The following is a 44011-nucleotide window of genomic DNA, read 5'->3' on the forward strand; positions in this document are numbered from 1 at the left end:
GGGAGCGTCCGGCACCACCGATTCCACCGGTGACGCCTGGCAGACGTTCAGACTGGTCGCCCCGCCCACCGGCGCCGAACTCGACATCCTGTCGAGCTTCCGGGACACCTCCACCTTCACCTACCCCGTGCACACCTGGGTCCCGATCGCCTGCTGACCGGACGGAGCGACTGGGGCGGGCCCTCCTTAACCCAGTACGTCACACACCGGCACCGGAGCCGGATACTGCCCAAGAGGAAACGGCCCTGGCCCAGCAGGAGCGTGGGACGCTCGGAGAGCGGGGGAGGAGCGGCCGGCGGCAAGGCCCCGTCCCGGCCGCAGTGACAAGGGCGCCCCGCTCGACGTCCGCCGGCTACCGGTGGTCACGGGACATCCCTTGGCCCCCTTCGAAAGCCGAACCCGAAGAGGCCGGCACCACCACGTCACCTTCGTCTCCGCCGCCCACACCCGACGAGCCCCTACCGGATCTGTCCGTACTGCCGGCCGAACGCGACCGTCAGCCGGTCGCCAGAGCGGACGATGCGTCGAGGAGGGCGAGTTGGCCCGGGCTGGCTCTCCCGGTCCGGGCCTGTTCCACGAAACGGCCCAGCTCCGCACGGACGGTGGCCGAGTCGATGCGCTTGATCACGGGCAGCGTGGCCTCGACGATCTGACAGGCGTCGTCGAGGCGGCCGACACCGGCCAGGGCTGTCGCCTGCCGAACCGCGAAACGGGCCCGGGAGTTGCTGTCCGCCGGGACGTCCGGCCGGCGTCGGCGCTCGGCGGCGAATAGTTCGGCGGCCGACTCGAAACGACGGAGGCTGAGCATGCAGGACGCCTCGATGAGCCGCGGGTTGCCGTTCTCGATGCGCGGCCCCCAGTGAGGGGTCCGGTCCCCGACGGCCTCGGCGGCGTGGCTTGTGAACCGCTCCAGCGCCTCCCGGCAGGCCCCCGCGTCGCCGCGACGCGCATGCCCCTGGGCCACGCGTCGCGCGGCGTGCGCGCGGATCACCGGGTTGGCCGCCGGGTGCCCGGCCGCTTGGTCGGCGAATCCGATCGCCGCACCGGTGTCACCGCGGTGCTGGGCGATGAACGCCTTGCGGACCAGGGCATACGCGGCCACCGATTCGTCCCCGCCGTGTGCGCCCCAGCGGACGGCGAGATTCGTCCAGCGCAACGCCTCCGCGGGATTTCCCGCCTCTTGTGCCATCCACCCCGTGTACTCGGCGAACCTCGAGGCCAGCAGCCAGATCTCGGCACGCTGCTCGCCCACGGCATGCGGACCGGCGTCCGTCAGGACCCGCGTGACCGACTTCATCGAAGCGATGACGAACCTCGGTCCGGTGGATCTGCCGATGTCCTTCAGCTCCCACAGGACCCGCTCGTATCCGGCGACGACGGGGCCGGCCTCGACGACACCCTCGGACCGGGCGCCGCGACGGCCGGCGCCGGCCCGCTCGACGAGTTCCCCGCCGGCGCCGAAGGCCGCGTCGCATGCCGCCGCCACAGCGGGCGTCGGGTTGCGCAACCCGCTCTCCAGATTGCAGATCTGCCCTTCGGACACGTTCGCACGCCGGGCGAACTCGCGCACGCTCCAGCCCCGACGTGCCCGGAGTGCGGCCAGGACGACGCCGAAGTCACCCGGCGGCAGAGGCGTGCCGGACGATCTCCCTGCCGAGACCGTCTCTGCCGCGCTGTCCGTCGGGTCCATACCGGCCAGCGTAGGGCGCCTTCCGGCCGCTATTCAATCCTCGGCGAATAGCCGCCGCGCGTGTACTCCGCCCCTAGGGTGAGCACGAGCCCTGACGTCAAGGCTTGCCAGAGAGGGGGCCATTGTGCCGCGCATCTTCCTCAGCTTTCGCAAACCGGACTCCCGGTGGATGCGAGACCGCGTCTACCGCGCGCTGTCCGACCGCCTAGGTGCCAACGAGATCTTCAAGTCGGGCCGGTCGATTCCGCCAGGGGCCGACTTCGCCGAGATCCTGCGACGGCAGGCCGCCGAGTGCGAGGTCATGTGCGTACTGATCGGGCCAGGGTGGCTCGATGCGAGAGGCGAGGACGGTGTGCGGCTCCTGGACCGGGCTCATGACTGGGTCCGTCTGGAGATCGCGACAGCCCTGCGGGCGGGAAACCGCGTCGTCCCGGTCCTTCTGGGTGACGCGACGATGCTGCCCGACGCCTCGGCGCTGCCGGCCGAGATCGCTGGGCTGGCGCGCCTGCAGTTCCTCCGCGTTCCGGAGACCCATCTGCCGGACGGGCTGGAGCACCTGAGCGACGCGGTGACCGCTCTCCTCTCCGACACCGACCCCCCTGTCGAACCCGGGCACGGCACGGCTCCGGCCGCCGGTCCGGAGCCGTCAATGACCATGACGGCCCATGTGTCCGGCGGTGGCAGCGCCTACCAGGCGGCCCGTGATCAGACGATCAGGCTGGCGTGAGGGGCGGACGATGGATCATCCCGGAGCAGACGGTGCTCATCGGATCGGGCCGTATGCGCTGCTGAGAAGGCAGAGCACGGCCGGCGGGGGCGACGTCTTCGCGGCCCGCACGGACGAGGGGCTACTCGTCACGGTCACGGTCGTGCGGCCCGAACTCGCCGCGGACCCGGGGTTCCGGGACCGGTTCCGGGCCGCGGTCGATGCGGCACGGACGCTGTCCGGCCCCTTCCTCGTACCGGTCGTGGATGCCGACGCCGACGCGCCGGTTCCTTGGCTGGCGACCGAGTTCACCGCCGGACTGCCGCTCCGGCAGGCGGTGGACCGGCACGGCCCGCTGTCCGAACCGGCTCTGCGGATGCTCGCCGACGGCCTCGGCCGGGCGCTGGCCGCCCTCCACGCGGCCGGGACGGTCCACGGCGAGGTGAGCCCGGACTCGGTGCTGCTGACCATGGACGGGCCCCGCATCACCGCCCTGGGGATCGTGGGAGCCACCGGCAGTCCGCCACCCCCACCGACGGACGACATGCTCGACCTCGGGGCGACCGTGCTGTTCGCGGGTTCCGGAGGAGACCCGGACACAGGCGCCCTCCCCGTGTCGCTGCGCGAGGTGATCGGCGGCTGCCTGTACCCGGAACCGCCGGACCGTCCCACCGCGGAGCAACTCGTCGACTACCTGAGGCACCAGGACCTGCCGGCCCTGAAGGGCAGTTGGCTGCCGCCGGAGGTGACCGCCGACATGGCCGCCGCGACCGCGGCGATGGGATCGGTGTCCGCCGGGCGCGACGACCGGGGCCCGATTCCTCCGCCGCCGGTGATCGCTGCCGGCACCGGTGTCAGCCGCCGGAAGCTGATCACCGGTCTGGCCGGGGGCGCGGCCGTACTCGGCGGAGCCGCGGCGGCACTCGCCTTCTCCGGCGACTCGTCGCCGGCACCCGACGGCCGGGCCGGCGGGCCCGGGGCCACTACGCGGCCGTCCTCTCCGTCAGGCGCGCGATCCACATCGGCCTCCTCCGCGTCGCCGTCCTCGACGGCCGGACCGAAACCGATCGTCCTGTCCGGACCCAAAGCCGCCAAGGCATGGTCAGGCGCCGGAAAGCACGCCCCCACCTGCCTGGAAGCGTCCGACAAGGTGGTCATGGTGGTCACGGACACCGCCACGTCCTTCCTGGACGCCGCGACCGGAAAATCCGTGTTCCCCCCGCTGAACACGACCAACGGCTTCGGCACGAGCACGGACAAGTACCCGACGGCGTACGCGGACGGAGTGTTCTACCTGCTCTGCGACACACCCGGCCAGTCAGGCCTGCTGGCCGCGTTCGACGCCGCCAGCGGGAAGGTGAAGTGGGCGACCAAGATGGCCGAGGTCGATCCCGGCGGCAGCACACGTACGGGGTTGTACATGAGCGCCTATGTGGCAGTCGCGGGGGACACGGTGTACGTGTGCGGGCATTTGCTCAAGACAGACGGGCAGTTCTCGTCCAAGTCTCCGAGCACCGGCTACATCCGTGCGTTCAACGCCGCGACCGGCAAGGGACTGTGGCGCGTCAAGGGCACCGACATCAACAACGTGCTCGTACCACCCTCCGGCTCTCACCTGCTGGCCACCTCGGCCGTTCCGGGCAAGAAACCCGGCCGCGTCCAGATGATCGACGCCGGCAGGAGAGGCGCCCGCGGCTGGAAGGTATCCGTCCCGCACGCCGCGTTCTACTTCACCACCGGCTGGCCGCTGACGTGCTACGCCGCAGGGCTGTTCCTGTTCGCCGGCGGCAACGGCGACACACTGTTCGCCGTCGACGCGGCCACGGGCAGCGAGAAGTGGCATCAGCGCTTCGATGCGAAGAGCGGGGACCAGGTCCAGATCGGCACCCCGTTCGCCAGCCTGGACGGCACGACCGTCTACGTACCGGTCGGCAGCGACCTGGCCGCCCTGGCCGCGGCCGACGGCACGCTCCAGTGGGTCGCGACGCTCGACGGGCCCAGCGAACTGGGCGGTTCCAACCTGTTCAACGCCTCCCTCAGGATTTCCGGCAAGAGCGCCCAGTGTTCGGCCGACACCGTCTTCGCCACCGACAGCGCCAAGACGCTGTGGGCCATCGACGCGGCCACCGGCAGGGCCCGGTGGAGATACAGCGATCCCGGGCAGCCGGACGTGGGGTTCCTGTGGACGGTGGGAGGCGACCACGTGTTCATCGCCTCCCACCTGACATTGACCGCGATCGCGGCCCACGGGCGGTAGGGGACAAGGAGAAGACATGGAGACGAGTGTGGAACTCGCCGGCCTGGCGTCGGCGGCCGCGGCGCGCCTGATCGATCTGCTGGCGACGGACGGCTGGGCCGCGGTCAAGTCCTCGGTCCTGGCGCTGTGGCGGTCCGCGCACCCGGAGCGCGTCGAGGAGGAACTGACCGATGCGCGCGGCGAGTTGCTTCAGGCACAGCAGACGGGCGACGGCCACGAACTCCAGGGGCTGCTGGTCGCCGAGTGGCAGGCCCGCCTCATCCGGCTGATGGCCACGCGACCGGACGCCGTCGACGAGCTGCGCGCGCTGTTCGGCGGGGAACCACGCGCTGCCGGAACCCCGGAGCAGCAGATCACGGGCTCGATGACACTGGAGGCACATGTCTCCGGCGGCGACGCCTTCCTGGCCGGCCGGGACATGACCGTCACCAGGGGCGGACAGGCGTGACGGAACGCAACACCGGTGCCTCGCGCCCCGACGGGCCGCCCCTCTGGCAGCCGAAACGACAGGAGGCGAGCGCGACCGGCGGCGGCAGCGTCTTCCAGGCCGGCCGCGACCTCCACGTTCGCCTCGGCGACGAGGGGCGCAGAACCGTGCCCGGCCCCGGCGCCGACCAAGTGCTGTGCCCGTACCCGGGTTTGGCCCCGTTCGGCGCGCGGCACAAGCAGTGGTTCTACGGCCGCGAGCGAATGGTTCACCTCGTGTGCGAGCGGATGGACGCCCGGATGCGTGAGGGCGGCCCGCTGGTGCTGATCGGCCCCTCGGGGGCGGGGAAGTCGTCCCTGCTCGCGGCCGGGGTACTGCCGGCCCTTGACGACGGCCGGCTTCCGGTGGCGGGCTCGAGCACCTGGCCGCGGCTGCTGCTGACGCCGACGGCATCCCCGGCCCTGGCACTCGCGGCCGCCGCCGGGCTCGACGCCGGGACCGCCCGGCACACGGCACCGGCATGGCGGACCGATCCCGCACGGTGCCTTGCCGAGTTGCGCGAGCTCACCGGAGCCGGCGATCCGGCGCCCTCCGGGGAGTCCCCCTCCGCGGGCCTGGTCGTCGTGGTCGACCAGTTCGAGGAGATCTTCACGGCCTGCGGTGACGAGACCGAACGCAAGTGGCTCATCGACGTGCTCGACCGTCTGGCCCGGCCCACGGGCGGTGCGGTCGTGGTGCTGGGAGTGCGCGCGGACTTCTATGCCGCGTGCACGGCCCATCCACAGCTCCGGGCGGCGCTCCAGGCCGGACCGGTCCTGCTGGAGCCGATGACGGAGGACGAACTCAAGGACGCGATCCGCCGCCCGGCCGGCAACGTGGCACTCGACGTCGAAGACGGCCTGGTCGAGCTGCTGCTGGCGGACCTGGGCGCGGTCGGGGGACCGGTCGGTACGAGCACCACGGGCCGGCTGCCGCTGCTCGCACACGCGCTGCGCGCCACCTGGCAGCAGCGCCACGGCCACACGCTCACCGTGGACGGATACCGCGTCACCGGCGGCATCCAGGGCGCCATCGCCACCACGGCGAACAGGCTCTACGACACCCTGCCACCGCCCTGCCAGGAGGCCGCACGGTGGGCGTTCCTGCGGCTCGTCATCGTGGGACGCGACGCCGACGACAGCCGCCGCCGCGTCCGGTACGACGACCTGCTGCGTCACGCGCCGGACCGGGAAGCGGCCGTCAGAGTCCTGGACGACTTCACCCGTGGCCGGCTGCTGACCCGGGACCGGGACACGGTGGTGATGACGCACGAGGTGCTCATCCGCGCCTGGCCCCGGCTGCGGGACTGGATCGAGCACGACCGCAACGGGAACCTCGTACGACAGGATCTGGAGGAGGCGGCCGCGCTCTGGGAACAGGCCGGCCGGGAGGCAGCCGCGCTGTACCGCGGCAACCGCCTGGAGGCCGCCCTCACCTGGGCCGAAACGCACGGGCCGGAACTCAGCGGCGCCGCCCGGGCATTTCTGGCAGCCGCCCGCCACCACCAGCGGCGCGGGCAACGGCTCCGGCGCGCCGCGGTCGCCACCATCACCGCCCTGGCCGTGGTCGCCTCGCTGGCCGCGGTCTTCGCCTTCCGGCAGGAGTCCCACGCCCGGGACGCCGCCGCCCGGGCCCTGCGAGCCCGCGACCAGGCCATCAACGCCGCCGTCACCTCGGCGTCCGTACAACTGGCGCCGACCGATCCCTCGCTGTCCGCTCAACTGGCGCTGACCGCCTACCGCATGGATCCGACCCCGGAGGCGGCGTCCCGGCTCATCACGACCGAGAACACACCGCTGGACACCCGGCTTCCCGGCATGCGCGGCGCTGTGTCCACCGTGGCCTACAGCCCCGACGGGCACATGCTGGCGGCCGGGAACGGCCAGCAGCACCTCGTCCGGCTGTGGGACGTCTCCGATCCCGGCCGGCCGGTGGCGCTGGGCCGACCGGTGCCCGTGGACCGCCATGTCAATTCGATCCTGGCGCTCGCGTTCAGCCCGGACGGGCGGGTGCTGGCCGTCGGCGGCCACACCACCCACAACGGCGACGCCGGTGCTGGTGGATTCGTCGACCTGTGGAGCCTGACCAGCCCCAGCCACCCAGTCCTGCTCGGCCGGCCGAAGAGTCCCGCCGTTCAGGGCTTTGACGCCGCGACCGCCATCGAAGCGCTGGCGTTCAGTCCCGACGGCCGTACCCTGGCCGCCGTATGGCGCGCCGGACTCGTCAGCCTGTGGAACATCACCCGCCCCGACGACGTCCACCCCCGGGGAGCGCCCCTGAACCTCGCCTGCCCCGATGTCTTCTCCCGTCGCATCGCGTTCAGCCCCACCGGGCGCACCCTGGCCGCCGCATGCGACGATGAGGCTGGCACCATCAGCCTGTGGAACACCACCGACCCGGCCCACCCCGGCCGAGGCCGTTCCCTGAAGACCGGGCACCGCGTCAACTCCCTGGCGTTCAGCCCCGACGGCGGCACACTGGCCGCCGGATCCAACACGGTCCACCTGTGGAAGGTCGCGGACCCCGGCCACCCCGCCCCCCTGGGCGAGCCGCTGACGGGTCCCGCCCAACCCGTCATGTCGGTGGCGTTCAGCCCGGACGGTCACACCCTGGCCGCCGGCAGCGCCGACCACACCATCCATCTGTGGAACGTCACCCACCCCAAGACCATCGGCCCGCTGGGCCGGCCGCTGACCGGTCCCGGCGACGTGGTGACCGAAGTGGTGTTCAGCCCGGACAGCCGCACCCTCGCCGCCGGGAACACTGACGGCAACGTCGATCTGTGGAGCCTGCCGCCGACCCGGATCATCGGCGCCGGCGGCAATGTGGCATCCGTGGCGTTCAGTCCCGACGGGCGCACCCTCGCCGCCGGAAACCAGAACAACACCGTCTCGCTGTGGAACACCGCCGACCCCAGCCACCCCGCTCCCCGCGGTGCTCCGCTCACCGGCCCCGAGAAGCCGGTCGACGCCGTGGCGTTCAGCCCGGACGGGCGCACCCTGGCCGCAGGCGACGGCGGCGGCACCGTCACGTTGTGGAACACCGCCGACCCCAGCCATCCCGTTCGCCACCGTGAGACCCTCACCGGCGCGCACGGGGCCATCTTCTCCCTGGCGTTCAGCCCCGACGGCCACACCCTGGCCGCGGCCGGCGACCACGACGAGCATGGCAGCATCGCCCTGTGGGACGTCAGCGACCCCGCACATCCCGACGCCCAGCTCGGCATCTCCAATAACCACACGACGTCCGTCGAGTCCCTGGCCTTCAGCCGCGACGGCACGATGCTGGCGGCCGGCGGCGACAGCAGCAACGGCGAGGTCGGCCTGTGGAGTACGACGGACCCCGGGGTCCGCATCGGGCAGCCGATCCGCCAGCCGACCACCACCAGCACCTGGGTCGCGTTCAGCCCGGACGGCCGCACACTCGCCACCGGGAACAGCCACGGCACCGTCACCCTGTGGAATGCCACCGACCCCAACCACCTGACGCGCAGGGGCAGTCCCCTGACCGTGCCCGGCGGCAGCCTGTGGTCGGTGGCGTTCAGCCCGGACGGGCACACCCTCGCAGCGGCCGGCCACACCGACAACGGCACCATCAACCTGTGGAACGCCACCGATCCCGACCACCCCACCCCCATCGGCCAGCCGCTCACCGTGGAGACCGGATTCGTCGCCGTCCTGGCGTTCAGCCCGGACAGTCACACTCTGGCCGCCACCACCGACGACGGTGTGGCCACGCTCTGGGACCTGAACGTCGAGTCCGCCATCAGCCGCATCTGCGCCGGGAGCTCCGGCGCCCTGAGCCGACAGCAATGGAGCCGATACGTCACTCAACTACCGTACGACCCACCCTGTGTGACCACCTAGGACTTGTCCGGCCGATCATGTAACTAACTACTGTTCATATCGTTGATGTGAGCGTGGGTCGGGGCGATTTGACGGATGCGGAGTGGGATCGGCTGCGGCCCTTCCTGCCGGTCAGCAATGGGCGTTGTGGCCGGTGGCGGGATCACCGGCAGGTGATCGACGGGATCCTTCACCGAGTACGGACCGGGGTGCAATGGCGCGATCTCCCCGAGCGGTTCGGGCCGTGGAAGACAGCCTACGAACGCCACCGGCTGTGGTCGGCCGACGGCACCTGGGAGCGTCTGCTGCAGCAGGTCCAGGCTGCGGCTGGCCCCGGGGTGGGCCTGCGGTGGTGGTGAAGGCGGGGTGGGGGAGTTGTCGTAGGTAGTCCACCCGCGTAGCGAAGGCGGCTATGGCTGCTGCTTTCTTGTGTGCGCATCTCCAACCCCCCCCCACATATTTTGGGTACTTATGTGCCGCGCCGTCTTCGGCCTGCCCGGAACCACCCTTGTGCTGCGTCGTCCTGGGCGCGGCTGCCATCGGCACCTGGTGGTACGAGCGCCGCTCCTGCTCCTGCGCGCCGAAGACCGCAGGGGGCAGACGGGTACGGCTGCAGGCGGTCGGCCGGCCCGCTCACGATCGGCGGTGCGGGCCGACCGCGGCCTTCGGGCTTTGAGGGTGGTCAGGGCAGGAGGATGACCTTGCCGCGGTTGCGGTGGTTGTCGAGGTCGTCCTGGGCCTGTGCGGCTTCCTTGAGGGGGTAGGTGCGCCAGATCTCCACGGTCAGCTTGCCGGCGGCGGCGAGGGCGGCCAGTTCGGGGAGTGCTTCGGGGGCGCGGTCGGCGGGGTCCAGGCCGGTCAGGCGCACCCCGTACTGGGCGGCGTTCATGTCGGCGATCGTGATCACGCGGTCGGGACCGCCGACGAGGTCGACGGATTCGCCCAGGACGCCGGCTCCGGAGGTGTCGAACACCGCGTCCACGCCCTGTGGGGCAGCGGCGAGGACACGTTCGCGCCAGCCGGGCCCGTAGGTGACGGCGGTTGCGCCCAGGGCGGTCACGCGCTCGAGGTCGTCGGCGCCGGCGGTGGCGACGACGGTGATGCCGCGGGCCGTGGCCAGCTGGAGGGCGATCGCGCCGACGCTGCCGGCGGAGCCGTGGATGAGGAGGGTCTCGCCGGGGGTGAGGTCCAGGTGCTTCAGGGCGCGGAAGGCCGTCTCGCCCACGGTGGGCAGCGCGGCTGCCGTCTCGAAGGACAGGGCGGCGGGCTTGGCCACCGGGGCGGGCATCAGCACGTACTGGGCGTAGGAGCCGCCCGGCGTCACGCCGAACACCTCGTCGCCGACGGTGAAGCCGGTGACGTCCTCGCCGATGGCGTCGATGACGCCGGCGGCGTCCAGTCCGGGGACGACGGGGAACACGGTGGGGAAGACGCCGGCTAGGTCGCCGCGGCGGAGCTTGTTGTCGAGCGGGTTGATGCCCGCGGCCTTGACCTTCACTCGCACCTGGTGGGGCGCGGGCTGGGGGAGGTCTGTCTCGGTGAGGGTGAGGACGTCCGGGCCGCCGAAACGGTCGTAGCTGATGGTGAACGGCATGAGCAGGTCTGCTTTCGTGCGAGGGGGGGTGGGAGCGGGCCGGGTTAGGCGGATGCGGTGACCTGGAAGGCGATCTCGTAGGGCTGGCCTTCGTGCGGGAAGTCGGTGATCGTCCCGCGCTGGTCCATCACTGCGTCGTTGGCACCGAAGGCTTCGTAGGCCTGGCGGCTGGCCCACTGGGCGTAGTTGATGACGCGGGCGCCGTCCGCGCTGACGTGGACGGTGGAGGAGAGGAAGCCGGGCTGGTGGCGCACCACGTTCTCCACGAAGGCGCGGATGGCCTCGACCAACTCCTGCCGACAGGAGAGGGCGGGGGTGAAAGTGACGATGACGGTGAAGGTGTCGGAGCGAGCGTCGATGGTGAGGGCCATGTCGTGCCTCTTCTGTGGTTGCCGGGGACCTATCCGACCAACAAGCGAACACATTGGATGATTCCAGTGAAGCATACGACCCGTATGATTTGCCGTGTGACGCCTGCCGCCTCCGACGGACCCAACCTGTCCAATCCCCGGGTCCAGCGCACCCGCGCCCGCATCCTGACCGTCGCCCGGGAACTCCTCGCCGAGGTCGGCCCCACCGCGCTGACCTACTCACTGCTGGCCGAACGGGCCCAAGTGACCCGCCAGACCCTCTACCGCCACTGGCCCACCAGGGAGACGATGCTGGCGGACGTGATGCTGGAATCAGGCGACGCCGCCAGCTATCCCACGCCCGGAACCGACCCGCGCCAGGTGCTCACCGCCTACCTGCACAGCCTGCGCCAGGGCCTGAGCGACACGGCCACCGGCAGCGCGCTCATGGCACTGGCCGCCCAGGCAGACCGGAACCCCGACGCCGCCCAGGCGCTGACCCGGATCAGCCAGGACCGCCACCAGGCGCTCAACGAACTCCTGGCCCCCTCCGGCGTACAGATGACGCCCGACGAGTTCACCCTGCTCATCGGACCAGTGATGTTCCGCCGCTTCCTCGACCGCCAGCCCCTCACCGACGCCTACATCGACACCGTCGTCACCCACTGGCTAGCCGCAACCACAGCCCGGAACGCCCCACGGGGCCCGTGAGGACAGCGCCCGCCGGGGCGCGCGGAGGAGCGTCTTCCTCGCAGGGCAGTCAACCGAACCCGCCGCGCGAGGGGACGAAGGGGCGGGTGAGCTGCAGCGTCTGGCAAGCGGCCTTGCCGAAAGGGGCAGTCTCTACTCTTCGTCACCGAGCTGGTACTGGGTATACGCGGATCTCTGCCACGGTGAGGGGGACGAGGCTGGTGGTGTCGTTTCTGCCGCCCCCTTTGCCGTGTCCTGGGCCGGGGCTGCCAGGACAGTGAGGAAGGCGTGCGCGAGCATGGCCAGGGTGATGTGGCGATACCAGCCCACGTAGCGTCGGACTTCGTATTCGTCCAGGCCGCACTGGTTCTTCGCGGCCTGGAAGCACTCCTCGCTGACCCAGCGTGAGCCGGCGACGCGGGCTAGCTCGGCGATCTCGACGCCGACGGGTGCATAGGCGAGGTAGTAGGCGAGCTCACCAGGGTCGGACAGGCTGCGGCGGGCCATCACCCAGCGGTGATGGGTGGGTGGGTCCGGGTCGAAGATGATGTTGGTGGGTGGTTTGGCGGCGGCCCAGTTATAGACGCGCGGGCCTCTGGCCCCGTCGCCGCAAGCCGCGGCTGCGCTCCGCTCCGCCGGGCGCGCATCCCGGCTCTCCGCTGCGGGCACCGCTCCTGCCTCCGGCCCGCTCCGCCCGCGCTGCGCCGACGCGCGCCTACTGGTGGATAGGGCCAGTGGCCACGAGCCGATCGCCGCAAAGCCTGGTCACGGTCAGAACAGTGCCTCCGGCGGGGATCGGCCGGCACCGGGATGGACGGGCACCGTTCCCGACTGCGGGTCCGTAGTGGCGTGCGCGAAGTGCTCCCTTCCCGTACGCCATCAGCCCCCAAACTTGGCGGCTAGCGAGACGTCCGTCGAGTGTCTTGCGGGGCCGGCTCTTGAGGGCGTGGGCCACGGCCTGGAGCTAGCTCGCCGCGAGACCACCTTAGGTCGGTGCCCTTGGCAAGTACCGGCGGAGCACCACGTCACCCGACCGGCGGTTACGGCACGGCCGATCGCATACATAGATTCGCCAGAGCGTGCACCATTAGTAACTGTGAATATGCCCAGGGTGATCTATCTCCCCTGTGCGCGGTGGCTGGCGGCGCATGCGACCCTCGCCCCGAGTGGGCGGCAGTGTGCGCGACCTCGCGCTCAATCATCCGCTCTGCGGAGAAGCCCGCCGCCACTCCGTGAACCCAACCTGGAGGCCAGACCATGCCCGTCTTCCAGTTCCAGTCGTTCAACTTCCCCGACCATTATGTTCGCCACAAGAACTTCGTGGGCCTGCTGACCAAGCACACCGACGGCGAGCAGGGCGACTTCTCCTTCGAGGTAAAAAACGCAGGCCAGGACAAGCACGGCGTGCAGCTGGTGGTCCTGCGCTCTGTCAACTTCCCCGATCACTACCTGCGGCACCAGAACTTTCAGATCGTCCTGCAAGCCCCCACCGGTGCGCTGGACGATCTCTTCCTGAAGGACGCCACGTTCTATCTGGAGCAGGGCCTGGCGGACGGGGGGGACCCGGAAGTCGTCTCCTTCCGCTCCGTCAACTTCCCGGACCGCTACCTCCGCCACAGGGACTTCAAGCTCTGGCTCGAACCGAAGGACAGCCCCAACCTGTCGGCCGACGCGACCTTCCGCAAGACTGTCCCGGTCGACTGACCAGCTGTCAGCCTGTCCGGCCCATTGCCAGGCCCGGATCTTATGTGGGCTGTGGGTGAGTCATGTTCGCTCCCCGGCCCGACCACCGACGGGGGCAGTCGTGACCGGGCTGCTGATCAGAGCGCTGACCGTGGTGGCAGCGCTGTGGAGTCCCGCTGCTGGCTGGTCCGCCCGCCACTACTGTGCTTCCGCCGCAGCCGCCACCGGCGCTCAGCTGGCCGCTTCCTTGGAACGGCCGGCTGAGCATCCGGGGCTACTGCGAGCCCAGATCGGCGAGGACGTCGGCATGCGCAGCTGCGCCTCTGTCCACGACCAGGTCGCCGAGCTGGCGACGAAGGGCGCGATCGTGCGCGAGCCGGGCCGGTCCAGAGGAATCCGCCTCGCATGATCGATCCCGGCCGCTATCACCTGCTGCTCGAAGCCGGCGGCCGGCCGGTGCAGCACGGCTGGTGGGGAAGTCTGGAGGTCGCGCGGGACAAGTTCCGGCGCTGGGTCGGGGAGTACGGTTCTATGCCCGGTGCTCGCATCACTCTCACCGATGAGGAGCGCATGGAGGTGCTGGCCGTCTGGCCCGACCCGCGGTAGGCGGGCTACTCGGCGGTGGGGTCTTGCTGGGCGTGCCGGGCTGCCTTCTTCACGGCCTGTTCCACCTCGTACCGGTTGGCGCGGGTGGCCTCGGCGTGAGCGGTGATGGCCGCCTGAGCCCTTTCGGCGGCCTTGCGCCAGCGTCGCCACTGGGCGTCGTGCTCATCGTTGGTGAGGTCTGCGAGCTTGGATCGTTCTTCCTCGGCGGATCGTTCCAGCTTGATCAACTCATCGAGGCCCTCCGTCACGGACAGAGATCCTAAGCGGCCTAACCCGCGCACCAGGGTGCCGGACCTACCGTCTGATCAGGTAGAGCCGAGGCCAGCCCAGCGGGCACGAAGCGTTGCCTCGTCGGCCAGTACTCGTGGCCTTGACCACGATTGAACTTGACGCAACTGTTCCGATACTGATCGGAACCTTTTCTGGTGGCCGGGTCCACGTTTCGGGCCGCTGAGGCGCTTGAAGGGGTGAGGCGGTTGGCGCCTCTGGTGCCGGAGCGGGAAGGGGGCGGCACCTGGAATGGAACAGGTACAGGGGAGGACTCGTGCAGCACGACACTGCATCGTGGTTGTTCGAGACCGCGCTTGCCCTCAGGGTGTTCGGCCCGGACGTGGTCCGCGGATGCCGCCGGCTGCTCACCGCCGGCGTCCGTGTCGGCATCACTCAGCTGACCGGTGCCCGTACCCCGGCTCGTGCCACCGAGCCGGACCGGGAGGCACCGTGAACGGCGAGGGGGCACGGAGGACACCGGCGGTGCGGTGGGCTGTTGCACGGCGTTGAGAATGCCGACGAAGGCGGCGTTCACGGTGCCGACGAGTTGTGACGGCGATGCCCCGCCGGTGGGTTCCGGCGGGACAGTCGTCGGCAAGGTGTCGTTTTCGTTGGCGAGGTGCCAGTGGTCGTAATCCACCTGGGGCGGCACGCGCGTGGCCTGGTGGTAATACATCCGCCAGCCTGCGGCGTGGTCCCTCTTGCGCCAGATCGAACTGCGCCTGGTCCTGTGTTCTCCGAGCAGAGTCTCGAAGGTCAGATGCACCAGGCCCGGCGCGGGCAGCACTTCCGAGATCTGCGAGGGCTCATAGCGGGGACCGTCCGCCGAACTGCCCGGATGATTAAACGCATCACCGCCAGCATCGCCCTGCTCAACATACTCCGCGCCGGCGGGCCGGCGGGCCCGTCGCAGTGGAGGCGGGCGCCGCCTGTGTGGTCAGGGGCCGTCTGGCCGCGGGCCTGCAGCGTGGCGGGCCAGGGCCGCGCGCAGTTCCACCCGCAAGACATCGGGCAGTGCCGCGCCCTGGGCGTGTTTGAGGATCTGCTCGGCGACGGCGGACAGTTTGATGTTGGTGTGCTGGGAGATCTCGCGCAGCACGGTGAAGCCGTCATGCGGAGCTATCCGGCTCAGGACCATCAGGACGCCGATGGCCTGGTCGACCACGGCGTGTGAGGCGAGGGCCTGGCGGAGCTGTCTGTTCTCGGTGCGCATCCACTCGGCCTCGGCCCGCAGACGGTTTTCTGCGGAGGGCGTCGCGTCAGGGTGAACGGGTGAAGCCATGGGCTCATCCATGAGTGCAACGGGGCGCGGTCATGTCTCTCGCTTGCCCGGCTTCTTCAAGGATCCACCCGGCCGCTGCCGGGCACAACGGATGCGTCCTTCGGACCCCAGTCCGGAGGACGCACACGGGGGCTTGATTCCGAACCCCGCTCCTGAGCGAGTAGCCCGCAGCGGGGCTGCTCATGCCCCATGGGCATTCCGAGAACGGCGGGTGAGGGCCCGGGCCGGGCGCCGGGGGGGGCGGGCCCTCACGAGGGTTCGCGCATCCCTGGGGGGCGGGATGTTCATGGGGCGTGCCGGTATTGAACGACCGGGCTGCAGGCGGGTCACGTAGCCCGGGGAAGCAGGCATCAGCTGATTTCTGAGAGGGAAGTGGGTGACATCGCTTGGGTGATTCCGCGGCGGTCGCCGGCGGTCCGGACCCCGGCGGCCGGTGAAACGCCGCGCGGGCGGATCGGCTCCACGACCTCTGCTCACGACCGGGGCCGAGCTGGGTCGGGGCGGTGTTTGCCTGCGCTCGCAGGTCGGCGAACGCTGAGGTTCCGGCAGATGTCCGGGACCGCAGGCTGGAGGTACGCGCCTCACCAGAGGCTATCGGAACCTGAGCCCGCCCGGCCGTCTTCGCGTGAAGCGGGGCCAGGGGCGGGTACCCGGCCGTAGCCCAGTGGGCACCGGCTCTCAACCTAGGGAGGAGTCATGACTCAGCATGTGCGGGACATCATGACCAGCCAGCTGGTGACGGTGGAGCCGCAGGCGTCGGTGACGTCGGTGGCACAGAAGATGCGCGACGAGGATATCGGGATCGTGCTGGTCATCGAGGGCGACGATCTGCGGGGCCTGGTCAGTGACCGCGACCTCGTGGTGCGCGCGCTCGCCGAGGGCGGTGACCCGGACGAGAAGACTGTGGCCTCCGCCTGCAGCGACGATCTTGTCACCGTCACCCCGGACGAGGACCTTGACCGTGCCGTGGAGCTAATGCGTGAGCATTCCATCCGCCGCCTTCCGGTCGTCGAAGAGGGCCACGCCGTCGGTATCGTCTCCATCGGCGATCTGGCGATCGAACGCGATGCACGCTCGGCACTCGGCGACATCAGCGCCGCCAGGCCCAATCAGTAGGTAGCCCATCCCGGACGCGCCCGCCGTTCCCAGACGGGGTGGTCGGCAGCGCGTGCCGCCACGCCGTCGGGATCGGCACCCGTCGATACGAGGGCTGCGGGCCATCTCGTACGGCAATACGTTTTTAGTAGGGGCCGCTCAGGCGAGGAGGCCGAAGATGCTGGAGGAAGAGCTAGCGACGCTGGCCGCAGCCGGCGGCACCGCGGTGGTTCAGGCTGCAGGTACCGATGCGTGGAACGGGTTCCGGCAGGCGGTAGCGTGATGGCTCGGGCGGGGCGACGTCCAGATAGAGCAGGCGGCACTGGAGCGCCTTGACCATACCGCCACCGCCCTGCAGACCACCGACCCGGACCAGGACACGCGCGCACGGATCAGCCTGGCGGGCTCCTGGACGAACCGCATCGAGATGATGCTGGAGAACCTGGACGCTGTGGAACGCGCTGAAGCGGCCGGCCAGCTGCGTGCCCTGCTCGCTGCGTATGACCCCCAGCGTGGCGTATCTGCCGATGGGGGCGGGGTGGCCGCGGGCGGTGATTTGCATGTTCGCGCCGATCACAGCTCGGTGGCTGCAGGGCGCATGGGAGATGTGACCATGGGAAACCCTCCACCGCCGGGCTCGCATCAAGGCTGACCGAGCCCGGCCCGGGGCAGGTGCGCGCACCGCCGAAAACACCGTGATTCATGCTGACCGCGGCAGTATCGCTGCTCAGCACATCAGCCGCTTGGCGTACTACGCCCCGCCGCGTCCCGCGGTGAGCTGGCCGCACCAGGTCGGCGTGCTCGCCCGGCAGGCCGAATGTTTCCAGGACCGGGCCACCGCCACGCTGCTTGAGCAGACGGCGGACAGTGGAGGCACGGTGGTGCCCGGTCAGGTCTTGGCCGGCCTGGGCGGAGTCGGCAAGACCCAGCTCGCTGCCCATCACGCCCGAACGCTGTGGCAGACCGGACAGCTAGGCCTGCTGGTATGGATCACCGCCGCCACCCGCGACGCGGTCGTCACCGGTTACGCCCAGGCCGCGGTCGAGGTGCTCGGCGCCGGCCCCACCGACCCGGAGCCCGCCGCGCGAGCCTTTCTGGCCTGGCTGGAGCCCAAGGCCATGGAGCCCGAGCACGGCACCGCACGCCGCTGGCTGATCGTGCTCGACGACCTCGCCGACCTGCGCGGCCTGTGGCCCCCGCCAGCTTGGTCTCCACACGCCGTCGCGACGCCAGTCTCACCGGACACGGCCGTCGACTGATACCGGTGGGCCTGTTCACGGAGGGCGAGGCAACCGCCTACCTCAGCGCCACTCTGGCCGCGCACGACCGCCAGGATCCCGCCGACCAACTCGCCGGCCTCGCCGACGACCTCGGATACCTAGCCGCCTGTGGGGCTCGGTGACGCCGCAGCCGCCTCGGTCCCCCGTGATCCGGCACAAGCCGAGACCGTCAAGCCAGGCACAGTGGCGAGTAAACCGGCGGCCGCTGTGCTCCGAAGAAACGTACGGCGGGACGAACCGGACTCGTCGCGGAGCATGGGACTACCTCCCCTCAATGACGGGCGTCGCACGTCCCCCCGGAGAGCGAGACGGGCCGCCCGCTGCCGCCTCGACCACACAAATCCTCCGGCCGGGTCCGGCGGGAGTCATCCTGAGCACACCGATCGGGTGAAGAGGGGGGAAGGTGAAGGTACCGACCCAGAAGTCGCCGGCCCAGCGAGCGCGTCAGTGACGGGCAGGGTCGTTGTTCTGCGACCAGCAGCGGCCCGGGTGCGGTTGGCTCTGCGGCGCCGTTACCGCTCGATCGGCCTTGTGCTGTCGCGGCTTGTACGACCTTCGGATGCAGTGGAGCGTGCGTTTCCTGCTGTGTGGGTTTCACAGGTGCGGGAACGCGTTTTCGGAGAGCGGACCGTTCTTCACAGCTATGGGAGATGTCATGCCGGCAGGATCCAGTTCGAAGCGTGAGCGTCAGTACGAGCACATCAAGGAGGGCGCGCAGAAGCGCGGTGCGTCGGCGGGGCGGGCGAAGGAGGTCGCCGCGCGCACGGTCAACAAGGAGCGTGCGAGGTCGGGGGAGTCGAAGACGGCGAGCAAGACCTCCACCCGCGACAGCAAGTCCGCGTCTCATCGTGGCGGCGAGCGCTCCCATGGCGGTGCGCAGGGCCCCACCCGGGACCAGCTCTATGAAGAGGCCAAGAAGAAGAACATCGAGGGCCGCTCCTCGATGAACAAGGACCAGCTGCGCAAGGCAGTCGGGCGCTGACTTCCTGCCGCGGTGGTGCGGGGCCTACACCGGGCTCATCGAAGCTCCCCTCCCCGGCAGCTCGGCGTCCGTCAAGAGCAGATGAGCGAGCGGGAACCCGCACCGCGTCTGTCACCGATGAGAAAGGCATTCATGCACACTGCTCGCCGTTCCGCGTTCACTCGCTGGCAACGCTGGCGCTCCGGCCCCACCCTGCGCGTCCCGCGGGGTGCCGACGATGTCGAGAACACCAACCGCAGGTTCCTGCTCTACGGCGTCATGCCCCTGTGGTTCGTGCCGGCTGTCGCCGACTGGATGATGCACCGCCGTTCCGGTATCGAGCACACGAGCGGGGTGCGCGAATCAGCGATCCACGCCCTGATGATGAGCGAGGCAGGACTGCCGGTGGTCGCGGGCCTGACCGCGAAGGTGAACCCCCTGGTGCTCTCGCTGATGGGTGGCGCCGCTCTCGCGCACGGGGCCACCGCGCTGTGGGACGTGTCGCTGGCCACCGGTGAGCGTCAGGTGACGCCCGTCGAACAGCACATCCACAGCTTCCTCGAAGTCCTGCCGCTGACGGCCGCAGCCTTCACCACCTGCCTGCACTGGGACCAGGTCCGCAACGCCCTCAAGGGCGGCGGCCGCGCCGACGACTGGAAGCTTCTTCCCAAGGAGCGTCCGCTGTCCGCCGGGTACCTCGGCGCCATCACCGCCGGGGTCGGACTCTGCGTGGTCCTGCCGTACGCCGAGGAGATGATCCGGTGCGTACGGGCTCGCCGCGACGACAGGACCGACGACCCCGACAGCTGAAGCAGCGCCTTCCCAGCGCCCCGGCTTGGGCGTGCGTCAGCCGCCCGGGTGCACCTGCGCCGTTACGACGCGCTCGCGCGCATCGCGCGAGGTGCCGGAGCTGCTCCCGATGCTGTACCACCCGCGGAACTGCCCCGCACCCAGATCATCGAACGCACCCGCCACCGCTACGAGGACATCCACCGCCTGCTGGAGAAACGCTGGACGATCAGCGCCATCGCCCGCCGTCTGAACCTCGGCCGCAAGACCGTGCGCCGCTTTCGCGACACCGACCTCGACGAGCTGCTGGCCTCCGCCCGTGAGCGCCGCCCCAACGGCGTCCTGGAGCCGTTCAAGGCATATCTCAACGCCTGTTTCACCGAAGCACAAGGCCTGGTCAGTGGCACTCGACTGTTGCTGGAGATCCAGGTACGCGGCTATCGGGGCAGCCGCCAGGTCGTCCGTAAACACCTCACTGCCCTCCGCGCGGGCACTGCCGAACCGGTCCGGGCCGACATTCCGAGCCCTCGCAAGATCACTCGTGGATCATGCGGCCCCGGGAGACCTTCACCGACAGCCAGGACGAGCGACTCCTTCAAGTCCGGCTCGCCTGCCCCGACATCACCCGGGCCTGCGACCTCGCCCGGGCCTTTGCGCGACTTGGTCCGCCACCAGCGCGGATACCTGTTGCTGGTGTGGATCCGGCAGGCCGAGCAGGACGGGCCGAAGCCCATGAAAGGCTTCGCGGGCTTCCTCCGCCAGGACCTCGACGCGGTAACTGTCGGTCTGACCCTGTCCTGGAGCAACTCAAGCGAGCTATGTACGGTCGGGCCTCGTTCGAATCCTCCGGGTCCGGATCCTCACTCAGCCATGACGTCACCTGACCGCGGGCGAGCCGACCGCAGGAAACAGCATCAGCTGTGAGCGGCCTGCGTGCCATGCCTTCCCGGCGGCGCATCCTGCGCGCGAGTCGCCTGGTGGAACAGGCCGCGGACTGCGGCTGCCAATGCCCATACCAAGAGGGGAAATGCCGCTACCCGCTCCATGCCGCCCATCCCGAGTCCGAGGTAGCGGTGGGAGACGAAGAGCCCGAAAGCCGTGATCGCCGTTACCCCTAGCAGGCTGGTCGCCCAGCGCAGCCGACCTGGCACATCGTCCGCCAGGCCGATGCCCGCCAGCACAAGACCGATGTTGCCCATGGCCATGATGAGCACCGCACCCAGGACATGCTGGTTCTCGTGGACGTCCGCAGGCGCCAGCCCGGCCAACGCGAATCCCATGCCGGCGCAGGCCAGCAGCCACCGGGCCACGAGCGCGCTCGCGCCTCGGCGCCACACCGCGCCCGTGAAGAAGACGCCGACGGCGAGGAGCGTTCCCAAAGTGATGAACGAGGCGTTCATCAGGCCGTGTTCGGGCGAGCAGATATAGCGGGGTTCGGGTTCCGACTGCATGGCGCAGTGAGCGTTACCTAAGTCGCTGATGTTGTTCCCTGCCCAACTGTATGGTCTGGCCCAGGCCAACTCGGCGATCACGTGGGCCACAAAGAACTGCGCCACTCCTGCAACCCACGCGGCGTATCCGATCCGAGTCTTCACGTCCACCTTCTCTCGCATGGTTCACGTGCGAACAGGGGATCACGCACGGCTGGCCTCAAGCACTCCTACAAGCCCCCGGGCACGAGGTAGGGCAGACCCCACGTCCAGCCATGACACAAGGCTTCACGAAATTGCGGACAGAGCCACGTTCAAGGAGCCCTATCAGGGGAGGTGGTAGTGCACGTACTGATCGTCCTCGGAGAGGTAGACGTCCGTAGAGCTGCCAGGGCCCGGGCAAGGCGGCATCGATGGCGGCCGTGAAGGCGGTGCCCGTCAGTCCCGGTCAGCCGGACGTGATGTGTGTCGCGGCGTGGTCACGGACCCGGGCGGTCCCCGAACCGTTCCCAGCGCCGCCGCTGCCGACCCGGCTCTGCGCAGCTACTACACCGAGACCGGTGCCCTGAAGGTGCTGCAGTCCCGCCCCTGAGACGCCCCCGACGGCGGCTATGCGCTGCGTGTAGCCGTCCCACTCGTCCTTGCTGACCATCAGGTTGTCATCGATGCCGACACCCGGCGGCGAGGAAGGCGCGGCTGTCGAGCGGCCCGGTGCGGGTCGGGAAGCTGCTGGGCTGTCGGGGGTATCGGACGGCGCTTCCTCGTTGCGGTCACGCAAGTCAGAGGTTAAGAAACACCAGGTCAGATGCTGTTTTCTGTGCGGTGCGGCCCCTGTCCCGGCCTCGAGCGGGAAGACCAACCGACACAGGCTCTCCCGCGGAGGTGACCGACCGCCGACCGCCGGGCGCAAGGCGCAGGCGGCCCCTCGTGACCGTGGGCCTTGGCGCTCCCATCGACACCGAAGCGAGGCTGGCCGCCCTAAGCTCTCGGGATCGGCCCCAGCCGTGCCCTAGCCGGCGACACTAGGGACGTATGAAGTCCACGTCACCTTCACCCGGGTGCTACGCGAGGTCGCTGCCACCCACCCCGACCTGGAAGAGGTAGCGTCCACGCTGCACCCGGACGTCGTCGCCCACTCTCCCTCCCCGTTCGCCGACGAGAGGGCCCCGCACGGAACCAGGAGGGCGAGGGTTCACGTGCGGGGCCGCTCACGGGGTGCGGGCCGTCAGACTCCGGTCAGGGTGTACGTACCCGTACCGTCCTGCCTGCCGCTGGAGTACTGGCGGATCAACTCCGCGTCCGCGTAGCGGTCGTGGCCCATCATGGAGCCGGTGTACTTGTTCTGTAGACCGATCTTCGAGCTGCCGGGTACGTCGCGGTAGATGTAGAACCGCTGGAGGTCGTCCTCCCCGCAGGTGGCCGTCGTTAGGTAGGCCTGCTCCTGGTTGGCGATGTTCGCCGGGATGGTCGCGCATCCGCCGTTGCCCCAGTTCCACAGGGACGCCTCGAGGACTCCGTTGTTCTCCGTCACGTTGCACAGGCGCCAGTTGTCCAGGTGGGCGCTGAAGAATGTAGATTCGCGCAGGCGGATGCCGTCGTTGGCCAGGAGCGGTGCGCTCCAGTTCAGGGGCTTGCCGGGGACGTCGATCTTGTAGGCGCCGGGCTCGCATGTGAGCGCGGCCTGCGCGCTTCGGCCGGTGGCCTTGTGCTGTTCGGCGGACGTGCCGCTGGTGGGAGCCGGGCGCTGTGCGAGGCGGTCCTGCGTCTGCTTCGCTGTCGGGGCCACCGCACCCGCCGGGTGCTTGGCCTTCGCGGCGGGCGAGCCGCAGTCGAGGAGGCCCTTTGCCTTGGCCATGATGCTGTTGGCCGGCACCGTGTCCTCGCAGCGCACCGCGCCTTCCTCAAGGGTGGTGTAGGTGGTGAAGCTGCCGCTGCCGGGCCCTACGATCCACTGCAACGCCCAGCCCCCGGTGCCCTGTTGGACGCGGTTGCAGTTGAGGCTTCCGTACGTGCCGGTGACCTTCTTCGTGCCCTTGTAGACGCCGTAGTAGCCGGGCCGGGAGAAATTCCACGTGACCGTGTTCGACTCGCTGCTGGTGGAGGAGTAGTTGACCTGTACGTTCAGGCCCAGGCTCGCGCCGACGGTGCCGAGGGTCTCGACGGCGAAGCTGCCCTGGACGTTGCCGTTGAGACCGACGGAGACGGAGATGGTGGTCTGGGTGCTGGTGGTGACGCTCTGGTAGCCGGTTGAGCCCTGGGTGACGTACCAGCCCTTGAAGTGGGTGATCTCCGGGGTGACTTCGGTCGTCTTGATGTACGGGTGACGTGTGCCGAGGTCGGCCGTCGTGCAGGCGTCGCCGGGCCGGGGCGCCGTCGTGTTGGTGGGTGTTGCAGCAGCCGGTGAGGCGGCAAGGCCGATGGCGGCTGTCGCGGAGGCAGCGGCAGCGGTGACGGCTAAAAGCCCTCTGCCGAAGCGGCCGGTCGATGTTATGTGACGCATCGTCGTTTCCCCCTTTGGCCGGCCCGCGTGCAGGCGGGAACGGCCGGTGGTGTGGTCAGTGTGATGGTGCTGAGCGCGAGTGAACATTAGCGACACCCGATGAAATGATGATGAAGGGATCAATGAATTTGATTGCGCCGGGGCGGAATGGCTTGTTCTCCCTTGGCACGCAGGGGCGTTGCCCGAGTTCACCGTGATGTCAGTCCAGCATGCGGCTGGCGGGCGCCGGGAGCGCCCTGAGTGGGTACAGGCGCGGGGCGACCGGAGTCTGCCGGACGCGGCAGACAGTGCGCGCAGCTGACGAGGGGGTAGATGCGCGCGCCAGCTCGGGGATTCAAGCTGGCTGCGGCGAGCGCGGACCACGGCGCCTCGTTCCTGGTGCCGGCTTCCCGCACGGCGATCGTATCCGGCTACGACGGATGGCTGCCCACCCCCGGGAGAGCGCCGGACCAGTCGTGAAATCCGGACAGGACTGCGAATTCCGAACCTGGGCCCGATCGGTGGTTCTTACCATCCCGATCAGCTGTACGACCGCGTGGTCAGCAAGGACCACACTCGAAGGGACCATCGTGAAACGTGCCAGACACCTGCTCGCGGCACTAGCCGCACTTGCCCTGACCGCAGCCCTCCTCGCCCTGGGCACCTCACCGGCCGCCGCCGCACCGCCGTCAGCGGGCCGGGCGGCTCCCAAGGGTCACGGCGCTTGCACGGCCACTACCCCCGGTTCCGGGCCTGCGCGCCAGGGCGCGGCATGGACCTGCATTAGGGAGCGGCCCGTCACCGCCGGGGATCTCGCCCGTATCCGCGCCCGCACCGCCGCTGTCCCCGGGGTCGCCGCCGCCCCCCTGGACGGCGTCGACCCCGGGGACAACCCGGATGCCAGCCCGGAGGCGCTGTGCACCTCCACAAAACGCCAGGATGTCGTCTCCAACCGCCACGCCTACTGCATGCGGCACGGCATCGTGTACGTGCTTGAGAACCGCGCGGGTGACACGATCGGCACCGCCGAACTCCTCGTCACGGCCCGGTCCGCGCTGGACCCCAATAGCGTGCAGTGGCAGGAGAACATCGCCGTCTACGCTGGCAAGTACGACGGTGTTTCCGCTGTGAGACTCGCTCTGTCGTCGTCGTGCACCGCGTGCATACCGGGGCCGCCCGCCTGGGGCGGCGGGGCCATCGAGCTGCGCGCGGGTGAGGAGGACCAGACCGGACACCTCTCCTACGAGACCACTACCCGGGGCGGCGGCGAGCGCTCGCGCAGCATGATCGCCTACCAGAGCCAGACCGAGAGCCCTGATGCGGAGTACCCCGTCATCAGCTATGGGCAGTGGGCGGGTCCATCGGTGGCCTGTGACGGGCAGGTCGGCAATTCCCCCGGCTGCATCGCCACTGATGACCTGGCCAGGGTGGTCCTCAGCAAGTCCCAATACGGGGCCTCCGCAGTAGCCTACGAATGGGCGCAGAACAACCTGAGCGACAACAACGCCATGGGCACCGCAAAAAGGCCGCTCACGCGTGACGGTGACGAGGCCAGGGCAAAGAGCAGGAGTTACTACACCTGCAAGGCTCCCCCGAAGCCCTTCGTAGCCGACCCCACCGTCGTGAATGATGAATGTGATGAGTTCCCCTTTGCCAGGACCCGCCAGGGCGGCACGATCGGCTCCATGTGCGCGGAGATCATCCCCCGCTACGTGGGCGGCGGCGCATGGCGGGTAGACGTCGTACGCGACGAACCGGTCGCACCCTGCATCAAGGCCCATGTCCCCTCAGACCAGAACCAGAACGCGGGGCGGTCCGTGGGCCGTCAGGTTCAGTCCGAGCGCATCCTCCAAGGCGAGGCGTACCAGGTGGTCATCATCCCCTAGGCGGCAGGCCTCCCTCCCCGGGTGCTCGGGGAGGGAGGCCCCTCGTCGGTGAACGATGTCGCCGAAGCCGTCGACGCCAGCGCCGCTCCATCTCTATGCGGTCTGCGACAACCACCGTCGCCGAGCTCCTCGACCAGGCCCTTTTCCACGTAGAGCACCTGCGCATGGACGTGGTGACATCCCCGCCGCTGTGCCGGATCCCGCTGCCGACTTTCCTGCGCCGGCTGTCCTCGGCTACCGGGGCAGGTTGGCGGTGCGTTCGGGGTGCGCGGCGGTGACGTAGCGCATGGCAGCGCCGTCACTCGGGCCGAACTGCCGCATGAGGTGGAGGGGGTCGGCGTGCTGGCGGGCCTCGAAGGGGATCCGGTCCTGGCGGACCTGGTGCATGGTCAGCCCGGCGCGGGTGAAGGTGCGCTGGAACAGCATAGTGTCGCTGACGGGCGGGTGGGTGGTGGCGAGCGCGGACTGCTGCGAGACGAGTGAAGTCCTCCAGCAGGACGACGTGGGGCATCAGGCCGGCCCCGGTGGTCAGGGTGCCGGCGACAGGTCGAGCCAGGCCAGCTGGAGGCGCCTGATCGTGCTGCCTGGCAGGGCGTGGACGGCGACCAGGGCGATGAAGAACCGCTCCACCGCGGTGCGCGCGCCTTCCAGGAGGCCGCCAAGTTGGTCGGAGGGGACGGAGGGCGGGAGCATCGTGATGCCGGGGAAGACCGGGCCCCGGGTGGGGTCCCGGAAGATGGCCCTCTCCTGCCGCAGGGCCCGGAACAGGTTCCGCAGGACGATGTGGATCATGCGGGCCGGGTTGCCTTTGCGGGTGGCGATGGCGGTGGTGACGTCGTCGGTGGTGATCTCCCGCAGTCTGCTGGCGGTGCGGGCTCAGCCCTTGAGGATCGGGTGGACGACTTCGAGGTAGCGGCGGACCCCGAAGAAGGTACGGCGTGCGTGCTCGCGGCTGCCCTCGCCACGCAGGACCTTCACCCAGACCCGGACCTCCATTGCGACCGGACGGGGGAGTTCTTCTAGTGACGCGAGTCGGAGATTCTCTGGCAGTAGGCGGCGACCTTGTCGAGGATCTCGTCGGCGGTCTTCGTCCAGACGAAGGGTCTGGGGTGTTCGTTCCAGTCGGCGAGCCAGGTTCGGATGTCGCGTTCGAGGGCTTGGACGGAGCGGTGGACGCCGCGCCGGAGCTTCTTGCTGGTCAGTTCGCCGAACCATCGCTCCACCAGGTTCAGCCATGATGAGCCGGTTGGCGTGAAGTGCAAGTGGAAGCGGGGATGTGCCAGCAGCCACTTCTTGATGGCGGGCGTCTTGTGGGTGGCGTAGTTGTGCAGGATCAGATGCACGTCGAGGTCTGCGGGGACTTCCTTGTCGAGCTTGGTCAGGAAGTTCCTGAACCCGGCGGCCCGGTGCCGGCGGTGCAGTGACCCGATCACCTTGCCCGTGGCGACTTCCAGGGCTGCGAAGAGGTTTGTGGTGCCCGCGCGGACGTAGTCGTGGCTGCGGCGTTCGGGGACCCCTGGCATTATCGGCAGCACCGGTTGCGAACGGTCCAGGGCCTGGATCTGTGACTTCTCGTCCAGGCACAGCACCAGGGCCTTCTCCGGCGGGTCGAGATAGAGGCCGACCACATCGCGGACCTTGTCGATGAACAGTGGGTCGGTGGACAGTTTGAACGTCTCGCAGCGGTGCGGGGCCAGGGCGGACGTTCGCCAGATCCTTGAGATGGCCGACTGGGACATCCCGGTCGCAGCCGCCATCGACCTTGTCGACCAGTGCGTGGGGTTCGCCGGTTTCTCCTCCAGTGTCTTGACGATGCCCCGCTCGACATCCGCGTCCGTGATCTGTCTGGGGACACCTGGCCTGGGCTCGTCGGGCAGGCCGTCCAGACCGCGGTCGAGGAAGCGCCGTCGCCAGGTGCGGACCGCTTCCGGAGCCACCTTCAGCCGACGTGACACCTCCATGATCGAGTGTCCCTGGGCGCACTCCAGCACGATCCGGAACCGCAAGGCCAGAGCCTGAGCCGTCGACCGGCGACGCACCCATCCCTCAAGCACAGCCCGGGGCATCCGTTACCGACAACGGCGGGATCTTCGGTCCACGACGATTCACACCAAACCAACGACGAACCTCTGACTCGGGTCACTAGTCGGCATACCGCAGGGATCATGAGACGTCAGTCTCTATGACACATGCTTTGAAGGTCAGTGAGGTTTTCTCAGTGAGAGAGCCTCCAGCCGAATTGGGTGTTGAACTGGGTCAGCCGGTCTCTACGCGGGCGGCGGGGAAGTTGTCGAGAATCGCCGTGACCGTCTGGTGCGGTGTCTGCTCCGAGGTGTCCAGCCAGAGCCCGATGCGCGGAGTCTCCTCGCGCAGTGCCTGATCGAGGGCTTCGAGCGTCCAGACTCCATACCCGGCCTTCGGGCGCTCGGCCTCCCTGGTCTGCACGGCTGCGGCGGAGGGAGCCAGCACGACGACGTACAAGGGGCGTGTTTGCACCCGGGCGACATACTGGCTCAGGTCTTCCCCCAGGACGATGTCCTGGACGACCGCGGTCCATCCGTGGCGCGCGTACTCGTCGGCCACCAGCGCGGAGAGCCGGTAGCGCAGTTCCAGTTGAGCCCTGGCCTCGGCGGTCTCCTCGGGCAGTAGTTCCTCCCGGCCGGACACCAGCATCCGCCGGAAGACGTCGCCGCGCACGTGGGCGGCCCGGGGCAGCTGCCGGGCCAGAAGTTCGGCCACGGTGGACTTCCCCGCCGCCATCACGCCGGTGATCAGGACGACTGCGGAACCGGGTTCGGTGCCCACGCGGACCTCTCGCTCACAGACGGCAGGCGGATGCGCGAGCCCCCTTCGGGGGCAAGCGTGAGGCCCCTGGTAGGACAGGTCTCACCACAAGATCATGTCCGCAACTACCAGAGGCTTCACGTTGGTCACCTATGTTGCCATGCTCGACGTCCCGCGCCACGTCGTCGAGTTCCTCGCCCGACTGCTGGCCGCCCATCGGCGGCGGATCGGGACCCCGAAGGGCTCACCGGCGCTGGGACCGTTCCGGCAGGCGGTGCTGGTGCTGCGCTGGTTCCGTGAACGCGGATGTGTGCACTGCCTGTCCCGTGACGCCGGAATCTCCCGGGCCACCGGCTACCGCTACCTGCACGAGGGCATCGACATCCTGGCCGACCGGACCCCCGATCTGCATGAGGTCCTCAGCCGCTGTCAGCGCGAGGGTGCGACACACGTGATCCTTGACGGCACGCTGGTCGAATCGGGCCGCCTCGCCGGCGTCCGCGACAACGGCAACGACCTGTGGTTCCGCCAGAAGCACAAGGCATTCGGCGGCAACATCCAGTTCCTTGCTGCCCCGGACGGCACCCCACTGTGGGTCTCCGACGTCGAGCCCGGCTCCACCCCCGACATCACCGCCGCCCGCATCCACGCGCTGCCCGCGCTGTACAAGGCGGCGGCCGACGGCCTGCCGACCCTGGCGGACAAGGGCTACATCGGCGCGGGCATCGGCGTCCTCATCCCCGTCCGCCGCCCAAAGGGCCAGTCCGAACGGGTACTTCACGTCGACACCCGCATGTTCAACACCCTGCTACGGCATGTGCGGGCCCTCGGCGAGCGCACCGCCGCCGAGCTCAAACAGCGATGGCGCACCCTGCAGCACGTCACGCTCAGCCCCAGCCGGATCGGCGACATCGCCCGAGCAGCCCTCGTCCTCAATGAAATCTGGAAGTGATCATCGTTGTGAAAACCTCAGTAGCTGGACAGACCCAGACGGCGCCTTCTACCAGAATCGGCTGCCTCCTCGGCTTGACGAAGATGAACTGTGTCTCCATCCGGCTGCGAGCCCTTGACGAAAAGAAGTGTGGGTGGCGGAACGTAGCCCGACTGTCAGGTCGGCGACGGTCATGCGGGATCCCAGACGAGGGTTACGTTGAGCCGTTGCTCCACCATGGTTATGTCGCTCATCAGCGCCCGTGGCCCGCCTGTCCTGGCGCCGGCCCACAGCAGCCCGACGGCGGTGTTCGTTCCGGACTGCAGCACGACCGAACCCGAGTCGCCGCCCCGGGCAATGATGTCGTCCGGGCATTCCGACGGGATGTAGTAGATCTCAAATTGGTTGGCCATCGCGTACTGGTGCCTGTCCGGTGGGCTGCCCCACTCCCACGGCACGGCAAGTGCCATGCCGAGGATCAGGCCGCCGGTGGGGCCACTCTGAGATCCCCGTTTACGGACAAACATGGGCACCGTCGGCGCCAGCGTTTGAGCGACCGCACCGAAGCCATCGGCGATCTCGTTGGAAAACTCCCTGGTGTCACCGTCTTGAGTCACGGCCTCGTCCAGATCGAAGATGGCGGCATCAACCTGCCGCCCCAGCCACAGCGTTCCCCCGGCTGGAGTCGGGATCGTCTGATTCACAGGGGAGTCGAAGTCAACCACCTTCCCCAGGCTGGCACTCAGGTCGGGGGTGGAGCCGATTGGGCTTGGGGGCGCGGTGGGCTGGAAGACCCGAAGCCCGGTGTCGCCGGAGACGTGATGGCAGGTCAGGCCCACGAGGGTGTTGTCGTCATTGCGCATGACCACCGCACCAAGTGTGCCGGTGGCCCGCGGGGCCTGCTCGATCTGTATTCCGCCCATGAGCGTGTCATGTGGTCCGTTGTCTGGCGCAAACAAAGGTTCGATGGGGAACTCGATGATGCACACGGGCAGGTCGGCAAGCTGCGTGGGCAGCTCGGGCACGTCCGTGGCGTCGTCGACGTAGACCCGCACGGCCAGTTCCTCGAAGAACTCCTCGTTCTCCTCTCGCATGCCCAGCCCCACGCCGTTGACGCCTTGCAGGGCGCTCAGCTCGAGTGCCGGAACCTGCAGCTCAGTGATCAGTTCTTCGGGGATCTCCATGGCAGCTTCCTCAGAGGACGGGCAGCGGGATTTCGGGACGGGCAGTGGGACCTCGCCCAGCTACACGGTGCGTTCGGGTCAGTTCATGTCCGACCGTTGACGATTCCTGCTGCAGCCGAGGAGAGGTCTTCGCCGTCGTCTGGCCGACCCGCCGCCGGCTTCCGCCCGCGCCGACGGACGTGATGGAAGTGGCTGGTTGGTCTGGCACGTTGTCTTGGCGCCTGGTACCCGTACCCGCGCCGGGAGGACGCGCGGCCGCCGTGTTGAGGGCGGACAAGTCGAGCGGCACGCCGCCGTCGGCTGTGTCACACCCTTCAGAAATCGCCGTTCGAACGGCGTGCCCCATTCCTTCGTACTCCGTATTTCCAGCGTGGCACGTTTACCGCAAGCCGCAAACGCAGCCCGACTGAGCGGCCTCACCGGGCCCCGCGTGCTGGGTGCCGGCCACAGATCGCTCCGCGCTGTCCGGTGAGGCGAGGCGACAAGGGCTTGTCGCGCGCGATGTTCCGGCGGCGAAGCACACCACCGCGAAAGCAATCGCCCAGTTGCCTGCCGAGGCTGCCGCTCCTCGGACGGCCACTCGGCCAGACAGGACGCAGGTTCCAGGCCGTGCCTCGTTCCCTCTGACGGGCTCGGTGACGTCCGATCCGTAGCTGTCAACTCGTACGCGAATTGTTATGAATCGTGGACTCGCGTACGTTTTCCCGTGGCCTGACGTCCAGGAACCTAGGAACTCCCGCGGTTTCGGCTGCGGAAAAGCCAAGCAGGAACGCCGCACAACCGCCGGCGCGATGTACGTCGGCACCTTCCACGGCGCCTGTGTTGTGCTTTTTGCAAGTGGAGCGTGAGCTGGACAAGGGTCGCTTCGCTGCTGCCGGACCCATCGACTGCCTCAACCTATTCCCTCGTGCCTGCCGTTGACGGCGTTCCCCCGCTCGTGCACGACTCGCCAATGGCCCCCGGACCCGGGAGAGCAACCAGCAGTTGCCGCCAGCCAGGCTGCGCCGTCCAGCGGCAGAACCCGGCCGGCGGGCGCGTCAGCCGTCGTCTCGCTCCGTGGCCAGAATCGCCGCGAGGTCTCGGGCGGCCCGGCGCGATCATTGAGTTTCTTCAGCGTTGCCGCTCCAGGGTGAGGATGGCTTTGGCGATTGACGTCATGCGGTTCGGACTGCACCGGGATCTGCGGAAGATCCGCCAGGACCTCAGGCGTGCGACGCCGCGTTCGACTGCTGCTCGTGCCGCAGCCAGGGCTCGATTGAGGGTCTTCTCGGTGAGGGTGAGCTCCTGAAGGGATCTGCGTTTGATGCCCGTGGTCACCCAGGGGCCGACGCCCTGGTAGGCGAGGTCGGCCAGGATGGGGACGCCCTGGCGCTCGCAGATGCGGATGATCCGGTGGTGCGGGCTGCGGTCATGTCGTGGGCTCGCCCCGGCAGCGCGGGTGAGAGCCACAACAGCCGGCCGCGCGGATCTGTGACCACCTGCACGTTCACCCCATGCCGGCGGTGCTTGTGCGAGTAGTCGGCCCGTCCGTCGCCGACCCGGTCGCACTCGGTGAGTGTGCCATCCAGGAGGACGAAGTCCGCATCGGCCTCGCGCAGGACCTTCAGCAGACCCGGTGCGCGTTCGGCGAGCAGGTGGATGACCGCGCTGGTGCAGGCGTGGGCGGTGGACTCGCTGATCCCGAACCCGGCAGCGATCTTCGCGAGGGTGGTGTGTTCGTGCAGGTACGCCAGTGCCACCATCGCGCGTTGAGACGGGCGGAGCTTGCAGCGCCGGTCGCCCTCACGCGTGACGACGAGCATGGTGACCCCTTTTAGAGGTCGTTCTCTTTCCGAACCTCGTGTGCCGTTTTCGCTGGTCAGGCATGAACTAGCTACTGCTGCGGGAGCCTGCTCGTTGCCGGACGAGATGTCGTGGAGGTGGCGGATGCCGTCGATGCGGGCGGTTCTGGAAACGCGGCAGAAGGCCGCAGCCGCGCAGGTGAAGCACCTCGAAGCCGAGTTGCAACGGGTGCGGGCTGCTCTGGCGGACGCGGAAGAAGTGCACCGGCGCCGGGTAATCGGCCTGGAGCAGTATCTGGAGGCGCTGGCCGAGGAGGATGCACCGTCGACGTAGCCGGCGAGGTATCGAGGAGGAAGCCGGTCGGGCCGCGTCGGGCGGTGCCTCACCGGCAACTCGCGAGCGGGGTGAAGGAACTGTCGCCGGACTACCAGGCGTTGATGACCGCTGCGGTCGATGCCGGAGGCGACGGGCTCGGTGCCCGGACCGGGCACGTACCGGCGCCGCCGGCCTCGCCGACACCGGCGAGGCTCCCGATCTGGTCCTGCTCGATCTCGGGCTGCCCGACATGGACGGCCTGGACGTCTGCCGCACCCTGCGCGCCCGCTCCGCGATCCCCATCATCATGATCACCGCCCGGGGTGAGGAAGCCGACCGGGTCGTCGGACTCGAACTCGGTGCGGACGACTACCTCGCCAAGCCGTTCGGCGTGCGGGAACTGGTGGCCCGCATCCGGGCGGTCACCCGCCGCACCGGCGCCCAGCAGGCGCTGCCCCCGGCAACCCAGGCACCCGCTCCCGAGGCGGCGCACGCTTCCGTGCCGGCAGTCGCAGCCCAGCAGTTGGGCCGGTTGGACATCGATCGCCGCACCCGGCAGGTGCGCCTCCAGGGCCGCGAGATCGCGCTGTCGCCACGCGAGTTCGACCTGCTCGCCTACCTCGCCGACGATCCCGGCGCCGTCCATTCCCGCCAGCAGATCATGGACACCGTGTGGGACCCGCACTTCTTCGGCCCCACCAAGACCCTCGACGCGCACGTCGCCGCGCTGCGCCGCAAGCTGGGCGATCCCGCCTGGATCATCACCGTGCGCGGCGTGGGCTTCCGCCTGACCGTGCCCGGTGAGCCGGCCACGGCCGAGGAGGCGTCGTGACTCTGCGCCTGATCCTCAGCTACCTCGCGCTGGCGCTGCTGGTCCTGCTGGGACTGGAGATCCCGCTCGGCTACCTCTACGCCCGCGGCGAGGAATCCCGCTTCTCCCAGAGCGTCGAACGCGACGCCTCGATGCTGGCCGAGGTCGCCGAGGAGAACATCGAGAAGGGCAACCTGACGGCCCTGCCAGCAATGGGCCGCGAGTACGCCGAGGCCAACACGAGCGCCCGCGTCGTGATCGTCGACCGCACCGGCCAACTGCTCACCGACTCCGCCGACGCCACCGCCACCGGGACGACACTGGCAGGCGATCCGGACATCGCCGCCGCCCTACGCAACCAGACCACCGTCACCACCCGCACCGGCACTGACGGCACGGACGTGCTCGCGGCCACGCCGGCACCACCATCCGCGGCGCCCTGCAGGTGACCTACCCGATGACCATGGTCACCGACCGCGGACACCGCATCTGGGCCGCCCTCGCCCTGGCCGGTGCATGCGTGCTGGCCGCCGTGGCGCTCGTGGCGTTCACCCTGGCCCGCTGGATCACCCGGCCGCTGCGCGCCCTGGAACGCGCCACCACCCAGCTCGCCGCCGGCCGCCTGGACAACCCACCCGACGCCGGCAGCGGACCGCCCGAACTGCGCCGCCTGGCCGCCGCGTTCACCCACACCGCCACCCGGCTGCAGCACCTGCTCCAGGCCCAGCACGGCTTCGCCTCCGAAGCCTCCCACCAGCTCAAGACCCCGCTGACCTCGCTGCGCCTGCGCCTGGAGAACTTCGAGCCCTACCTCGACCCACGCGCCCACGGCAGCCTGGAAGAAACCATCGGCGAGGTCGAACGCCTCAGCCGCATGGTCCACGGCCTGCTCGCCCTGGCCCGCCTGGAAAACGCCGCCACCACCCCCGAACCCGTCGACGCGGACGCCGTCCTCGCCGAACGCGCGGCCATGTGGGAGTCCCTCGCCGACGAGCAATACGTCACCATCACCGTCACCGGACCGGCCGCCGGCCAGGTGTGGGCGATCCCTGGGGCACTGGAGCAGATCATCGACAACCTCGTCGCCAACGCCCTGCGCGTCTCCCCGCCCGGCACGACCATCACCCTCGCCCGCGCCCCCGGCGCCGACCTCCATGTCATCGACCAGGGACCCGGCATGCCGGAAGCCGACCGGGAACGGGCCTTCGACCGCTTCTGGCGCGCCTCCGACTCCCACCACGACGGCACCGGCCTGGGCCTGCCCATCGTCCGCCACCTCGTGACCGCCTCCGGCGGACAGATCGCCCCCGGCGGCGGCCTGGACGCCCACATCCGCCTGCGCCCCGCCGCCGGCCGGGAACGCCGCTTCCAGACAACCCCGATCACCAGTGCGGCAGGCCGCGGGTGGTGATCACGCGGCCTGGCGCCCCGGCGGCGGCCCATGCCAGGGCGTCGGAAAGAATGTGCCGTCATGGAGACGGTGCTGCTGGTGGCCGTGATGGTGACCGCAGCGTTCGCCACCGCGGCGCTGTCTGCGGTGGCCGGGTTCGGCGGAGGGGTGCTCCTGCTGCCGGTGTTCGTTGCCGTCCTCGGCACCCGGGACGCGGTCGCCGTCCTGACCGTCGCTCAGCTGGCGAGCAACGGCAGCCGGGTGTGGTTCAACCGGCGTGAGGTCGATCGCCGGCTGGTCGGCATCTTCGCCATCGGCGCCGTCCCGGCCGCCGCAGCCGGGGCACTGCTGTTCTCCACCGCGCCACCGCCCGCCTCATCGGCGTGTTCCTGCTGATCATGGTCGTCTGGCGGCGCTGGAACCCGCACGCGGCCCGGCTCGACGACCGCGCGTTCGCCGCCGTCGGCGCCGCTTCCGGCTTCAGCTCCGCACTGGTCGGCTCGGTCGGACCGATGGTCGCCCCGTTCTTCCTCGCCCGCGGCCTGCTGCGCGGCGCCTACATCGGCACCGAGGCCGCCTCCGCCGTCGTGATGCATCTGACCAAACTCGTGGTCTTCGGCGCCGCCGCCGTACTGACCGCCACCAGCGCCACCGTCGGCCTGGCCCTCACCCCGGCCAGCGCAGCCGGGGCCTGGGCAGGGAAAAAGATCGTCGACCGGCTGCCGGCCCACCTCTTCGTCCTCATCATCGAGGCGGGCCTGATCGCCTCCGGCCTCCTGCTGGCCATCACCGGCGGATGACAGACCTCCACTGACGTCATTTCAACGCGACCACTCATGACGCTACTTGCTGCGCGTGAACATCTCGTTGCCGGCCTGCCCCGCACCAGCTCCGCGCCCGGATACTGGCCAGGCAATCGAGGAGCCGGGGGCAGCCGTGGACGAGACAGTGCTGGGCGGGCTCGCAGCCGGACTGCTGATCGCTACGGTGACCGCCCCGGTGGGCGTGTCCGGAGCCGTGTTCCTGCTGCCCGTACAGCTGAGCCTGTTCTCCGTCCCCAGTCCCGCCGTCACCCCGACGAACCTGCTGTTCAACGTCGTCGCCGGGCCTGGCGCCCTGTGGCGCTACGGCCGAGACCGCATCCTCGGTGATCCCCTCGTCCGACGCCTTGTGACGGGCACCCTGCCTGGGGTCGTACTCGGTGCCATCGTCCGCGTCTTCGCCGTTCCCGGACCGGCCGTCTTCCGCCTGCTGATCGCCCTGCTCCTGCTGCCACTCGGCCTGTCGCTGTGCGTCCGCACCCTCTTCCCGGCCCACCGCCGACGAACCGCGCCCGAGCCGTCCGCGCGCACCCTTACCGTCCTCGCCCTGGTCGTGGGCGCGGTCGGCGGGGTGTACGGCATCGGAGGCGGCTCCCTGCTCGGGCCGATCCTCGTCGGACGCGGACTGCCCATCCAACGCGTCGCCCCCGCAGCACTCGCCGCAACCTTCACCACATCCGTGGTGGGGGCCGCCGCCTTCGCGCTGTTGTCCCTCATGAGCTCCGCAGCCGTGGCCCCCGACTGGCCGCTGGGTCTCGCCTGCGGGACCGGCGGACTGGTCGGCGGCTACCTCGGTGCCCGCCTCCAGCCCCACCTCCCGGAAACGGCACTGCGTCTCCTGCTCGGCACCCTCGCCGCCGCCCTCGGCACGCTGTACGCCACCCAGACCTTGTGACCACACACCACGTCCCGCTCCGCGTCGGCCCGCAACCACATCCCCACTCGGTCATGGACAACGGACAGCACACAACCCTGTCCATAACTTCTGCTCGAACAACATCGGCCGTGCCCCGGGCGGCGGCAGCGTCGCAACAGAGCGGGCCAGCATGGGCTCGACCGGCGGTGAGAGGTGCACTCTCCACTCCTACGCCTTTCGCGCCCCGCCCGCCCGCGCGCCGCGCGGCCCGCGGCTCACCAGCCGCGCCGCACTCGGGCGGGAGGTGCTCGATGGCCCAGCCTGCGGCTGGCGAACGACGGCGGTTTGCCGGCCACCCTGGGCTCGCGGGGATTCCAGGGTGGGCGCGGCTCGGGCTTCGGTCACAGCAGTCGCTGGCCTGTCGGATCCCGCACCTAGGCTGTTGCCGAGATCGATCAAGGAGCAGGGACAGTGCGAATAGAGCGTCACCAGGTGGGCGAGGGCGCCGTAACGGCAGCGCGCGAGGACTTCACGAACCGGATCGGGGGTCAGGTGCGGTCCATGTCACGGGCCGGCCGGATGGCCACCTACGAGTGGCAGTCGATCGCCGACGAGTTCCTTGACTACCTGGGCGCCCTGTCCGTCGAGTCGCCCGGTCTCGACACCGCGGAGGCCAAGACGGCCCTCAAGGACGCCTCGGAAGCCGCGGCAGGCGCCGTCGCGTACGCGGCGTACCACCCGCATTGCAGCTTCAACGTCTTCCTGGAGTACGTGAACTTCGGCATGAGCTACGACCCGGGTGAGGACGCACCCGAGGAGAGCGTCACGCCCGGGGAGTGGATCGACGCGCTCTGCCTGTCGGTCCTCAGGGACAAGGCCAAGTGGCACGGCGAGGAATTCACCTTCGCCCGGCGGAAGTTCGCCGCCCAGGCCGAGGGGACCCCTGTCGGCGAGCTCGCCACGGGGTTGACGGCCGTGGCCCTGGACGACGCCGGCGACGGCGAGTACCCGCCGAGCACGCAGGCCAAGCTGGCCGCCGTCGACGCGGCTCTGGACCGGGTCCGCACCCGTGCGGCGGAGACGGGCGAGCCCCTCCTGGACCAGCCGAACGGCCTGGCGCTGCGGACGCTGCGGGCCTTGGCCGCCGAGGACCGCCCGGGCTTCGACGCCGCACTCGCCGAACTCCTGGTCAAACACCGCGCCCTGCACGGTCCGGCGGACTCCCCGAGCAGCCTGCTCCCGCTCGTGCCCATCGCCCTGGCCGCGATCGCGTACCGGACGCTGGGCTGGGCGCCGGCCGTTCGCAGCGACTACCTCCCGCACGCGCTGGTCACCGGCTTCGAGAGCCGGGGGCCGCGGGTCGGAGGGCTCGGCCGGAACCGGCGTCCGGACGCGGTCGCCGCGCTCGCCGCGGGCCCGTTGGTCGTGGAACGGCCGGCCTGTGAGCGGGATGGGATCCAGCGGATCGAGGCAATGTACGAGGAACACCTCCACGAAGCGTTCGCTCCCGTCGACGGCAAGCCCCTTGCTGTCTGGCATCTGGGCAGCGTGCTGGAGGACCAGCAGCGCCTGTTCCAGTGGCGGGCGGGAAACCCCGGCGACGTTGCGGACGCCCAGCTCGCCACTCTTCGGCTGGCCTCTCAGATAGGAGCGGCCCTGTTCCGTGTCGCGCTGGCGGAGCCGGACACCGAGGTTGAGGTGTCCATTGGCGGGCGCACCCTGCGCTACCCCGCCAAGCGGGGCAGGGAAGCCGGTGCCGGATATTGGCAGATGGCCACCACCTTCGCCCTGATCACCGGCGCACGCGAGGACCTCGCCCCGCTGGTTCTCACCGGCCCCACCTTCGCCCGCCCGGACGGATCCGCCTTCACCGCGTACCGCGAGGCCCTCCACGCCTACCTGAAGGGCGCCGAGCCCGAAGCGGCCGCGCAGCGGGCACTGCAAGAGGCCGAGAAGGCCAAGGAGTGGGGCTTCGCGATGCCGCCGGCCGTGCTGCTCTCGCAGCTGGTGGAGGGCGACGAGGAGAGCTTCAACCTGGCCATGGCCGACGCGCTGGAAGCCCACCGCGCGTACTACGAGGTCGCCGACCGCTCCGACTCTCCGGAGGTCTCCGTCAACCTTGACGTCCTCGCGCTGGCCTGCCACGCCCGCCGCCGCGGCTGGGCCATCCGCGTTCAGTCCCCCTACCTGCCGCAGTACCTCCTGCGGGTTGCTCAACCCTTCTAGTCAGGGTGCGCCCCCCGCTCCGGCCCGGGAAGCCTCCGCAGTCGCCTGAGCGTCCGCTCTGGGGGCTGATAGCGTTCGTGTCGTGGAAGGCCGAGGCATCGCCTTCCACTTCGACCCCTGCGTCAGGGGATGCGCCTCGGGGCGGCCTCGCGGCCCGGAGCGAGGAGCGAAACACCATCGCCTACACGGCATTTCGGCTGCTGTAGCCCTTCGGCCCCCTCACCCCACAGGTCCGGGAGCCGAGTTCTCCCGCGTGCGCGGGTGCGTACCACGCCCCGTACCGCCGCGAAGGGAACCGCCACCATGGCCGACGTCCAGCACCGCGCCCATCTGACCTGGGTAGAGGGATCGCAGATGTATCTCACTGTCCAGGCCGACGAACGGGTCGGCGAGGACGACCCGGCCCCGGTCTCCGAGGGCTACTGGGAAGTCGACGTCACCGCGGACATCGAGGTGGAGGAAACCCTCGACGTCCCGTCCGGAGGCGACCGCGACGAGGCGAAGGCCGCGGCCACCGCCGCACTCCTCGCGGGCGGCTGGTACCCGCATGGCGACTGAGTCGACGCGCCGTACGAGACGACGGTCATCGTCAAGCAGACCCCGGCCGACTACGACACCGAGGACCCGATGGCCGGCGTCCCCCACCCGCAGGCCGAACTTGAGGCGAAGCTCGCCGAGGTGTACGCCCAGCCTGAGGGTGCCCGCCCTCTGCCCTCATGGAGGGAACGGCCGTACACGGGTCCGATGCAGACCGCCGAAGAGCGCGCCCGGCTCCTTGCCGAGCTGGGCATGCCGAGCGCCGTCGACGACAGGTCGGATGAGGCGTAGCTCCGGCCACGTCAGCCACCAGCTCGGCGTCGACGACCACCTCTACGCCGAACGCGGCCGCTGCCCGGATGATCTCCGGAAAGGCCGGGCCACGGCCGGCTCCACGCCTGACTGAAGGTACATCTCCCGGCCGGTGAAAACGAGAACGCGGAACCCCGCCTTTTGCCCGTACAGCAGTGGACGCGCCCCAGGCGGCGGCAGAGTCGTCACGGAGCGGGCCAGCTTCGGCTCGATCGGCAGTGAGAGGTGCACGTTCCACTCATACGCCCTGGTGCCCCGCTCGCCGCCCGCCGGGTCGCCCATGATGTCCGGCAGCTCGGCCGGCGCACCGAGTACCTGCCCAGACCTTGGTCCGCTGCGTCCCCCAGGGAGCTACCGGGCCTTGTTCTTGTCGAACCAGATGGTGGCTGCGATGGGCACGAGGCCCGCCCAGAAGAGCAGGCGTGGGCCGGCCAGGTCTGCCCAGGCAGGTCCCGCGATCAGCAGGGCGCAGAGCATGGCCCAGCCCGATTGCGCTAGGACGACGCGGGCCCAGCGGCCGCGGCGGATCAGCGAGCGGACGTTGAGCTGCACCCCGGCGCGGAGCTTGCGGTAGCGGCGCCAGGCCCCGAAGCCCCAGATCGCCGCCATGATCACCATGGACCACAGGCGCTGGCCGATGGGCAGGGGCAGTGCGGGGGCCGGGTGGTCGTCAGACGGAAACAGGTTGATCATGGCGGCTGGCGTGACCAGGCAGAGCAGCGCGAGCCATCGAGTGCCCCGCAGGAGCCGGTAGGTGGCACGGTCGAGCTGCTGCTGCATCCAGGAAGAGTCGGGCTGGCCGGCCAGCGCACCCGCGTACAGTTCGGCGGCCTGTACGGCGTTCACACCCGGAGCCTCGGCGGCCTTCTTCGTCTGGCGGGCAACGGCTTCGTCGTGATTGGGGTCGATGCGGAGAATGGCCTCGTCGAGTTGATCGGAGACGGTGCGATTGCCGGCCGCACTGGCGATGCGGTGCGCGACCACGTGGGCATAAAGGTCCTCGGGGCCCAGGCGCAATGCCTCCATGGCCAGGTCGGCCGCCTCGCCGGAAACGCGATCCATGTCCGCATGACTCATCGCCCCCGCTCCCGTTGTCCGGGCGTGTTTGACGATCGCGGCCCGCCACACGGCGTCCGCCAGCATGGCACGGGGGTATGACTCCTCGGGAGCTACGCGAATCGCCTGGCGCAGTACGGGTTCGACGTTGAGCCAACCCCCGTCGTCCACCATTGCCCGGGCGCGCAACATCAGTGCGCCGTAGTCCTCGGGGTCCAGCTTGAGGGCTTCGTCGGCCGCCTCACTCGCCTGCCGCGGCGCCTTCGTGTTGAGATGGCAGTAGCCGATCTTGACCCAGGCGCGTATGTCGCCGGGATCCTCGGCGAGGTGGCGGCCCAGCAGTTCCAGAGCCTGTTCATAGCGTTCGAAGTCGATCAGGGCCTGGGCCTGTTCGACGGTCGGGTGCAGCGTGGTCACAGCTTCCGCCTCTTCTTCAGATAAGCGACCAGGTCGTCGTACATGCCGCCGTCATTGGCATACATCGCTACGTTGCGCGCAGAGGCGAACCACGGCTCCGTCGAGGGCACCGTCTGCTTCGCGGCACCGAGCAGGTCCTTCATGCCGATCATGCGGACGACACCGGTGCGCACCGAGTCGAGGAGCGCCGTCTCCGCCGCGGACTCGCACAGGTGGGCGAGGTCGGCTCCGGACAGGCCGTCGGTCATCTTGACGAGCTTCCCCAAGTCGACCTTCTCGATGGGGCGTTCGCGCAGGTGGTACCGGAGGATCGTCTCGCGTGCCGGCGCGTCGGGAGGCAGTACGAGGAGCGTGCGGTCGAAGCGGCCAGGGCGGCGCAAGGCGATGTCGACGTCCCAGGGGACATTCGTCGCGGCGAGTACGAAGACGCCCTCGTTGGCTGCGGCGTTGATGCCGTCGAGCTCGGTCAGGAGCTGGTTGACCGTGTTGCGCAAGCCTGCGCTCTGCGTACGGCTGCGCTTGCCGCCGAGAGCGTCCAACTCGTCGAGGAATACGACGCAGGGGGCCTGCCGGCGGGCCGTCTCGAAGAGTTCGTGCATGTTGCGCTCGGAGTTGCCGATCCACATGTCGAGCACGTCGTTGACGGACACGGACAGGAAGCTCGCACCGAGTTCCCCCGCGACGGCGCGTGCCACGAAGGTCTTACCGCAGCCGGGAGGGCCGTAGAGGAGGAGGCCACCGCGCAGGCTCTTACCGTAGAGCTTGCGCAACTCCGGGTTGCGCAACGGCGCGAGGAACGCCGCTTCCAGGCGGTCCTTGACCTCCTGCATGCCGCCGACGTCGGCGAGGCGTACGGTGCCCGGAGCATCGACGTCCCAAGCGGGGGCACCCTCGGGGTCGCCGCTGCCGTCGGTGGCGAGGGGTTCTTCCACGAAGCGCGGCGGAAGTACGTCTTTGACCTGGTCGGCGGCGGCGCCCCAGTTGAAAGTGGTATCGGGCGCAGGCTCCGTGGGTGGGGCTGCCGGGGCCAGCGCCAGCTCAGAAGGCGGCATTCCCGCGGGCGAGTGCGTGCCCATTGCGCGTGTCATCAGCGCTTTTGCCTGACCGTCACCCGGCGCGTGCTGCAGGGCGACGGCCACTTGAATGACCGCGTCGTCCTGCCGACCGGCATCCAGCAACAGGCCGGCCAAGTGCAGTCGCAGAGGCACGTCAGCCGGTGCCGCCTCAACGGCCGTGCGCAAACTCTGTATCAGGGGAGAGACCTCAGACATGTGGCCACTTTACGGACTCACCGTCACGGGGTTTCCGCTGGCCCTGGGCCTGACGAGCCGTGGCCGTTCGGCCTTCGAGAACCACTGGGGCCGTCCCTCGCCTTCAAGGTCACCGCCGTCCGAACGCGCTCTACACAGCGCTCGGATGGCCGGAAGTGACTCTTCGGGACGGGCTTTCGGGTCTCTCCAGCGTTTCCCGCTCCTGCACCGAGTACGTCAGGCATGACTGAGGATGACCAGCAGTGCGCTGCCCTCCGCCAGCACCTGAGCAGCTAGTGCCGCCTGCCGCACCCGTACGGGCGGCGCGGCCAGTGCGACAAGCAGCGCCGCAGCGCCGACGCCCGCGCTCCACTCGAAGACCCAGCTGGGCAGCCCGGATGTGCACTGCTCGCCGTAGGTCACGCAGCGGGAGGCCCGCTCCGAGGCCAGCGTCAGGGTTCCGATCACCCCGGCCGCCGGCGCGAACAGCATGGCGGCCAGGGCGGCCCATAGCCGCGTGCGGTCCTTCGGCGACGGAGACTGCGCAAGGCGAGCGGGGACAGAGTCGGATGCGGAAGCGTTCATACCCTCATCCAATGCGAGCGGCTCGCTGCCCACAGCCGCCCGACTACTCAGATCCTGGTGCGCGTACTCAGACATGATGCTCCCCGGAAAGCGCCGTGTCCCCGGGCGACTCGCCGGCCTCCCGATCGCGCCGCGGCGTGGTGACCGTCCTACAGGCCGAGGGTCAGCAGGATCGTGACCGCCGGGGGGACCGGCGCACCCCACCCCGCCCAGCGGCAGGCGCTGGCCAGGGTGGGGTGTCGCAGGGGCAGCCGGGAGAGCAGTACGAGCAAGGGGGTAACGGTCCAGGACGCCCACCAGCACGTGATGAGGACGGCCGCAGTCTGGGGGTGGATCTCCGTGGCCATCCCTGCCAGGCACCCGAAGGTGAAGGCCACCGGGATCAGGGCCACCGTTGCAGCCGTGGTCCACATCGGAACCTTGCCGATGGCCGGGGTCCCGGCGGAGCTGTCGGTCAGCGCGGGGATCGTCTCGTGCATGGATACAGCCAAGCGGCCCTGCTCCTGGGCCGCCTGCGCCGGCGTACTCACTTCTGGTCGTTCCTCGTACTCATGCCATTTGGCCAGCTGTGCGGCCGGCAGGCGAGGTGTTCATAGCGCCCCGAGTGTGACTGAGCGCGCTACCTGGCGAGACTCGCCAACTTCAGTGCTCACTTCGCAACCCCCTGACCTGCGCGTATTTCCGCCGCTTCAGCCTGGGGCCCCACCCAAGCCGGACGGTAGAGGCCCCGATCGCGGCGCTGGCCTGCGGAATGCCCGATCCGCCAGCCCGGCCGCTCCACGGCCAGGTAGCGCGCGCAGTCGCAAGTCGTCCAGTTGACTGGTCTTCGGTGTCCGAAACTCGGTGGCGGACGGGATCGAGCTGTTCCGGATCGCATCGGTCACGGTGAGCCGCTACCGATACCGGGCCAGCACGATCCCCAACCCTTGGCAGCCTGCGAACCCCGTCTGACGGCAGAGACCGTGGAGAGCCCGTTGCGTTGAGAGGCGCACGGCGGGTTCGGCGAGAGGTCCGGAGAAACGGACCGGGAGCAATCCCGGCACCGCGCTCCGGGCCTACTCAGCGACGCGGTCACCGTAAGTGGCCGTCACTACCCCAGCGCTCGGAGAATCAGCACCTACGGGACCGGGCGGGGTGGGGGCCAGGGCGTGGTGGGGTTCGTTGTGGTGTGGGCGGGGTGCTGCCGCAGGGTGGCGGTTGTGCTGCGACCAGGCCACCCCCACTCTCTTGTCCGGCTGCGTGTGACTGTGTGTTTCGGTGGGGTGGTTGTTCGTTGGGGGGGCCCGGTGTGTGTGCTTTCGGTTTGTGGTTCGTGTCGGGAGTGTGTGCGGTGTGTTCTGTGGGCTGGTTGGGTGTGGGGTGCCTTTTCGTGGGGTGGGGGTGGGGGGGTAGAGG

Annotated in this window: 41 protein-coding genes and 5 pseudogenes; 27 read left to right on the top strand and 19 right to left on the bottom strand. The window is 69.5% G+C overall.

The features are described 5' to 3' along the window. Positions 1-496: 496 nt before the first annotated feature. A complete protein-coding gene (locus tag FHS34_RS40490; protein ID WP_184975519.1) occupies positions 497-1690 on the bottom strand; it encodes a helix-turn-helix domain-containing protein in 1194 nt (397 codons plus the stop codon). Between the two features lie 124 nt (positions 1691-1814). Between FHS34_RS40490 and FHS34_RS40495 the strand changes: the two genes are divergently transcribed. The 5 genes and pseudogenes from FHS34_RS40495 to FHS34_RS40515 form a co-directional block, all read left to right on the top strand. Continuing rightward, positions 1815-2417, top strand: coding sequence for a toll/interleukin-1 receptor domain-containing protein (locus tag FHS34_RS40495; RefSeq protein ID WP_184975522.1), 603 nt, complete (start codon positions 1815-1817; stop codon positions 2415-2417). 10 nt (positions 2418-2427) lie between these two features. Further along, positions 2428-4653: an outer membrane protein assembly factor BamB family protein gene (locus FHS34_RS40500; RefSeq protein WP_184975525.1), complete on the top strand. Its 2226-nt coding sequence runs from the start codon at positions 2428-2430 to the stop codon at positions 4651-4653. A gap of 16 nt (positions 4654-4669) precedes the next feature. After that, the gene (locus FHS34_RS40505) at positions 4670-5101 is read left to right on the top strand and encodes a hypothetical protein (RefSeq protein WP_184975527.1); all 432 of its coding nucleotides are present in this window, start codon (positions 4670-4672) and stop codon (positions 5099-5101) included. Beyond that, on the top strand, positions 5098-8985 hold the full coding sequence (locus FHS34_RS43965; protein WP_184975529.1) for an NACHT and WD repeat domain-containing protein: 3888 nt from the start codon (positions 5098-5100) through the stop codon (positions 8983-8985). Before FHS34_RS40505 ends, FHS34_RS43965 begins: the two co-directional genes overlap by 4 nt. Before the next feature lie 53 nt (positions 8986-9038). Continuing rightward, positions 9039-9317: pseudogene (locus FHS34_RS40515) on the top strand (transposase); the annotation flags it as partial. A gap of 329 nt (positions 9318-9646) precedes the next feature. Here the strand turns inward: FHS34_RS40515 and FHS34_RS40520 are convergent. Together FHS34_RS40520 and FHS34_RS40525 are read right to left on the bottom strand one after the other, a co-directional pair. After that, positions 9647-10558 carry an NADP-dependent oxidoreductase gene (locus FHS34_RS40520; protein ID WP_184975532.1) on the bottom strand — a complete coding sequence of 304 codons (912 nt, stop codon included), beginning with the start codon at positions 10556-10558 and terminating at the stop codon, positions 9647-9649. A gap of 44 nt (positions 10559-10602) precedes the next feature. Then, on the bottom strand, positions 10603-10929 hold the full coding sequence (locus FHS34_RS40525; RefSeq protein ID WP_184975536.1) for a putative quinol monooxygenase: 327 nt from the start codon (positions 10927-10929) through the stop codon (positions 10603-10605). Between the two features lie 96 nt (positions 10930-11025). Between FHS34_RS40525 and FHS34_RS40530 the strand changes: the two genes are divergently transcribed. Beyond that, positions 11026-11619 carry a TetR/AcrR family transcriptional regulator gene (locus tag FHS34_RS40530; RefSeq protein WP_225817957.1) on the top strand — a complete coding sequence of 198 codons (594 nt, stop codon included), beginning with the start codon at positions 11026-11028 and terminating at the stop codon, positions 11617-11619. Between the two features lie 132 nt (positions 11620-11751). Here FHS34_RS40530 and FHS34_RS40535 read toward each other — a convergent pair. Then, positions 11752-12111: pseudogene (locus FHS34_RS40535) on the bottom strand (IS701 family transposase); the annotation flags it as partial. A gap of 744 nt (positions 12112-12855) precedes the next feature. On the opposite strand from FHS34_RS40535, the gene FHS34_RS40540 reads away from it, so the two are divergent. From FHS34_RS40540 to FHS34_RS40550, 3 genes are all read left to right on the top strand, one after another. After that, positions 12856-13302, top strand: a complete 447-nt coding sequence (locus tag FHS34_RS40540) for an AbfB domain-containing protein (protein WP_184975542.1) — start codon at positions 12856-12858, stop codon at positions 13300-13302. A gap of 100 nt (positions 13303-13402) precedes the next feature. Beyond that, positions 13403-13690 carry a LexA family protein gene (locus FHS34_RS43200; protein WP_225817954.1) on the top strand — a complete coding sequence of 96 codons (288 nt, stop codon included), beginning with the start codon at positions 13403-13405 and terminating at the stop codon, positions 13688-13690. After that, complete coding sequence (locus FHS34_RS40550; RefSeq protein ID WP_184975544.1) at positions 13687-13887, top strand: hypothetical protein; 201 nt, start codon at positions 13687-13689, stop codon at positions 13885-13887. The genes FHS34_RS43200 and FHS34_RS40550 overlap by 4 nt, the downstream gene beginning before the upstream one ends. A 5-nt stretch (positions 13888-13892) precedes the next feature. On the opposite strand, the gene FHS34_RS40555 is transcribed toward FHS34_RS40550, so the two are convergent. After that, positions 13893-14135, bottom strand: a complete 243-nt coding sequence (locus FHS34_RS40555) for a hypothetical protein (protein WP_225817952.1) — start codon at positions 14133-14135, stop codon at positions 13893-13895. Positions 14136-14431: 296 nt separating this feature from the next. Between FHS34_RS40555 and FHS34_RS40560 the strand changes: the two genes are divergently transcribed. Continuing rightward, positions 14432-14611 (top strand): hypothetical protein, encoded by a 180-nt coding sequence (locus FHS34_RS40560; protein ID WP_184975547.1) that lies wholly within the window; start codon positions 14432-14434, stop codon positions 14609-14611. A 483-nt stretch (positions 14612-15094) separates the two neighbouring features. Here the strand turns inward: FHS34_RS40560 and FHS34_RS40565 are convergent, their stop codons facing one another. Further along, positions 15095-15439 (bottom strand): ANTAR domain-containing protein, encoded by a 345-nt coding sequence (locus tag FHS34_RS40565; protein WP_184975550.1) that lies wholly within the window; start codon positions 15437-15439, stop codon positions 15095-15097. Positions 15440-16135: 696 nt separating this feature from the next. Between FHS34_RS40565 and FHS34_RS40570 the strand changes: the two genes are divergently transcribed. Next, positions 16136-16555, top strand: coding sequence for a CBS domain-containing protein (locus tag FHS34_RS40570; protein ID WP_184975553.1), 420 nt, complete (start codon positions 16136-16138; stop codon positions 16553-16555). Positions 16556-16727: 172 nt separating this feature from the next. On the opposite strand, the gene FHS34_RS43970 is transcribed toward FHS34_RS40570, so the two are convergent. Beyond that, the gene (locus FHS34_RS43970; RefSeq protein ID WP_184975556.1) at positions 16728-17111 is read right to left on the bottom strand and encodes a hypothetical protein; all 384 of its coding nucleotides are present in this window, start codon (positions 17109-17111) and stop codon (positions 16728-16730) included. Between the two features lie 166 nt (positions 17112-17277). Between FHS34_RS43970 and FHS34_RS40580 the strand changes: the two genes are divergently transcribed. From FHS34_RS40580 to FHS34_RS40605, 5 genes are all read left to right on the top strand, one after another. After that, the gene (locus FHS34_RS40580; protein ID WP_184975559.1) at positions 17278-17793 is read left to right on the top strand and encodes a hypothetical protein; all 516 of its coding nucleotides are present in this window, start codon (positions 17278-17280) and stop codon (positions 17791-17793) included. Positions 17794-17798: 5 nt separating this feature from the next. Beyond that, the gene (locus FHS34_RS40585; RefSeq protein WP_184975634.1) at positions 17799-17936 is read left to right on the top strand and encodes a hypothetical protein; all 138 of its coding nucleotides are present in this window, start codon (positions 17799-17801) and stop codon (positions 17934-17936) included. 533 nt (positions 17937-18469) lie between these two features. After that, positions 18470-18796 carry a plasmid stabilization protein gene (locus tag FHS34_RS40595; RefSeq protein ID WP_184975565.1) on the top strand — a complete coding sequence of 109 codons (327 nt, stop codon included), beginning with the start codon at positions 18470-18472 and terminating at the stop codon, positions 18794-18796. Between the two features lie 132 nt (positions 18797-18928). Beyond that, positions 18929-19585: a diguanylate cyclase gene (locus tag FHS34_RS40600; RefSeq protein ID WP_184975568.1), complete on the top strand. Its 657-nt coding sequence runs from the start codon at positions 18929-18931 to the stop codon at positions 19583-19585. A gap of 48 nt (positions 19586-19633) precedes the next feature. Continuing rightward, positions 19634-20488 carry a hypothetical protein gene (locus FHS34_RS40605; RefSeq protein ID WP_184975572.1) on the top strand — a complete coding sequence of 285 codons (855 nt, stop codon included), beginning with the start codon at positions 19634-19636 and terminating at the stop codon, positions 20486-20488. Here FHS34_RS40605 and FHS34_RS40610 read toward each other — a convergent pair. Beyond that, the gene (locus tag FHS34_RS40610; protein WP_184975575.1) at positions 20479-21159 is read right to left on the bottom strand and encodes a DUF998 domain-containing protein; all 681 of its coding nucleotides are present in this window, start codon (positions 21157-21159) and stop codon (positions 20479-20481) included. The genes FHS34_RS40605 and FHS34_RS40610 overlap by 10 nt on opposite strands. A gap of 1060 nt (positions 21160-22219) precedes the next feature. After that, positions 22220-23494, bottom strand: coding sequence for a hypothetical protein (locus tag FHS34_RS40615; protein ID WP_184975578.1), 1275 nt, complete (start codon positions 23492-23494; stop codon positions 22220-22222). Positions 23495-24063: 569 nt separating this feature from the next. Between FHS34_RS40615 and FHS34_RS40620 the strand changes: the two genes are divergently transcribed. Further along, complete coding sequence (locus tag FHS34_RS40620; RefSeq protein WP_184975581.1) at positions 24064-25359, top strand: NucA/NucB deoxyribonuclease domain-containing protein; 1296 nt, start codon at positions 24064-24066, stop codon at positions 25357-25359. A gap of 234 nt (positions 25360-25593) precedes the next feature. Here the strand turns inward: FHS34_RS40620 and FHS34_RS40625 are convergent, their stop codons facing one another. The 4 genes and pseudogenes from FHS34_RS40625 to FHS34_RS40640 all read right to left on the bottom strand — a co-directional run bounded on the left by FHS34_RS40625 (position 25594) and on the right by FHS34_RS40640 (position 28164). Then, on the bottom strand, positions 25594-25785 hold the full coding sequence (locus FHS34_RS40625; protein ID WP_184975584.1) for a hypothetical protein: 192 nt from the start codon (positions 25783-25785) through the stop codon (positions 25594-25596). A 102-nt stretch (positions 25786-25887) separates the two neighbouring features. Next, the gene (locus FHS34_RS40630; protein WP_184975587.1) at positions 25888-26151 is read right to left on the bottom strand and encodes a hypothetical protein; all 264 of its coding nucleotides are present in this window, start codon (positions 26149-26151) and stop codon (positions 25888-25890) included. Between the two features lie 227 nt (positions 26152-26378). Continuing rightward, positions 26379-27447: pseudogene (locus FHS34_RS40635) on the bottom strand (IS630 family transposase). 168 nt (positions 27448-27615) lie between these two features. After that, positions 27616-28164: an AAA family ATPase gene (locus tag FHS34_RS40640; RefSeq protein WP_184975593.1), complete on the bottom strand. Its 549-nt coding sequence runs from the start codon at positions 28162-28164 to the stop codon at positions 27616-27618. Positions 28165-28285: 121 nt separating this feature from the next. Between FHS34_RS40640 and FHS34_RS40645 the strand changes: the two genes are divergently transcribed. Then, positions 28286-29095, top strand: a complete 810-nt coding sequence (locus tag FHS34_RS40645) for a transposase family protein (RefSeq protein WP_184975628.1) — start codon at positions 28286-28288, stop codon at positions 29093-29095. Between the two features lie 170 nt (positions 29096-29265). Here FHS34_RS40645 and FHS34_RS40650 read toward each other — a convergent pair whose 3' ends face one another. Further along, a complete protein-coding gene (locus FHS34_RS40650) occupies positions 29266-30258 on the bottom strand; it encodes a hypothetical protein (protein ID WP_184975596.1) in 993 nt (330 codons plus the stop codon). Between the two features lie 1110 nt (positions 30259-31368). Then, positions 31369-32060: pseudogene (locus FHS34_RS40655) on the bottom strand (transposase). A 124-nt stretch (positions 32061-32184) separates the two neighbouring features. Here FHS34_RS40655 and FHS34_RS44320 point away from each other — a divergent pair. The 9 genes and pseudogenes from FHS34_RS44320 to FHS34_RS40695 all read left to right on the top strand — a co-directional run bounded on the left by FHS34_RS44320 (position 32185) and on the right by FHS34_RS40695 (position 39287). Continuing rightward, complete coding sequence (locus FHS34_RS44320) at positions 32185-32373, top strand: hypothetical protein (RefSeq protein ID WP_372478653.1); 189 nt, start codon at positions 32185-32187, stop codon at positions 32371-32373. After that, a complete protein-coding gene (locus tag FHS34_RS40665; protein WP_372478652.1) occupies positions 32357-33187 on the top strand; it encodes a response regulator transcription factor in 831 nt (276 codons plus the stop codon). Before FHS34_RS44320 ends, FHS34_RS40665 begins: the two co-directional genes overlap by 17 nt. Then, positions 33184-33615 carry a hypothetical protein gene (locus FHS34_RS43975; protein WP_225817950.1) on the top strand — a complete coding sequence of 144 codons (432 nt, stop codon included), beginning with the start codon at positions 33184-33186 and terminating at the stop codon, positions 33613-33615. The genes FHS34_RS40665 and FHS34_RS43975 overlap by 4 nt, the downstream gene beginning before the upstream one ends. Before the next feature lie 8 nt (positions 33616-33623). Further along, a complete protein-coding gene (locus FHS34_RS43655) occupies positions 33624-34577 on the top strand; it encodes a sensor histidine kinase (RefSeq protein WP_308288346.1) in 954 nt (317 codons plus the stop codon). A gap of 87 nt (positions 34578-34664) precedes the next feature. Continuing rightward, positions 34665-35356 (top strand): annotated as a pseudogene (locus FHS34_RS40675) (TSUP family transporter). 136 nt (positions 35357-35492) lie between these two features. After that, entirely contained in the window at positions 35493-36272 is a 780-nt protein-coding gene (locus FHS34_RS40680; protein ID WP_184975601.1) for a sulfite exporter TauE/SafE family protein, read from the top strand. A gap of 432 nt (positions 36273-36704) precedes the next feature. Beyond that, positions 36705-38459 (top strand): immunity 49 family protein, encoded by a 1755-nt coding sequence (locus tag FHS34_RS40685; RefSeq protein ID WP_372478651.1) that lies wholly within the window; start codon positions 36705-36707, stop codon positions 38457-38459. Between the two features lie 303 nt (positions 38460-38762). Next, complete coding sequence (locus FHS34_RS40690) at positions 38763-39017, top strand: hypothetical protein (protein ID WP_184975604.1); 255 nt, start codon at positions 38763-38765, stop codon at positions 39015-39017. A 69-nt stretch (positions 39018-39086) separates the two neighbouring features. Further along, complete coding sequence (locus FHS34_RS40695; protein ID WP_184975608.1) at positions 39087-39287, top strand: hypothetical protein; 201 nt, start codon at positions 39087-39089, stop codon at positions 39285-39287. Between the two features lie 372 nt (positions 39288-39659). On the opposite strand, the gene FHS34_RS40700 is transcribed toward FHS34_RS40695, so the two are convergent. The 4 genes from FHS34_RS40700 to FHS34_RS40715 form a co-directional block, all read right to left on the bottom strand. Beyond that, positions 39660-40781 carry a tetratricopeptide repeat protein gene (locus FHS34_RS40700; protein WP_184975611.1) on the bottom strand — a complete coding sequence of 374 codons (1122 nt, stop codon included), beginning with the start codon at positions 40779-40781 and terminating at the stop codon, positions 39660-39662. Next, positions 40778-42052, bottom strand: coding sequence for an ATP-binding protein (locus FHS34_RS40705; RefSeq protein WP_184975614.1), 1275 nt, complete (start codon positions 42050-42052; stop codon positions 40778-40780). Before FHS34_RS40705 ends, FHS34_RS40700 begins: the two co-directional genes overlap by 4 nt. Before the next feature lie 216 nt (positions 42053-42268). Beyond that, positions 42269-42523 (bottom strand): hypothetical protein, encoded by a 255-nt coding sequence (locus tag FHS34_RS40710; RefSeq protein WP_184975617.1) that lies wholly within the window; start codon positions 42521-42523, stop codon positions 42269-42271. Between the two features lie 242 nt (positions 42524-42765). Further along, entirely contained in the window at positions 42766-43095 is a 330-nt protein-coding gene (locus FHS34_RS40715; RefSeq protein WP_184975619.1) for a hypothetical protein, read from the bottom strand. Positions 43096-44011: the final 916 nt, after the last annotated feature.

It is taken from the genome of Streptomyces echinatus (assembly GCF_014203595.1).
GTDB lineage: Bacteria > Actinomycetota > Actinomycetes > Streptomycetales > Streptomycetaceae > Streptomyces > Streptomyces echinatus.

Bases quoted from the DNA above. Each gene is read 5' to 3' on its own strand.
- FHS34_RS40490 (WP_184975519.1), bottom strand. From the start codon at position 1,690: ATGGACCCGACGGACAGCGCGGCAGAGACGGTCTCGGCAGGGAGATCG.
- FHS34_RS40500 (WP_184975525.1), top strand. From the start codon at position 2,428: ATGGATCATCCCGGAGCAGACGGTGCTCATCGGATCGGGCCGTATGCG.
- FHS34_RS40505 (WP_184975527.1), top strand. From the start codon at position 4,670: ATGGAGACGAGTGTGGAACTCGCCGGCCTGGCGTCGGCGGCCGCGGCG.
- FHS34_RS40520 (WP_184975532.1), bottom strand. From the start codon at position 10,558: ATGCCGTTCACCATCAGCTACGACCGTTTCGGCGGCCCGGACGTCCTC.
- FHS34_RS40525 (WP_184975536.1), bottom strand. From the start codon at position 10,929: ATGGCCCTCACCATCGACGCTCGCTCCGACACCTTCACCGTCATCGTC.
- FHS34_RS40540 (WP_184975542.1), top strand. From the start codon at position 12,856: ATGCCCGTCTTCCAGTTCCAGTCGTTCAACTTCCCCGACCATTATGTT.
- FHS34_RS40550 (WP_184975544.1), top strand. From the start codon at position 13,687: ATGATCGATCCCGGCCGCTATCACCTGCTGCTCGAAGCCGGCGGCCGG.
- FHS34_RS40565 (WP_184975550.1), bottom strand. From the start codon at position 15,439: ATGGCTTCACCCGTTCACCCTGACGCGACGCCCTCCGCAGAAAACCGT.
- FHS34_RS40570 (WP_184975553.1), top strand. From the start codon at position 16,136: ATGACTCAGCATGTGCGGGACATCATGACCAGCCAGCTGGTGACGGTG.
- FHS34_RS40595 (WP_184975565.1), top strand. From the start codon at position 18,470: ATGCCGGCAGGATCCAGTTCGAAGCGTGAGCGTCAGTACGAGCACATC.
- FHS34_RS40600 (WP_184975568.1), top strand. From the start codon at position 18,929: ATGCACACTGCTCGCCGTTCCGCGTTCACTCGCTGGCAACGCTGGCGC.
- FHS34_RS40615 (WP_184975578.1), bottom strand. From the start codon at position 23,494: ATGCGTCACATAACATCGACCGGCCGCTTCGGCAGAGGGCTTTTAGCC.
- FHS34_RS40625 (WP_184975584.1), bottom strand. From the start codon at position 25,785: ATGCTGTTCCAGCGCACCTTCACCCGCGCCGGGCTGACCATGCACCAG.
- FHS34_RS40630 (WP_184975587.1), bottom strand. From the start codon at position 26,151: ATGATCCACATCGTCCTGCGGAACCTGTTCCGGGCCCTGCGGCAGGAG.
- FHS34_RS40650 (WP_184975596.1), bottom strand. From the start codon at position 30,258: ATGGAGATCCCCGAAGAACTGATCACTGAGCTGCAGGTTCCGGCACTC.
- FHS34_RS44320 (WP_372478653.1), top strand. From the start codon at position 32,185: ATGCCGTCGATGCGGGCGGTTCTGGAAACGCGGCAGAAGGCCGCAGCC.
- FHS34_RS40665 (WP_372478652.1), top strand. From the start codon at position 32,357: ATGCACCGTCGACGTAGCCGGCGAGGTATCGAGGAGGAAGCCGGTCGG.
- FHS34_RS43655 (WP_308288346.1), top strand. From the start codon at position 33,624: ATGACCATGGTCACCGACCGCGGACACCGCATCTGGGCCGCCCTCGCC.
- FHS34_RS40690 (WP_184975604.1), top strand. From the start codon at position 38,763: ATGGCCGACGTCCAGCACCGCGCCCATCTGACCTGGGTAGAGGGATCG.
- FHS34_RS40695 (WP_184975608.1), top strand. From the start codon at position 39,087: ATGGCCGGCGTCCCCCACCCGCAGGCCGAACTTGAGGCGAAGCTCGCC.
- FHS34_RS40705 (WP_184975614.1), bottom strand. From the start codon at position 42,052: ATGTCTGAGGTCTCTCCCCTGATACAGAGTTTGCGCACGGCCGTTGAG.
- FHS34_RS40710 (WP_184975617.1), bottom strand. From the start codon at position 42,523: ATGCTGTTCGCGCCGGCGGCCGGGGTGATCGGAACCCTGACGCTGGCC.
- FHS34_RS40715 (WP_184975619.1), bottom strand. From the start codon at position 43,095: ATGCACGAGACGATCCCCGCGCTGACCGACAGCTCCGCCGGGACCCCG.